Origin of the sequence: Corynebacterium pilosum DSM 20521 = CIP 103422 (genome assembly GCF_000373805.1) — a bacterium.
GTDB lineage: Bacteria > Actinomycetota > Actinomycetes > Mycobacteriales > Mycobacteriaceae > Corynebacterium > Corynebacterium pilosum.
In genome coordinates this window covers 1-57,671 of the sequence record NZ_KB892438.1, presented here as the reverse complement: position 1 = coordinate 57,671, position 57,671 = coordinate 1, and the positions used below count along the sequence as shown (strand labels likewise).

Here is a 57,671-nt window from a genome sequence, read left to right as displayed (position 1 = left end):
CTGATATGAACCGGTACGTGCGCCCCGCGTGGGAGAAGCCGCCAGGATCCTCTATCCAGAATTGAAAAGGATTGCTTCAATGAGCAACGGCATTATCGACAAGATTGATGCAGCACAGCTGCGCGACGACATCCCATCCTTCCGCCCAGGCGACACCCTGGACGTGAACGTGAAGGTCATCGAGGGCTCCACCACCCGTACCCAGCTGTTCAAGGGCGTGTGCATCCGCCGCCAGGGCGACGGCATCCGCGAGACCTTCACCGTCCGCAAGGTCTCCTTCGGCATTGGCGTGGAGCGTACCTTCCCGGTGCACTCCCCGAACATCGAGTCCATCGAGGTGGACCGCCACGGCAAGGTCCGTCGCGCGAAGCTGTACTACATGCGTGAGCTGCGCGGTAAGGCTGCACGTATTAAGGAGCGCCGCTAGTTTTAGCGCGCTTATCGACGAGCGCCCCGCCACACTGTTCACAAACAGTGTGGCGGGGCGTTTGTTGTTCTTGTGTGCTGCTAGAGTAGCCCCTTGTGACGACTTCAACTGATGCAGCAGACTCGGGGCAGAACCGCGAAGAGGGAGAAGAGAAGACTACTCCGTGGTATATCGAAATCCCTGTGGTGATCGTTCTTACTCTCGCGATCATCTTTGTGCTGCAGACGTTTGTGGGGCGCGTCTACTTGATCCCTTCGGCGTCGATGGAGCCGACCCTGCATGGGTGTGAGGGGTGTACGGGGGACCGGATCTTCGTCGAAAAGGTCTCCTACTATTTCAGTGAGCCCGAAGCCGGCGACGTGGTCGTGTTTGAGGGGACCGACTCGTGGAACCAGGGCTTTGTGTCCCAGCGCAGCGATAACGGCGTGGTGCGCGGGTTGCAGAACCTGGGCTCCTACGTGGGGCTGGTTGCACCGGATGAGAATAACCTGGTCAAGCGCATCATCGCCACGGGTGGGCAGACCGTGTCCTGCCAGGAGGGCGACCCTGCTGTGATGGTGGACGGCCAGCCGATTGATCAGTCCTACACGTTGCAGCCACCGTACTACCCGGTGAATCCAGCCACGGGCTCGGAGGCCTGTGGCGGCGACTACTTCGGGCCGGTCCAGGTGCCAGAGGATCACTACTTCATGATGGGCGATAACCGCACCAACTCTCTTGACTCGCGCTACCACATTGGTGACCCGCACCAGGGTGCGATCCCGGAGGAGAACCTGCGCGGCAAGGTGCAGATGATCATCCTTCCACTCAGCCGGTTCGGTGGCGTGGACGACCCGGACATCCAGCAGTAGCGTGCGCCGGCTGAAGCAGCTGCGCACCTTCGAGGTCGCCCTGGCAAAGGCTGGCTTGGGGCCTGTGGCAGGCATCGACGAGGCCGGTCGCGGGGCGTGCTTCGGGCCGATCACCATTGCGGCGTGCATCCTCCCGCAGCGCATCATCCCGGAGTTGGAGGGGCTAACGGATTCGAAGAAGCTTTCTCCGGTGCGCCGCGAGAAACTGTTTGAGGTGATCGTCGATAAGTGCCTCGCACACAGCGTGGTCCATATTGACGCGGCGACGATCGATGCCCGAGGGATTCAGAACGCGAACCTGGACGGGGCGCGTTTGGCGGTGTCCCGCCTTGGCGTGAGGCCGGAGTATGTGCTGGTGGATGCGTTTTGTGTGCCAGGGCTTGTGCAGCCGCAGCTGCCGGTGATCGGTGGGGATTATTCAGCGCGGTGTATTGCCGCGGCGAGTGTGTTGGCGAAGGTAAGTCGCGATCGCCTCGTCGGCAAACTTGCGCAGGATTATCCGGAGTATGGGTTGGACAGGCATAAGGGTTATGGCACAAAGGCGCATATGGATGCGGTGCGCCGCCACGGTGCGACCCCTTTGCATCGCTACACTTATTCCAACGTTGCTGCAGCAGACGCGTTGTACCAAGAAGGAGTGCGTGCCCATGAGCGCTGAGGAATTGGATAACTACGAGGCAGAGGTCGAGCTGAGCCTGTACCGCGAGTATCGCGACGTGGTCAGTCAGTTTTCCTACGTGGTGGAGACGGATCGCCGGTTTTATCTGGCCAATGCCGTTGAGCTGATTCCGCACACGGAAGGCAAGGATGTGTACTACGAGGTGCGTATGTCGGACGCGTGGGTGTGGGACATGTACCGCGCCGTGCGTTTCGTGCGTTATGTGCGTGTGATCACGTACAAGGACGTCAACATCGAAGAGCTTGATAAGCCAGACCTTGTGTTCCCCGATAAATAGATAGGTAAAATTCGGCTTTTCGCCCGGAACCTGTGGATAACAATGTTGTTTTCCACAGATTTCGGGCATTTTTTCGTCGCGTATCGACGAACGCCTCCCGGGCCCTCATGATGAAGGTGTACCAACACACTTTCTCAGGGGGAGATTATGACTACTGCTCGTCAATCTTTGGCGCGCCGCGGGGAACAGGCGGCGGCCACATTCTATGAACAGCGTGGGGCGACGGTTCTTGCGCGCAACGTCTATTACACGGTGGGGGAACTTGACCTCATCGTGCGCGAGCCAGACGGCACGATCGTGTTCGTCGAGGTGAAAACGCGCTCCGGGCTCGGGTTCGGCAACGCGGAATCCGTCACCCAGCGCAAGCTGTACCGGATGCGCCAGGCCGCGCTGCGCTGGCTGATGGACAAGCCTTATGCGCCGGTGCGTTTCGACGTGCTGGCCTTAAACGTGGTGGGCGACTCCTTTGCCGTGGAGCTTTTCGAGGGGGTCGACGATGGCGCTTGCTAGCACTTATACCGCCACTGTCGAAGGGGTGGTAGCGCACCCAGTGAAGGTGGAGGCGAATATCGGCAAAGGGTTGCCGGGCATGTTTATCGTCGGCTTGGCAGGAACGGCGGTGAAAGAGTCGCGCGACCGGATCCGCACCGCGGTGATGAACGCGCGCCTGCCGTGGCCGAAGACGAAGATCACCGTGTCTTTATCGCCGGCGAACCTGCCGAAAGCCGGATCCCATTTTGACCTGCCGGTGGCCATCGCGGTGCTGAGCACCTTTCTGCCGGAGCTTGCGCCGCGCTTGTCGCGCACGTTGCTGGCCGGCGAATTAGGCTTGGACGGGCGGCTGCGCGGGGTCGACGGTGTGCTGCCCATGCTGGCGGCGAAGACGGATGTGGACTTTAAAGTGATCCCCACGGACAACGCCGACGAGGCTGCGCTGTTGGGGGACCGCTCCATCCTGGTGGCAGACACCTTGCAGGAGGTATGGCAGTGGCTACAGGGAGGAGGAGAGCTGCTGGCGGCAGTCGATGTTGCAGGGCCACGGCCGGCGCCACCCCAGCGTGAGGACTTTCAGGATATCGCCGGGCAGTCCTCGGCCAAGCACGCCTTGGAGGTCGCCGCGGCTGGTGGGCACCACGTCTTCATGACGGGACCTCCGGGATCGGGAAAATCGATGCTGGCTGCCCGCCTCCCATCGATCCTCCCACCGCTGAGCACCACCCAGATGGTGGAGGCGACCGCCGTCCACTCGGTGGCGGCGGAGTCCGCCAGCCAGGTGATCACCCACGCGCCGTATGTGGCGCCGCACCCAGCAATCACTAAAGCGGCGCTGATCGGCGGTGGAAGCGGGAGGCCCATGCCCGGCGCGGTGAGCTTGGCCCACCACGGCGTGCTGTTCTTGGACGAGGTCAGCGAGATACCGGCGGTGGTGCTGGACGGGTTGCGGGTACCACTGGAAGAGGGTGCTGTGCGATTGTCACGGGCGCAGCGCGAAGTGACCTTCCCGGCACGCTTCCAGCTGATCCTGGCTGCGAACCCGTGCAGGTGTGGTGCCGCCGATTGGCGCAGGTGTACCTGTTCTTCGCGGCACCGTGCGACGTATCTGAATAATGTGTCGGTCCCGCTGCGGGATCGCATCGACATCGCCGTGGAGACTGCCGCCGATACCGCGGTGCTGCATGCCGCTAACGCGGAAAGTTCGGCGATGATTGCGGAACGTGTGGCTCTGGCCCGGGAGCGCAGTACCGCGCGGTGGCAGCGCGCAGGGCTGGAAGGGATCATCAACGCGACGGTATCTGGTGCGCTGCTGCGCCGGGAGTATCCGGCGACCGAATCCGGCATGGCGCTGCTCTCCGCGCTTTTGTCGCAGGGGGATGTGACCCAGCGCGGGGTGGATAAGTCGATCAAGCTGGCGTGGACGCTTGCTGATCTCGCAGGAGCCGACCAGCCAGAACTTGAACACGTGGCGCAGGCGGTTGATCTGCGCGACGCGCCGGGCGGGCAGGTGGCGGCATGAGTGACCTGATGGCATGGGCGTACCTAAAGGCTGTGCTGGATGGGCCTTCGCAGCACCTGCAGCAGTTGTTGCGGGCGGGCCACAGCGCGCCAGAGATCGCTGCGGCGGTGAAAAATCGCGAGGGGTGGATCGGTCCGCTGTACGACGAGACGGCCGCCCGGGCGTCGGCGAACCCGCACCAGATGCTGGAGCACGCAGACCGTTACGGGTTCGAACTGATTCATCCTGGGGACCCGCGGTGGCCAGCCGCCGAGTTTTCTACCGCGTTTAACGCGGCGGCGGAAAGCAGTGCGGTGAACCAGAAGACCTCCATTGGTGAGTTGACTGCGCCGCATGGGCTGTGGGTGCGTGGTGAAACGGACCTATCCCGTTTGTCCGCCAGGTCGGTGGCGATCGTCGGCACGCGCACGGCCACGACGTACGGCACTGATGTCACGAAAGCTGTGGCGACCCACATGGTGGCCAACCAGTACACCATCATTTCCGGTGGGGCGTTGGGCGTGGACACAGTGGCGCATGAGACGGCCCTGGAGCTGGGCGGGAGCACGATGGTCGTGATGGCCAGCGGGCCGGGCTGGTGGTACCCGCAGTCCAATATCCCCATGTTTGAGCGGGTGGTGGAGGCCGGCGGAACTCTGGTGGCCGAGTACTATCCGGGCTCGCATGCGCAGCGCTACCGCTTCCTGGAGCGCAACCGGCTGGTTGCGGCGATGGCGCAGGGCACGCTGGTGACACAGGCGGGCTTTCGCTCTGGTGCGTTGAACACTTTGACGCGGGCGGGCACGTTCGGGCGCTTGGCCATGGTGGTTCCCGGACCGATCAATGATGCCAACTCAATGGGCTGCAACGCCCGCCTGCGGGACCCTGGCGTTACCGCGATCGCGGATATCCGGGAGGTGCACGCGCACCTGTCGAAGGTGGGCGAGGTGGATGTGGACCAGCAGATGGAATTCGAGTTCGCGCCCTCGCCGATCCAGCAGTTGTCGCGCAATGAGCTGCGGGTCTTCGACGCGATGGCGAAACCGGGGGAGCAGCGCCATACCGCCGAAGAGATCGCGAGTCTGGCAAATATGCCGATCGGGCTGACGGTGCACCTGCTGGTGGACCTAGCCAAGCGTGGGGTGGTGGTCCGCGAGGGGAATGCGTGGGCGCGGGTATAGTAATGAGGCGTGAGTGACGCAAGTGAAGTAACCCAAGTCGGAGCGGCGATCGAGGACTTCGCCGACCACCTCAGGTATGTCCAAGGCCGCAGCGAAGCCACCGTGGCCGGGTACACCTCCGACTTGGCCACGCTCACCGAGTTTGCGCCCACCTTCCGCGCCTTCTCCATCGTGACGTTGCGGTCCTGGCTTGCCGACGCCGTCCGCAACGGCTTGGCGCGCACCACCCTGGCCCGGCGCACCGCCGCCGTGCGCGCCTTTTCCACCTGGGCCTACAACCACGGCCACCTCAACTCCGATGTGGCCGCACGCCTGGTCACGCCAAAAATCAACCGCCACCTGCCCACGGTTGTCAACCCGGAGCGTGCCGACGAGATCGTCACCTCGCCCGAAGGCGAGACCCCAGAGAGCCTGCGCGACCACGCCATGCTTGAGCTGCTCTACGCCACCGGCATGCGCGTCGCCGAACTGACCGGCCTGAACCTGCATGACATTGACCTCAACCGCGCGCAAGCCCGCGTAACGGGCAAGGGCAACAAACAACGCGTCGTCCCCTTCGGCACGGAAGCGGCCACCGCGATCCGCAGCTGGCTCGACCACGGGCGCGAGGAACTAGCAGGAGACACCGAGGCGCTCTTCGTCGGGGTGCGTGGCGGGCGGATCGACCAACGCCAGGTCCGCCGCGTCGCCGAGCGCGCCGGGAAGCAGGCAGGTGTCAGCGAGCTTACCCCGCACGAACTGCGCCACTCCGCCGCCACCCACCTGCTGGAAGGTGGCGCGGACCTGCGCGTGGTGCAGGAACTTTTGGGGCACTCCTCCTTGCAGACCACCCAGATCTACACGCACGTGTCGGCGCAGCGGCTTAAAGAGGTCTACGCGCGGGCGCATCCACGGGCTTGAGGCGGATCATGGGATCGTCGAGAAGCGACAGCGGATTGATATACGTGTCCTTGGCGATCAGCGCGCCCCAGTGCAGGCCGGGGTAGCCGTCGGTGGGATGGCCCAGCCGCCCGATCACGGTGCCTGATGTAACGCGCTCGCCCTCGTCGACAAGCGCATGCACGGGCTGATAGGTGGTGCGGATCCCGTCGTCATGATCAATCGAGATCACAGGCGTGCCCGCGACCATCCCAGCGAAAGCGACGGTGCCGTCCTCGGCGGCAAGCACATCATCGCCGATACCCAGCGCCAAGTCGACGCCGCGGTGGCCGGGTAACCAATTCTGCTCCGGGATATCCGGGCCACGCAGCACGCGCGTGGCGGACGGTGCCCCCGTCGTCGGGTCGACATAAGCCCAGGCAAGGGCAGGGGAGAGCAGGGCACAGAGCAGGAGTGCGCTTAACGACGATCGCGTGAGATTCATAGCCTGATCGTGGCAGGAAGCGAGGGACCGTGCAGAGGCGCTGGCGAAAACCTGTGGATAACTAGGTGCCTGTGGATAAAGGAGCCGCGTGCGTTTGGCGAAAGCGTCAAGAGGGTTTACACTAAGCGACAGCAGTGTGTCCAGAACCTTCTGGCCAGGCTGACTACGCGCGGCGAACGACCACGATTTTTGTGGCGCCACCTCCAACAACGGTCCCAGGGTTTTCTGGGTGTCGGAGTGGCTCGTCGCTAGGGCGCGGGACAAAAACCCGCGCACATGACATTAACCGAACTGATTTTACTCCGAAGGAGAGCTTCCCATGGCAGTTGTAACCATGCGCGAACTCCTCGACGCTGGTGTGCACTTTGGCCACCAGACCCGTCGCTGGAACCCGAAGATGCGTCGCTTCATCTTCACCGACCGTAACGGCATCTACATCATCGACCTGCAGCAGACGCTGACCTACATCGACGAAGCATTCGAATTCGTCAAGGAGACCGTCGCACACGGCGGCACCATCCTGTTCGTCGGCACCAAGAAGCAGGCACAGGAAGCGGTACAGGAAGAGGCAGACCGCGTTGGTATGCCATATGTCAACCACCGCTGGCTCGGCGGCATGCTGACCAACTTCCAGACCGTGTCCAAGCGTCTGCGCCGCATGAAGGAACTGCAGGCCATGGACGCAGCCGAGGACGGCTACGCAGGCCGCGGCAAGAAGGAAGTCCTGATGCTGACTCGCGAGCGCAACAAGCTCGAGCGCGTCCTGGGCGGCATCTCTGAGATGACCAAGGTGCCTTCCGCACTGTGGATCGTGGACACCAACAAGGAGCACATCGCTGTCTCTGAGGCAGAGAAGCTGCGTATCCCTGTTGTCGCAATCCTGGACACCAACTGTGACCCAGACGTTGTGGACTTCCCGATCCCAGGCAACGACGACGCAATCCGTTCCGTCAAGGTCCTCACCCACATCATCGGCGAGGCTGTCGTCGCTGGTAAGCAGGCACGCGAAGAGCGCCAGCTGGCAGCTGCACGCGAGCAGGCTGGTGACACCGAGGAGAAGGCCGCGAACGACGCAACTGCAGCAGCAGAGGCATCTGAGGCCCCAGCCCAGGCTGAGTCGGAAGACAAGGCTGAGGAGAAGACCGAGGCATAAGCCCGCGCTTCACGCACGATAGTCACCCCTTGTGTCCTGCACGACGTCCGATCACTTCAATCAGGGCGCACGCGCGGTATGCCGGGGGTGTCGTCGTTTCGACATGCCAGTGCACTGGTAGTCGACTAATCTTTCTACAAGATCAACAACTGACACTGATCACGAATTAACGAGGAGGATCGCCCACTATGGCGAACTACACCGCTGCTGATGTTAAGAAGCTCCGCGAGATGACCGGCTCCGGCATGATGGACTGCAAGAAGGCACTGGAAGAGTCCGGTGGCGACTTCGACAAGGCCGTCGAAATCCTGCGCGTTCAGGGTGCAAAGGACGTGGGCAAGCGCGCAGAGCGCAACGCTCTTGAGGGCCTGGTTGCTGTCTCCGGCAACACCATGATCGAGGTCAACGCAGAGACCGACTTCGTGGCGAAGAACCAGGAGTTCAAGGACCTCGCAGCAAAGATCGCCGACGCTGCAGCAGCAGTCAACGCAAACTCCCAGGAAGAGCTGGCAAACGCAGACGTGGACGGCAAGACCGCACACGAGGTTCTGCAGGAGCTCTCCGCAAAGATCGGTGAGAAGCTGGAACTGCGTCGCGCAGTCACCGTCAAGGGTGAGAAGACCCACGAGTACCTGCACCAGCGCTCCGCTGACCTGCCACCAGCAGTCGGCGTACTGATCGCTTACTCCGGCGAGGGCGATAAGGCCGATGAGGCCGCGCACCAGGTTGCTCTGCAGATCGCTGCAATGAAGGCACGCTACCTGACCCGCGAGGACGTCCCAGCGGAGACCGTTGAGAAGGAGCGCGCAGTTCAGGAAGAGATTACCCGCAACGAGGGCAAGCCTGAGGCTGCCATCGACAAGATCGTCGAAGGCCGCGTTGGCGCATTCTTCAAGGACATCGTCCTGCTGGAGCAGCCAGCACTGGCAGACTCCAAGAAGACCACCAAGCAGTTCTGCGAGGAGAACGGTGTAGAGATCACCCAGTTCGCTCGCTTCGAGGTTGGCCAGCAGTAAGCCTTCCCACCCGAACCCCCTAGTACCTACGCAGGTAGGCGCTAGGGGGGTTCCTGCGTTTTCTCTTCCCAGGAGCCGAAAGGGTAGGATATGGGACAGTTTTGCCCACCACCTATAAGGAGCCAACAGCAGTGACTGCCCCCGAAACCCCCAAACGTCATGGTTACAAGCGTGTGATGCTCAAGCTGGGTGGTGAGATGTTCGGCGGCGGAGAAGTCGGCATCGACCCGGATGTCGTGGAGAATGTCGCCGCGCAGATCGCCGAAGTGGCCTCCACCGGGGCAGAGATCGCCGTGGTGATCGGCGGCGGAAACTTCTTCCGCGGCGCTGAGCTGCAGCAACGTGGCATGGACCGGGCGCGCTCCGACTACATGGGCATGCTCGGCACCGTCATGAACTGCCTGGCCCTCCAGGACTTCCTGCAGCAGCGCGGCATCGACACCCGCGTGCAGACCGCCATCAACATGGCGCAGATCGCCGAGCCCTACCTGCCGCTGCGCGCTGTCCGCCACTTGGAGAAGGGCCGCGTGGTCATCTTCGGCGCGGGCATGGGTATGCCGTACTTCTCCACCGACACCACCGCAGCCCAGCGTGCCCTAGAGATCGGGTGCGAGGTGCTGCTCATGGCCAAGGCCGTCGACGGTGTCTACTCGGATGACCCACGAACCAACCCAGACGCGGAACTCTTCACCGAGATCACCCCGCGCGAGGTCATCGAGAAGGGCCTGAAGGTCGCCGACGCCACCGCCTTCTCCCTGTGCATGGACAACAACATGCCAATCCTGGTGTTCAACCTGCTCGAGCACGGCAACATCAAGCGTGCGGTCGGCGGCGAGCAAATCGGCACCCTGGTCGCTTAAGGTCGCTTTTCGACGATCGCTGCGGCTGAAAGCAGCGTTCTATCATCGGCGCGCGTCCTACCTTGGAGACTTCCCAGGTGGACCGCGCCGATTGCTATTGCCGGGCCGCCAGTCACATTAAACAGAGAGCACCACGGCGACCAACGCGTCTGGGCCGCAAAATTCTCAGGGTGATCCAAGCCGGGGAAGTAGCCGATCGGTGGGGGATCGAAGGCCACCGTCGGAGTAAGAACAAAGTCCACGCCCCACTCATGGCGCAGGCGCGTGGCGAGCGTGGAGAAGTGCCGCTCCGCCTCACGCAGCTGCGCTGGGGTGATAGTCCGGCCGAAGTCACGCACCCAGCCGAGGTAGCCGCCGGTCTCGTCGTCAAGTGAGGCGTAGTGGGCGAAGAAGCGGTTGCGGAAATGCGCGAAAGTTTCTGCAGCTGCAGAATATGGGGTGATCTGCACCACGTCGTTGCTCGTTGCGAGTTGATCGGCGGCCGTCATCACTGCGGCGATACGATCCGCAGACACGTCCGTGTCGATGACTAGTGGATCGGTGAGCACCCCGATGCGTAGCCCGGAGACCTCCTCCAACTCGTGGTTGTGGAGTAGTGCCTGGTCGGCCACCGAACGCGTGATGAAACCCTGGGCGGAAAACCCGTCGGCCGCGGGCTTGAAGCCCACCACATCGTTCGCGGCAGCGGGAACGCGCAAGGAACCGCCGGCATCGGAACCGTGGGCGGCCCGGTACATGCCAGTAGCCACCGCCACCGCCGCACCAGAAGAGGACCCGCCAGGTGTGCATCCGGGGTAAGCGGCAGACTCCAGAAGAGGAGTGTCCTCGCGCTCGCAGTAGATCGTGGCACCTAGCTCCGAAGTGACAGACTTACCGGTGATGGTCAGGCCTTCGTCGATAAGCGCTTGCAGAAACGGGTCCGTGTGCTCGGCGATATAGCGGCGGTGGGGTGCGCCGAGGGTGGTGGGCATGCCGGCGACGTCGCTTAAGTCTTTGGCCGGCATCATCCAGCCGGCCAGCCTGCCGGTGGTTGTTGGTGTGGCGGTGCTGTCCAGAAAGGTGAGTGCGGGATGAGGCATTCTAAAAGATTACCCCGCCAGTTGGACATTCGGTTTGGTTTTCCTTCATTGCGCAGGCACACTCTTTGTGTCAACTAAGTTTCTTCGGCGAAAGTCTGCGCGACCTCATGAGTACCCTGACCGCTGCGAAGCGTTCCATCCCACGTGTCCCCGGCTTGGACGGCGTCCGAGGCCTGGCGGTAACAGCAGTGGTCATTTATCACCTCTTCGGGGCGGTGCTGCCGGGCGGCTACCTGGGCGTTGACATCTTCTTCGTGTTGTCCGGTTTCCTGATCACCTCGCTGCTGATCCGCGAGAAGACCGCTACCGGGCGCATTGATCTGAAGTATTTCTGGCTCAAGCGCTTCAGGCGCATCGTGCCGGCGGCCGTGTTCGTGCTCATGATCTGCACCATCGTGGCAGCCATCGTGCGCGGCGATGCCACCGTGGACCTAGCTAGGCAGTTTTTGACCACCTTGTTCTTCGTGAATAACTGGGGACAGATCGCCGCCAGCCAGTCCTACTTCGCCGACACGGAAGTCTTCGCCCACTACTGGTCCCTGTCCATCGAGGAACAGTTCTATATCTTCTGGCCGGTCATCGTCATCGCGCTACTGGCGCTGTGGGGCGTGTACCGGCTGCGCTGGATCGCCCTGGTGTGCTTTGCGCTGGCTGGCCTGTCGCTGTGGTGGATGATTCAGCTCTACGTCCCCGGCGATGACCCGTCGCGCGTGTACTACGGCACCGACACGCACGCCTTCGGGCTTCTGATTGGCGCCGGGATGGCGATCTGGATGCAGGGCCACCGCCATTCAGATGTGGTGTGGCGGGAGCGCACTCGTCTGCGCGGGCTGACCGGCACACTCGAGGTCGCGGCCCTGGTCGGTGTGCTGCTGCTCAAGGCCACGCTTTCCGACGAAGCACCCGAAACCTATAACGGGGGCCTCTTCCTTGCCTCTGCGCTCACCGCTGTGGTGATGCACGGGGTGATTAAGGGCAACCGCGTGCTGGCGCCACTGTTTAGCCTGTGGGTCCTGCGCCACCTGGGCAGGCTGTCGTTCAGCCTGTATCTCTGGCACTGGCCGGTGATCGTGTTCTGCCGCGAGATCATGGGAGATACGCAGGCTGCCGCGTGGGTAGCCCTAGTGGTCTCGTGGATTTTGTCGGAAGTTTCCGTGCGATTGGTGGAGGACCCCTTCCGGCGTCGCGGTTATGCGTCGGTGGTGGGGTCGATCGTCGAAAAGAACTCCTCACCGGCGCGAATGCTGTCCACCTCTGCTGTGTCCATTGCCGCTGTGCTGGCCACCATCGGCGGGTTGGTCTATGCGCCGCAGATGACGGAGATGGAGTATGAACTCGCCGCGCGTGAGGAAGAGCAAAAGCGTGCCCAACAAGAGGCGCTGGTTCAGGCGAAGAAGACCACGGCTACGCAGCATTCGGAGGCGCCAGCGTCCGTGGAACCGACTGTGCCTGAAGGCACGGAGATCCTGGCGATCGGTGACTCGGTGATGCTGGCCGCATCAACTGCGATGTACGAACGCTTGCCGGGCATTTATGTCGACGGTGCGGTGTCGCGCCACTACGAATCGGTGCCAGGTTTGATCGCCACCTATGAGGCGCAGGGGATGCTGCGCGAGAATATTGTGCTGGGCTTCGGCACCAACGGTGCGTCGAATGGTGCGGGTGATGAGCAGCTGTTGGATTCGATCATCCAGACCTTGGGGGAGGACCGCACAGTGGTGATCGTGTTGCCTTATGGTGATCGCTGGTACATGCCCGAAGCGGAAGCCGAGGTACTTGATCGAGCGGCGAAGTACCCCAATGTGTACGTGGCCGACTGGTGCCACGCGGTGAGGGATAATCCTGTGCTCTTGCGCGATGACTTCATCCACCCCTCGGTGGAGGGGACATACGCGTACACCGATGCTGTCATGGACGCTTTGAGGCAGGCAAGTACAAAAGACCCGAAAGACAAGGTCGTGCCCGGCGTGTGTGGGGTGTGACGTCGGGTAGAGTGAGGTGATAGCTCGCGCTGCTAGATTAGAAGTTAGATCTAAACCGAGAATCGAAGGGACCATTATGATTGATGACATTTTGTTGGACGCTGAAGAACGCATGGGTAACTCCGTGGAACACACCCGCGAGGAGCTGGTGACCATTCGCACAGGACGCGCGAACCCGGCGATGTTCAACGGCGTTGTCGCAGACTTCTACGGCGTGCCAACCCCGATCAACCAGATGGCCACTATTTCGGTACCGGAGCCACGCATGCTCCTGATTAAGCCTTACGACATGTCCACCATGGGTGAGATCGAAAACGCGATCCGCAACTCTGACCTCGGTGTGAACCCCACCAATGACGGCCAGGTCCTGCGCGTGACCATCCCGCAGCTGACTGAGGAGCGTCGCCGCGACATGGTCAAGCTTGCCAAGTCGAAGGGTGAGGACGGCAAGATTGCTATCCGTAACATCCGCCGCAGCGGCATGGAGGGTCTGAAGAAGATCCAGAAGGATGGCGATGCAGGCGAGGACGAAGTGACCGCAGCAGAAAAGGAACTGGACGGTGTGACCGCGAAGTACGTCAAGCAGGTCGATGACCTCGTCGAAAATAAAGAAGCGGAGCTGATGGAGGTCTAAGTCCTCTTGAAGCACAAATCCACGACGGTGAGCACAGAACAAGAACGGAAGCGGCGGCGCAAGAGGGACCGGGCACGCGCCGTCCTAGAGGACAAGCTGCGCCTTGATATGCCCAAGCCGAGGAATTCGGCGGGCCGGGATCTGCGCCAAGCTATCCTTGTCGGCGCCGGCCTTGGCGCTTTGGTCATTGTCGCGCTAATCGCAGGACCAATCGGGTGGTACCCGCTGGTCGCCGTAGCGGTGGGCGTGGCCATGTTCGAGGTGCTCACCAGGCTGCGCGAGGCAGGCTACGTGCTCCCGCGCACCGTCATGATCATCCTGGGCCAGGTGATGGTGTGGTCCACCTGGTTTTTCGATGCCACTGGGCTGCTCTTTACTTTCACGCTCAGCGTGTTGCTGCTCATGTTTGGCAGACTGTTCCACCACGGCCGAACAACACCCCCGAAGAATTATCTCCGCGACACGGCGGTGTGCATCTTCGTCCTGGCATGGGTGCCGCTCTTCGGCGGTTTTGGCGCCATGCTCTCCAACCTTGAGACGTGGGACGTTACCGGCCCGCGGTTCATCCTCACGTTCATGTTGTGCGTGGTGGCCTCGGATATCGGTGGTTATATCGCCGGCGTGATGTTCGGTGCCCACCCCATGGCCCCCGCGGTGAGCCCGAAGAAATCCTGGGAAGGCTTCGCGGGATCCGTCATCTTCGGCATGATCACCGGCGTTGCGTGCGTGGTCTTCCTGCTGAAGACAGAATGGTGGATCGGCCTGATCCTCGGGTTCGCGCTTGTCGTCTGCGCGACGATGGGCGACCTGGTAGAAAGCCAGTTCAAGCGCGAACTAGGCATTAAAGATATGTCCGCGCTTCTGCCTGGACACGGCGGCCTGATGGATCGACTGGACGGCATGCTTCCAGCAGCCGCAGCCACGTGGCTGGTGCTCAGCTTTCTCGCGAGCTAGCGGGCGGCCTTTTTCACCTGGCGGCGCAGCTCAAACATGCGCCAGCCACCAACAAGCGCCATGATCAGCGCGCCCGTAATCGCAGAAATCAGGTAGGCGATCCCGGCCGGGAACTGGACCGTCCACGATAGGAAGTTGATTTCCACCTGCTGCTGGTTCTGCAGAATGAAAATGATCAGCACGATGAGCAGCAGCGCGCCGATGATCAGTGCTGCCCACGTGCCGCCTGCGATGGATCCCTTGACTTTGCCGTCGCCATGGGCGGGTTCCTGCGGCTGGGGCGCAGGTGGCGGCGTGGAGTTCGTCTCTTCTGTGATGTAGACTGGCTCGCCAGCAGTGGGGGCAGGCCCGGTGGAATCGTACTGGTCCGGGTTGTCGCCCGGCTGGTCTACGGGATTGTAATCACGTGTCATGCCCCCAGTTTAAACTGACGGCGCGTCTGCGGCGTTACTCCCGTCGCCCTGCCCACACATATTTTTTATTAGAACCACCTACGGAGCCCAAACCTGATGAGTGACAATATTCCAAAGATCCAGCTACTCGCACCGAAGCACGGCATGCCCCCGAAGCACTTTGCTGACCTGACCAAGCAGGAGCGGCAGGAGGCAATCCAGGAGTTGGGCCTGCCGAAGTTCCGCGCGGATCAGATCGCCCGTCACTACTATGGCCGCTTCGAGGCGGACCCAAGCACCATGACGGACCTGCCGGCCGCGCAGCGCGACCTAGTTAAGGATGCTTTGTTCCCCACGCTGCTGCGCCCGGTGCGCACCGTGGAAACCGATGAGGGCGATACGACCAAGACTCTGTGGCGCCTGCATGATGGCATCTTGCTGGAGTCCGTTCTGATGCGCTACTCGGACCGCGCGACCTTGTGCATTTCTTCCCAGGCTGGCTGCGGCATGGCATGCCCATTCTGCGCGACCGGTCAGGGCGGTCTGGACCGCAACCTGTCCGCCGCGGAGATCGTCGACCAGGTACGCGAAGCCGCCGCACGCATGGAGTCCGAAGGCTCGCGCCTGTCCAATATCGTGTTCATGGGCATGGGTGAACCGCTTGCCAACTACAAGCGCGTGGTCTCTGCGGTGCGCCAGATCACCCAGCCGTCCCCAGACGGGTTCGGCATTTCGCAGCGCAACATCACGGTCTCCACGGTGGGGCTCGCGCCTGCGATCAGGAAGCTTGCCGACGAAGACCTCTCCTGCACTCTCGCGGTGTCACTGCACACGCCTGACGACGAGCTGCGCGACACGTTGGTGCCCATCAACTTGCGCTACTCGGTCGACGAGGTGCTGGAGGCTGCACGCTACTACGCGGACAAGTCTTCGCGCCGCGTGTCCATCGAGTACGCCTTGATCCGTGACATCAACGACCAGGACTTCCGTGCAGACATGCTGGGGCAGAAGCTGCACGACGCGCTGGGTTCCAAGGTGCACGTGAACCTGATCCCGCTGAACCCGACCCCGGGCTCGAAGTGGGACGCTTCCCCGAAGGCACGCCAGGACGAATTCGTGCGCCGCGTGATCGCCCAGGGGGTGCCGTGCACGGTGCGTGACACGAAGGGCCAGGAGATCGCGGCGGCCTGTGGCCAGTTGGCTGCCGACGAAAAGACGGGTTAGAAAAGGACAACGCCCCGGCTCCTTAAAGGAGCCGGGGCGTTGCGCTAGGAGAAAGCTTTTTACTTCTCGTCCGCCACGGTGGAGCCGGAGCGGTCAACACGGGTGGTGTTGGCCTCGACGGGCTTCGCGGCGGTGCTGCCATTGTCCAGCTCGCGCAGGTGTGCAACGCGGGCTGGGTCGATGTTCAGAGCGCGCAGCTGAGAATCGGTCAGCGTGGCGTATTCGCCGGAGAGGGTCTTCTGGTCGTAGTCCCAGTCCTTCTCCTGGTAGCCGACTGGCTGGTTCGCACCGGTGAGGGTGCGCACCTGAGACAGTTGTGGGCGCAGGGCGAAGAGGATCAGACCAATAGCGATAATCGCTGCGATCGAGAGCAGCCAGATGGTCTCCACGTGGCCTTCGTGGTTACCGAAGTTGTACGCGACAAGGAAGATCACGGAACCCCAACCAGCAAGCTGGATGGTCTTCGGGCTCAGCTCAGACCAGCCCCACTTTGCCGATGGGACGTCCTGCTCAGAGACGCCGTTGTACACCTCGTAGGTCTTCTCATGGGACGTAGCCATGTGTTCTCCTTGTCATTCACAATTAAAAGCAGCACAAGACATGCACTGATACCTGTGCTCTATCTTGGCACATAAATACCCCAACCAGGGAGTTGTCACCCCCTAAATGTTTCATACTTTCGCTTGAGAGTTTTTGGGTGCCACAATAGATGCCGTGAGCACGAAGAAGAAAATCTTAATTCTGGGGTCTACCGGCTCCATCGGTACCCAAGCCATCGAAGTGATTGAGGAGAACCCGGGCCGCTTCGAGGTCGTCGGCATTGCCGCCGCGGGTTCCAACCCGGACCAGGTGGTCCAGCAGGCACGACTTTTGGGCCTGGCGCCTGAGCAGGTGGCGGTGGCCAAGCCGGAGGCGGCGCAGATCGTCGGCGAAGCCCTCGGCGGGGCGGTGCTAGCGGGGGAGGAGTCCGCGCGGGAGCTCGTCGATAATCAGTCTGCGGACACTGTCCTTAATGGGCTTGTCGGGTCGATGGGCTTGGCCGCAACGCTGGCCGCGCTGCAGACGGGCGCCACACTGGCGCTGGCGAATAAGGAATCACTGGTGGCCGGTGGTACTTTTGTGACCAATCAGGCGAAGCCAGGGCAGATCGTGCCGGTGGATTCGGAGCATTCGGCGATGGCGCAGTGCCTGCGTGCAGGGCGTGTCGACGAGGTTGCGCGTTTTGTGCTGACGGCGTCCGGTGGGCCGTTTCGTGGCCAGACACGCGAGCAGATGTGGGATGTCACGCCCGAGCAGGCAGCGGCGCACCCGACGTGGTCGATGGGGCAGATGAACACGCTGAACTCGGCCACCATGGTCAACAAAGGCCTGGAGCTGATCGAAGCGACGCTGCTTTTCGACGTCGACCCAGACCTGATCGACGTGACGGTGCACCCGCAGTCCATCATCCATTCCGCGGTGACTTTTGTCGACGGCTGCACCATCGCGCAGGCCAGCCCACCGAGCATGAAACTGCCGATCAGCCACGCACTCGCCTGGCCGCAGCGCGTCGCCGGTGCCCAGCCCGCCTTGGACTTCAGCCAGGCTCACGACTGGCGCTTCGAACCGCTTGACGACGAAGCGTTCCCCGCAGTCCAAATCGCCCGCGAGGTCGCTGGTAAGGGCGGCACGTTCTCCGCGGTGTATAACGCTGCGAACGAGGAAGCGGCCGCGGCCTTTTTGGCTGGTAGGATCCGTTTCCCGCAGATCGTGGATGTGGTCGGGGAGATCGTCGGTGGGGCAGGCGATTTTGCGGTTCCGGCCCACTCGTTTGAAGATGTGGTGACCGTAGAAGCAGAGGCTCGTCGTCGCGCCAACGTGCTGATCGACGAACTCGCCCGCTAGAAAGGGGCTGACCTGGTGGGGTCATATTTATTGGGGGTTGTCCTCTTTGCGCTGGGCATCGCCGCAGCAATCGCGCTTCATGAGCTGGGGCACCTGCTAGCCGCGCGCGCCTTTGGCATGCGCGTGCGCCGCTATTTCATCGGGTTTGGGCCAACGGTGTGGTCCACCACCAAGGGTCACACCGAATATGGCGTGGCGGCCCTGCCTTTCGGCGGGTTCTGCGACATCGCGGGCATGACGGCCCAAGACCCCGTCACTGAAGAAGAGGCGCCGCACGCCATGGTAAATAAGCCGTGGTGGCAGCGCGTGATCGTGCTGTCTGGCGGCGTGTTGATGAACCTGTTTTTGGGGTTCATCATCTTGTACTTCGTGGCGGTCACCGCTGGTATCCCGAACCCTTATGCGGATCGCACACCTACCGTGGGGGAAGTCTCCTGTACCTCCGACCAGATCGACACCGAAACGGTGGCGGACTGCGCAGGGGCCGGCCCGGCGGGTGAGGCCGGGGTGGAAGTCGGCGACAAGCTGATGTCGGTGGACGGCCACGAGCTAGAGCACTTCACCGAACTGCGCGACTACGTGATGGTGCGCCCAGGCCAAACGGTGGAACTCGTCGTCGAACGCGACGGGCAGGAACTCATGTTCCCGATCGAGGTGGACCCGGTGCAGCGCCTCAACGCGCAAGGAGAGATGGTCGATGCCGGGGCCATCGGACTAGTCAACGCCCCGATTGAGGATCCGATCCGCACCTTCGGCCCGCTCGAGGCCGTACCCGCGACCTTCACCTTTACCGGCCAAACCCTGAATGCCACTTTCGAGGCCCTGCTGCAGTTCCCCGCGAAGATCCCCGGTGTGGTCGCCGCAATCTTCGGTGCCGAACGCGACCTTGAGGGTCCGATGAGCGTGGTAGGTGCCTCGATGGCCGGCGGCGAACTGGTGGAACGCTCCCTGTGGAGCGTGTTCTGGATGCTGCTGGCCAACCTGAACTTCTTCTTAGCCATGTTCAACCTTGTGCCGTTGCCGCCGCTGGACGGCGGCCATATCGCGGTGGTGCTCTATGAGAAGCTTCGCGACGACATCCGCCGCCTCCGCGGCCTGGCGCCGGGACCACCGGCGAATTATGAGAAGCTGATGCCTCTGACATTTGTGATGGCGGCAACGCTATTGACCATTGGTGTGATCGTGATCGTTGCCGATGTGGTGAACCCGATTAGGCTGTTCGGGTAGTTGACACCAATGCTAGTCTGGGTGGCAGCTCTATCTGCCTAGTTTGTCGTGATTGAGGAGAATAATGAATTCACCCATCGGCCTCGGAATGCCGGAAGGCCCAGCCCCCACACTCGCACCGCGCCGTAAGACCCGCCAGCTGTCCGTCGGCGGGGTAGGGGTCGGCTCCGATCACCCGGTGACCGTGCAGTCGATGACCACGACGAAAACGCATGACATCAACGCCACCCTGCAACAGATCGCGCAGCTGACCACCGCGGGCTGCGATATTGTGCGCGTGGCCTGCCCGAAGACGGTCGATGCAGAAGCACTGCCGATCATCGCGAAGAAATCGCCCATCCCCGTCATCGCTGACATCCACTTCCAGCCGAAGTACATTTTTGCGGCGATCGACGCCGGCTGTGCCGCAGTGCGCGTGAACCCGGGCAATATCAAGGAGTTCGACGGCCGCGTCAAGGAAGTCGCACAGGCAGCGGGCGATGCGGGCATCCCCATCCGCATCGGCGTTAACGGCGGTTCTTTGGATAAGCGCCTGCTGGAAAAATACGGACGAGCAACTCCAGAGGCACTGGTGGAGTCCGCGATCTGGGAGGCTAACCTGTTCGAGGAGCACGGCTTTGGCGATATCGCCATCTCCGTGAAGCACTCGGACCCAGTGCTGATGGTGGAGGCCTACCGCCAGCTGGCCGCGCAGACGGACTACCCGCTGCACCTCGGCGTGACGGAGGCCGGCCCGAAGTTCCGCGGCACCATCAAGTCTTCCGTGGCTTTCGGCGCGTTGCTGAGCCAGGGTATCGGTGACACCATCCGCGTGTCCCTGTCCGCGGACCCAGTAGAGGAGATCAAGGTCGGCGACCAGATCCTCCAGTCGATGAACCTGCGCGAGCGCGGCTTGGAGATCGTCTCTTGCCCGTCCTGTGGTCGCGCCCAGGTGGACGTGTTTAGCCTGGCAGAAAATGTTACCGCCGGTCTGGAGAACCTGGAGTACCCACTCCGCGTTGCGGTTATGGGTTGCGTTGTCAACGGCCCGGGCGAGGCGCGCGACGCGGACTTGGGTGTTGCCTCCGGTAACGGCAAGGGCCAGATCTTTGTCAAGGGCGAGGTTGTCAAGACGGTTCCGGAGGAGGAGATCGTCGATACGCTCATTGAGATGGCACACCAGATCGCTGAGGAAGAAGGCCTCGAGGCGAAGGCGGGGGCCAAGGCGGAAGTCAAGGTTACTCGCTAGACTCTGGGGGTTTCGTATGTGGCAGCGCCGACTAATTGGTCGGCGCTGCTATTTTTTAGCTATGAGACGCCTCTGGGTTCTGCTCACCGTGATGCTCCTCGGTGCCGGCTTCGTCGCATGCACGCCGAAGCCGAATTCAGCCGAGCCTACCGCCCAAGAATTTCTGGACGCGCTGGCCGCGCACGATTCGGACACGCTTGGTTCGCTTATCGACGATTCCCCCACGGCGACTGCCGCCATCGACGCCACCTTCGCCGGTTTGCAAGCGGAGGGCCTGGAAGCCGAACTCACAGGTCTTGAGCAAAATGACAACCTTGCTACCGCGAGCTATTCGCTGCGGTGGCAGCTGCCGCGCGATCGCGAGCTGGCCTATGACACCTCCATGATTCTGACCCAGACGGACGAGGAGTGGACGGTGCGCTGGCAGCCCTCCTTGCTGCACCCCTCCTTGGGCGCGCACCAGCACCTAGAGCTGCGGCCCGTAGAGGCGGAGAAAGCGTCCGTGGTCTCTTCGGACGGTGCTGAACTATTGAAACCTGGCGTGGCGTTCCGGTTGCTCGTCGATACGTCTGCGATGCGTCGCGCCCCCGAGACCGCCTTCGCGATTTCTGAGGCGCTCGCCGCAGCCCACGAACGCAATCCGCAGGTGCCCACGCGCGATGCCGGTGAGCTGACCGCAGCACTGGAAAATGCCCAAGGTACTTTTTCGGTGGCGATGATCCCACAGGCAGGGGGCCAGGAGGTAGCGGATGCGCTTGCCGACGAACCCGGCGTGCGCCTGAACGAAGAGGCCGCCATGGTGAATGCGGATCCGACGTTCGCGCCTGACATTATGGCGCGTGTGGGACGCATCGTAGGTGATCAGCTGGACGGGGCGAACGGCTGGCGCGTGGCCAAGGTGAACCAGGAGGGTGCTGCGATGGAGGACGTGGAGTACCACGCACCCACGCCGTCGCCTGCGGTCCGGATCAGCTTGGACCACAAGCTGCAGCGCGCAGCCGAGGCTGCCCTGGAGCCGGTGGCGGGCCAGCAGGCGGTGATTGTGGCGGTGCGCCCGTCGACAGGCCAGATCCTGGCGGTGGCGCAGACGCCTGCCGCTGATAAGGACGGCAATATTGGGCTGATGGGGCAGTACCCGCCGGGCTCGGTGTTCAAGATCGTCACCGCCGCTGCGGGTCTTGAGCGTCAGGGGCTGGCTACAAGCTCGATCGTTCCGTGCCCAGGCACCATGGATATTTATGGGCGTGTGGTGACCAACTACGCGGGCTTCTCGCTGGGCAGCGTGCCCTTGCAGCGTGCATTCGCGAGCTCGTGCAACACCACATTCGCGGACATGTCGACGAAGCTTGCTCCGGGCGAGCTGCAGGAGGTGGGCAAGCAATTCGGCTTGGGCATCGACTATGACATTCCGGGGCTGGATACGATGACCGGCTCTATCCCCGAAGGCGAGACCCCACTGGAGCGCACCGAGGCCGGCTACGGTCAGGGCTATGACCTAGCCAGTCCGTTCGGCTTGGCGATGGTGGCAGCCACCGCAGCCAATGGTGCCAGCCCGGTGCCATATCTGATTGAGGGGCAAGAGACGAAGGTCAGCGAAGAGGTGCCGCCACTCAGCCCCGAATCCATCGACGGGGTGCGCCAAATGATGCGCTCAGTGGTCACGGAGGGTACGGCCCGGGGCATGAGCGCCGGCGGAGAGATCCACGGCAAGACCGGTGAGGCCGAAATCAACCAGGGTTCGCACTCCTGGTTTGCGGGCTACCGGGACGATATTGCTTTTGCCACGCTCGTGGTTCTCGGCGGCGGTTCGGAAGCAGCGGTGGCCATCACCGACAATATGTTGGTTAACTACGATCAGGCGGTCAACCCGGCTTAGGCTTCGTCGGCAAGCAAGGACTAGCATGGTTGCCATGACTGAACGCGCAATGTTGACCCCAGGAAAACCCACCCCGATCCGCGATGTGCCCAAGCACATCGAGCGGCCCGAGTATGTGTGGAAGGACACTGTCCAAGAGAACGTGGGCGAGCCTTTCGTGCAGACGCCTGAGGTGATTGAGACAATGCGCGAGGCCTCGAAGATCGCTGCCAACGCTCTGGCACTGGCGGGGGAGGCTGTGGAGCCCGGCAAGACGACCGACGAGATCGATGCGGTGGCCCACGAGTACATGATTGACCACGGCGCCTACCCTTCCTGCCTGGGCTACCGGGGTTTCACCAAGGCCACGTGTGTGTCCCTCAATGAGATTGTGTGCCACGGTATCCCGGATACCACGGTGATTCAGGACGGGGACATCGTCAACATTGATGTGACCGCGTACAAGAACGGCGTGCACGGCGACACGAACGCTACCTTCCTGGCCGGCAACGTCAGCGAGGAACATCGCCTGCTGGTGGAACGTACCCGCGAGGCGACGATGCGCGGCATCAAGGTGGCCAAGCCTGGCCGGCAGGTGAACGTGATTGGGCGCGTGATCGAGTCCTACGCGAAGCGCTTCGGATACAACGTGGTCACGGACTTCACGGGCCACGGTGTGGGCCCCACCTTCCACAATGGGCTGGTGGTGCTGCATTATGATTCCGATGCCTACACGGATGTTCTGGAGCCGGGTATGACGCTGACGATTGAGCCGATGATCAATCTGGGCGAGTTGCCCTACCGCATGTGGGACGACGGCTGGACGATCCAAAACTTGGATGGCAAGTTCACCGCCCAGTTCGAGCACACCATCGTGATCACGGAGGACGGCAATGAGATTTTGACGCTTCCCGACGACGAGTTCACCTCGCCCTGGGACTAAGAAAATGAATAAAACCCACCGGAAAGCTCCGGTGGGCTTTAAGCTGTATCGCTTATCTAGTGATTAGAACTGGATAGCGTGAGGGATGATGCCCTGGTAGACAGCGTAGTTGTAGGCAGCGATGACGCCACCGACTGCAGCTGCGATAGCTGCGATGCCTGCGCCGTCACGCCAGAGGAGCGACCACAGTGGGTTCTGCGAATCGTCAACAGAGGAGCCCAGGAGGTTGATGGCGTTGACTGGCTTGCCTGCATCGGTAGCCTCGCCGACAGCGGAGGAGCCGCCATCGACCCAGGTGCTGGACAGACGGTCGACCGTATCTGCGTCTGCGTCGCGGGCGGAAGAGAGGCCAGGGTTTTTCCAGGTGACGTCGGTGCCATTGGTCTGAGCGTCTGCGACGGACACGCCTGCGAAGGTGACGGTGACTGCGGTTGCTGCAGCCAGTGCTGCGTTGCGGAACTTACGCATGATGATTTCCTACTTTCGAAAAGATTGAATGTCTGGGTTGTGTGCGGGGTTCCGCAGATTAGCGGCCGTGTACGACGTAGTAGTACAGTGGGCCGACAATCGTGCCGATGAAGCCTGCGACTGCAGCGAAGATGGTGCCGCCGTAGAACAGCTTCGCCCACAGTGGCTGCTCGGAGAAGTCCTTGGAGGAACCGAAGATTGCTCGGCCGTCAGCCCAGTTCTGCTGACCGTCTGGGTGGTTTTTGCTGACTTCTTCCCAGGATTCATACTCTTCCTGGTTAATCTTGGACTCAGAGTTATTGTCAACGCCGAGTTCATTAGCGACCTGCGTAGGTACCTTGTCGAAGCTGCTGCCTTCTGCCGCGACTGCGACGGAGGTGGAGCCGAATGCAACTGCCAGTGCAGTTGCTCCAGCCAGTGCTGCCTTGCGGAAATTGCGCATGAAACTATTCCTTCTCTGTAGTTCTGACAAGACTTCCGGGTTGGAAATCTGCACATATCGTGGCAAACCCTGCATGCTTGCCATGATCACCCGGTTGCCTTTGGCAGGCTCGGTCCCGGTGTCGTTGAGTAACTGTAACCGAAACTTGACGCGGACGCAGTTATTCCCGTAAGCCAGCAGATAAGAGTCTGTGAACATACTGAGTTCGGATCACCACTTGATCAGGAGAGTGTTGATGATTCAGGCAATGACCTCAAGTTTTGGAAATATGCAGTTCCTGAGAAAAATTAACAGTGACCTGGGTCTCATCTACCCGAATGGGGTAGGGCCCAGACCACTGAGGTGCTAGTTAAACGTCAGGAAACTCAAAGTCCAGCCCAAGCAAGGCATTCTCTGTGACTTCCGGCAGGGCGGGGTGGATCCAGTACTGGTGGGTGGCTACCTCGCGAACGTCCAGATCAAAGGCCATAACGGTAATCATCTGCTGGATCAACGTGGCCGCCTGTGGACCCATGTAATGCGCACCCAGCAATTTGCCAGACTGGCGATCAGCTACCAGCTTCACTATGCCGGTCTTATCCTCCAGTGCCCAGCCGTAGGCGACATCGCCATAGTTCTGGACCTTCGTCGTTACGTAATAGCCTTGCTCGCGGGCCTGTTCCTCCGTCAATCCCACGGTGGCGATCTGCGGATGGGTGAAGATGGCGGACGGCACATTGTCATGTGGCATCGGCACCATCTCGTCTGGGTGCAGGATGTTGTGGCGCACAGCGCGGGTCTCCGCATTTGCCACGTGCTTCAGCTGGTAAGGCGAGGACACATCGCCCAGCGCCCACACGCCCTCGGCTGTGGTGCGGCCAAACTCGTCGACAGCGATCCGGCCATCCGGGCGCATCTCAATGCCAGCAGAATCCAGATTCATCTGATCCCCGTTGGGCTTGCGGCCCGTCGCAACCAGCAGAGCTTCTGAGGTGACCTCGGTGTCGTCGTCAAGCACGAGGGTGACGCTGTGATCGTCGGAACGCGCGCCAGCGACCGTACGCCCGATGTGCGTGGTGTAGCGCTGCTGCGTCAGATCATTGAAGCGCTCGGTCAGGTCCTTATCAAGGGTGCGCAGCAGTGGCGAGCGGTTCACCACCGTGACCTTCGTGCCTAGGGACTGGAATACGTGGGCAAACTCCATGGCGATGAAACCGCCGCCGACGATGGTCAGGGACTCCGGCTGCTTGTCCAAGCGCATAATCGTCTCATTGGTGTGGAAAGGCACGCCCGACTCCTGGATCACCTCGGGGATCACGGGGCGCGAACCGGTGGCGATGATGATCGTCTCGCCCGAAATGATCTTCTGCTCATCGCCCTGGCCGGTCTGAATGGTCTTCGGCGCTAGGAAGGAAGCGTGGTGATCGTAGACCGTGATATTCGGTGTCTCCGGGCCGCGGCGGTACTCCTCGCCGCCCTGGGCGATCAGGTCGATGCGGTTGTGGAAAACGCGCTCGATGATGGACTTCCAATCTGCACCATGGAACTCAGTATCCAGGTTCAAGTGGGAAGAGTCGGATGCGGACAGTGCGGTATCCGCAGCCACCACGTACATCTTCGTCGGGATGCAACCGACGTTCATGCAGGTGCCACCGAAGAGGCCCTTTTCGACGATGGCGATGGACTTGTCGTCGAAGTCCTCCGTTGGGATCGAGTTGCCGGAACCGGCGCCGATAATGATGTAGTCATAATGAGCATCGACAGCGGGTGCTGCGGGGGTGGTCACAGTAAAACTCCTGACAATTGTGAAGGGACGAGTAACGCGCGAACTATACCTATATATAGAGGACTAACGCGGGGTGTGCCTAGTTGATTCCCGCGGGCCTACTGACCCAACTGGGAAAGCCACCGCAGTGTTGTCTGAAAAGCCTGCTGGCGCGGGTTTTCTAGGGACAAGAATACGTCGTGGCGGGCGCCGGGGATCTCCACTACGCGCACGTCATGGGACAGTCGCGGAGACCAGCGCTGAATCTGGTCCACGTCCAGGACCGTGTCTGCGGTGTCTGCAGCTGCAGAATAAGGCTGATTCAAGTAGGACTTGTTCGAGCACAAACTTAAGACGGGTGCGCCGACATCGATATCGCCGCGGTGGATCTGCGCCTGGCCAGCCATCACCGCACGCACCCAGCCCAGATACTTCTCATGTCCGCCCAGTGGCTTCTTCTCAAGATCAAAATCCCACAGGCCATGCGCGCTGGAGTGGATGGACTTGCCGTAGGAGCCCAGGTTTCCGCCTGGGATAGCGATCCGCGGCCAGCGCTTGCCGACGAACTTGATCACGGGCTTGGCCAGCGTCAACGCCCACTGCGGGTACATCATGTCCAACCACGCGCTGTTAAGAACGATACCGGCAAGCCCCTGGTGGATCTCAGAAGCGGTGCGGCGCACATGGTCCGCCCACAAGGGAACGATCAAGCCGCCGGTGGAATGCGCAATGGGTACGAACGAGCCGTGGCGTTCGGCAAGCATCTGCGCGACCGCGGACAGGTCAGGAAAGTAGTGCTCTAGATCCTCCGCATAGTGCCACGTCTGGCCCTTCTGGCGTGCCCGCCCGCATTTACGCAGATCGACGGCGTAGAAGGGGTAGCCTTCGGCGGCGAAGAAGCGAGCCACGTGGTCGTGGAAGAAGTAGTCCGTCATCCCGTGGACCCACAGCAGCGCGGGTTTTCCTGTGGGCTCGTCGGGAAGATGGCGCACCAGCGTGGCTACGGCCTCGCCTTCGCCCTCTGGGTCTGGGCCTAAGTGGATATCGGTGGATTCGAAGTGGTCACCTAATTCGTCGGGATGCCAGCCGGCATCGTCGAAATGTCGTGCGGAAGGTGTCATGCCACCTACTCTAGGCGACAAGCGGGATGGGCTAGGTGCTCGTCGTCAAGCGTCAGGGTGCACGGATGACCCCGCAGTACCCCCGGAAGGGGAGGGGATACCAACAAAAGGGGATGAACCAGGCCATAGATGGCACCCCCGCCGTGTATCGGCGTACTATGGAAAAGAAGCCATCGCCTGCGGGTGTTCCGGCAGCTAACACGTGACGGGAACGTGAACGCAGGCGGAAGAGAGACAACAAAAGAGGTTTAAACAGGTGACGAACGAAAATACAACCGGCAATGCCCAAGATGAGGTCGACGTCCCCCTGATCGGCGCAGGCGTGATGAGCGCAACCCTCGGCGCCATGTTGCGTGAGCTGGAGCCAAGCTGGACGCAGATGATCTACGAGCGCCTGGACGGCCCCGCAGAGGAATCTTCCTCCCCTTGGAACAACGCCGGTACTGGTCACTCCGCACTGTGTGAGCTCAACTACACGCCAGAAAAGAACGGCAAGATTGACATCACCAAGGCGGTGAACATCAACGAGAAGTTCCAGGTCTCCCGCCAGTTCTGGGCACACCAGCTGGGCAATGGCATTCTGACCAACCCAAAGGAGTTCATCAACCCCGTCCCGCATGTCTCCTTCGCACAGGGCCCGGACCAGATTGACTACCTGCGTCGTCGCTACGAACTGCTGAACGATAACCACCTCTTCCCGGCGATGGAATTCACCGACGACCACTCCGAGTTCGCCGAGAAGCTGCCGCTGATGGCCAAGGAGCGCGACTTCGGCGCAGAGCCAGTGGCGATCTCCTGGACCAAGGAAGGCACCGACGTCAACTTCGGCGCGCTGACCCGCCAGTTCCTCACCGCTGCCGAAGCTGCAGGCACTGAGGTCCGCTACGGCCACGAAGTCATCGGCCTGAAGAAGGACGGCAACTCCTGGCGCGTGACCGTGAAGAACGTGCATACCGGCGACAAGAAGGTCACCAAGGCCCGCTTCGTCTTCGTCGGCGCCGGCGGCTACGCCCTGGACCTGCTGCGCAAGGCAGGCGTGCCAGAGGTCCGCGGCTACGCAGGCTTCCCCATCTCCGGTATGTGGCTGCGCTCCACCAACCCAGAGCTGATCGGGCAGCACAACGCCAAGGTCTACGGCAAGGCCAAGGTGGGCGCTCCACCAATGTCGGTGCCTCACCTGGATACCCGCGTGATCGATGGCGAGAAGGGTCTGCTGTTCGGCCCATACGGTGGCTGGACCCCGAAGTTCCTCAAGGAAGGTTCCTACCTGGACCTGTTCAAGTCCATTCGCCTGGACAATATCCCGTCCTACCTGGGCGTTGCGGCAACCAACTTCGGCCTGGTGAAGTACCTGGTCGAGGAAGTGATGAAGGACTTCGACGCGAAGATCGAAACCCTGAAGGAATATGTCCCCTCCGCTGAGGGCTCGGATTGGGAGACCATCGTTGCCGGCCAGCGCGTGCAGGTGATCAAGCCATCGGCACCACCACGTTTCGGCTCCCTGGAGTTCGGCACCGCGCTTGTGAACAACCAGGAAGGCTCCATCGCCGGTATCCTCGGTGCATCCCCTGGTGCGTCCATCGCACCGGCCGCCATGCTGGAGCTCATCGAGCGTTGCTTCGGCGAGCACATGATCGAGTGGGGCCCGAAGCTCTACGAAATGATCCCAACCTACGGGGAGCCACTGATCCGCGACCAGTCCAAGTTCCAGGAGCAGTGGGACTACACCCAGAAGATGCTCAAGCTGGACCGCTAAACATCGCTTAACGACGATCACCCCCGCCCGCGCCAACTCCAGTGCAGGTGGGGGTGTAGCGTTTCGGGTATGCAGAAAATTGTGCCCACAATCTGGTGCAAGCCCAGCGCCCACGAAGCCGCCACCTTCTACCGCGAGGTCCTGCCTGATGTGACCGGTGCCGGCGAAGAGATCGTGATCGGCGGCCTGCACATCCTGCTGGCCGATGGCGGTGAGCGGCCGCGCCCGAACCCCGCGATCAACTTCCTGCTCACTTTCAGTGACGCAGAGAAGCTTCGCCGGGTCTGGGCCGGACTGCTCGAGGGCGGCACGGCCCTGATGGACCTAGATTCCTACGCGCATTCCCCGCTCTACGGCTGGGTAGAGGACAGGTTCGGGGTGAACTGGCAGCTGATGCTGAACGAGGACGAGGACGCACCCCGCGCCGTCCCCCAGCTGATGTTTTGCGGTGCCGCGCAGAACAAAGCGGCCGAGGCGACGGACTACTACATTTCCGTCATCCCGCACAGCGCTCCTGGCTCGCGCGTGCGCTATGCCGACATGGGGCAGATGCCGGACAACGGGGCAAACATCGTCTTCTCCAATTTCACCCTGTACGGCCAGTGGTGTGCCGCCATGGACTCCGCCGTGGACCAGAACTTCACCTTCACCGAGGGCCTGTCCCTGCGGCTCTACGCCGCGGACCAAGAGGAGTGCGAGAGGCTGCGTGCGGCGCTGTCTGCGGACCCGGCCGCGGAGGAGGACGGCTGGGTGCAGGACGCCTGGGGCGTGTCCTGGCAGATCGTTGCTGGTTAGGTCCCGCAGAAGGTAGTGAAATCGAGCGGGCCCTCGGGCTGCGCCAACCACTCAGGCCCGGCCTCCGGGTTGAAGGGGTCGGTCACCGCGCCAAGGAGCAGGAAGTAGGGGCCAAACTCGCCGGCTTCCGCAGAGACTAGGGCGTTGGCCAGCATCTGATTGCGGGGGATGAACAGAGGCCCGCCGTGGTGCTCACGGTTAAAGGTGGTGATGTCGTCGGCACGCGCCAGCTCGTCGATCTGTGGCATGTGCTTGTTCTGGGCCTCCTCCCACACCGTGGGGAGCTGGTCGAACAAGTCCTGGGTGGCGTGCTCGTCCAGGTGGTCGCCGAGGGCGCGGGCCAGCACGGTGAGGTTCCACGCCATGATGTCCGGCTGGTTGCCAAAAGCGTAGCGGCCCTGAGTATCGATGGAGGAGTAGACGGCCGACAGGTCGAACTTTTCGGTGAAGGCGCAGGGGCCGTAGTCGATGGTTTCCCCGGAGATCGTTGTGTTGTCGGTGTTCATCACGCCGTGGACGAACCCGATGCGCATCCACTGGGCCACAAGATCGAACTGGCGGCGGGTGACTGTCTCTAGCAGCTCGCGGGCGCTGGCGAAACCAGCGAACTCAATCATGCGCGCCACTAGATCATCGGACTGTGTGGCGGCGAGCTCGAAGCTGCCCACGCGCAGGTGGGATTTGGCCGCCCGGACCAGGATCGCGCCGTTCTCCAGTCCGCGTTCGCGGCGGATCTGCTCGCCGGTGGTCACCGCAGCTAGTGCTCGTGTGGTGGGCACCCCGATCGCGTGCATGAACTCGCTGATCAGGTACTCGCGCAGCATCGGGCCTAGCGCGCCCTTGCCGTCGGAATAGCCGCGGGAAAAGGGGGTGCGGCCGGAACCTTTGGTTTGGATTTCCCAGCCGCCGCGGTCGCCCAGCAGTAAGGCGCGCCCGTCGCCAAGTATTCCGGAGAACTGCCCGAACTGGTGGCCCGCATAACCGGTGGCGTGACCGCCACCGGCGCCACAGAGCCAGGACACTCCTTCGTCGCTGCGCAACCACTCTGGGTCCAGCTTCAAATCGCGGGCCAGCTCGTCGTTAAGCACAACAAGCTTGGGTGCCGGCGGGGTGGCGGCCTCGGTGGCGATGGCCAGTTCGGGTAGCGCGTCGGCGAAACTATGGTGCAGGTTGGGGTAAGCCATAAGCCCCAGCCTAGACTTAAGCCTTATGAGTATAGGAGAAGTAACCCTCGTCGGCGGTGGCCCAGGCGCGTGGGATCTGCTCACGATCCGCGGGCTGCGCGCCCTTGAGGCCGCCGATGTGATCCTGACCGACCATCTCGGTCCTGCCAACCAGTTGGACGATTTCCTCGATACCGCGGGCAAGGAGATCATCGACGTGGCGAAGCTTCCCTACGGCATGCAGGTCGCGCAGGAGAAGACGAACGCCCTGCTGATCGAGCACGCGCAGGCGGGCAAAAAGGTGGTGCGCCTGAAAGGCGGGGACCCCTACGTCTTCGGCCGCGGCTTCGAGGAGTACCTAGAGTGCGTGAAGGCCGGGATCCCGTGCACGGTGGTTCCGGGGGTGACTAGCGCGGTTTCGGTTCCGGCGGCCGCGCAGACCCCGGTCACGCATCGTGGTCTGACGCACTCCTTCACGCTGGTCTCCGGCCACCTTGCGCCGGATCACCCGAAAAGCCTGATCGATTGGGAAGCACTCGCGCGCGTGGGCGGGACGATCGTGGTGATCATGGGCGTGAAGAATGCGCGCGCGATCACCCAGACCCTGGTCGGCCACGGCCTCGAAGCCACAACACCTGCGGTGGTGATCCAGGACGGCGAGACCCCGCAGCAGCGCGTCGTCCGGGCAACGGCCGGTACGCTTGCCGACGAGATGGAGGCCCATTCCATCACTAATCCCGCCGTGTACGTGATTGGAAAGGTTGCTGGTCTTGCGCACTCTTGATGCCCTCATCCTGGACAACACCCCGGCAGCCGACACGTGGATCATCGTCGACGATCCCACCGGCAGCCTCCTTGAGGCCGCGCCGGGGCGCGTGATCTCGCTGCAGTCCGATTTCTCCCAGGCCCAGGCGGCGCGCGCGGCCGGGGCGGAGGTGATCGGGGATGTGCGTTACGACGAGCACCTTTCCGGTTCCGGCAGTGCCGTGGTGGTAGGCCAGATGCCCAAATCTTTGGAACGCCTGGACTATGTGGCACGCGCAGTGGCCGCAGCGGGTTTTGACGAGGTGACCGTGGTGCTGGGCGCGAACAATAAGCATTTGTCGCGCGGCATGAATGATGTGCTGGCGCGCTCCTTTAGTGATGTGCGTGCCTCCCGCGGGCGGGGCAAATTCCGCTGCCTTGTGGCCTCGGGCCCGAAGCCGGGCACGTATGAGCCGGCGGTGCGCGGTGGCCTCGTCGGAGTGGGCGGGGTGTTCAGTGGGGCGAAGGAAGACTTCGGGGGTCAACTTTTGGCTGAGGTGATCGTCGATACGTGCGATCACTCGCGGCGCTTTTTAGACCTAGGTTGCGGCAATGGGTCGGTGGCCAAGCGCGTGCTGGAGGCGTGGCCGCAGGCGCAGGTTCTGGCGACGGATTCGGATGCCGATGCCGTGGTGTCTGCGCGAGCGACCCTTGCGGACTTTGGCGATCGCGCGGAAGTGACGTGGGATGACGCCGGTGCGCAGCTGGAACCCGGGTTTGATGTGATCGCGTTGAACCCGCCTTTCCATGAGGGCACGAGTGTTGACGCGACCCTGGTCCAGCACCTGCTGGACGGCGCTGCGCGGTTATTGGCCGATGGGGGAGAGTTGTTCGTGGTGCATAATTCGCACCTGCGATACCGCGATGAGGTGCAGCAGAGGTTCGCGCGCGTAGAGGAAGTGGCCCGCAATAAGCGCTACTCGGTGTTGAAGGCTCGGGGTTAAACCCATATTTGATACGCCTCTTTCCGCGCATAATGGGGGTAGCGCGGGGGAGGCGTTTTTCGTCGTTAAGCGTTGTGCGCTGGGCGAACACGATTGTAGTGACCTACATCATATGATGTGATTTTTGTGATTTGGTTTCCGGGTGTCAGACTCTGGTCATAACCTTTTTCGTCATATCAACATTGGAGCTGCATGTGAAACGATCACGCCTTGCAACTGCCGGGTTGACCATGGTCGCCGCGCTGACATTGTCCGCGTGCGGCGATTTGGGTGGGCTCAACCTGGAAACCGTAGGTGATCCAGAGAAAACTACCTACGTGAAGCTTGCCCTCAACCAGACAGAGTCCCACCCGTCCTACGTGGCGCTGGAGAACTTTTCCCAGCGCTTCGAGGAACGCACCGATGGGCGCTGGAAGATCACCATTTTCCCTAACGAACAGTTGGGTTCGCAGCAGGAAGTGGTGCAGTTCGTCACTTCCGGTGCGATTGAGATGGCGATCGTCTCCGGCACCCAGTTGGAAAACCTGAACAAGGACTTCCAGGTGCTGAACATGCCCACCACCTTCAGTTCGATCGACCACCAGATGAGCGTGATCCGCGACCAGGACCTCATGGAGCCGCTGTTTACCTCCCTGGAGGATCGCGACAACATCACCGTGATCGGCGGCTTCACCCAAGGAACCCGCAACGTGTACACCAAGGATGCCCCGGTGCGCACCCCGGAGGATCTGGCCGGTTTGAAGATCCGCGTCCAGGAATCAGACATGCACATCCGCATGATTCAGCTCATGGGCGCTTCGGCCACCCCGCTGTCCTACGGCGAGGTGTACACCGCGATCCAATCGGGCGTGCTCGACGGCGCGGAGAACAACGAGGTCTCCTACACCACCCAGCAGCACAATGAGGTCGCGCCCTACTTCAACCAGACGGAGCACCTCGTCGGCCTGGACTACATGATCATGCGCGCTGACCTGCGCAATGCCATGAGCCCCGAAGATCGTGCGATTTTCGACGAAGAGTGGGACAAGGCCATGACCGAGCACACCGAGCTGTGGGCCGTGGAGACCGAGAAGGCCATCGAAGAAGCCGAGTCTGAGGGCGCTGAGTTCGTCGACGTTGACGACGAAGCCTTCCAAGAATCCTTGGCACCGATCCGTGAAGAATTCCTGACTACGGATTTCCAGAACAAGCTTTACGACGACATCCGCGCCGCTGAAGGAGGCCAGTAAAATGCACGGCCTGAAAGTAGGGCTGCGTAATATTCTTGCAGCCGTGTCCATCGTGTTGTTCGCCGTGTTGGTGATCACCACGTCCTGGCAGGTGATTAGCCGCCAAATTCTCAACGCCCCATCCACGTGGTCTGAGGAGTTCGCCAAGATCTGTTTCGTGTGGCTGACCTTCCTAGGGTCCGCGTTCCTCTTCGGGGAGCGTGGCCACATCGCCGTTGACTTCCTGGCATGCAAGCTGCCAATGGGCGGCCAGCGCGCCACGCAGATCTTTGTCCAAGCGATGATCCTGATCTTCGCGGCCGTCGGCATGGTGTGGGGCGGCATCCTGGCCGCCAGCAATGCGTGGTACCAGAACCTGACGGCGCTGCCTTTTGCGATCGGCTGGGTCTACATTGTGATCCCCATTGCCGGTGTGTGCATCGCCATCTTCGCCTTGATTGATCTGATCGAGGTCGCCAACGGGAGCCTCGAGCCTTACCCAGAAATTGAGGACGCGGAAGAACTTGCCGCGGTCGAGGTCACCCCAGAGAACACGTCTGCGACAGGAGAGAAGAAATAATGTCACCCGCAGCAGTTGCAGCTCTCATTTTGCTTGTTGGCGTCGTCGTCCTGATCGCCAGCTCGGTCCCCATCGCCATCGCTATCGGCCTGCCGTCGATGCTGGCCGCGATGGCCGTCCTGGGCGTGGAAAACGGTGCCGCCGCGATTACCCAGCGCATGTTTACCGGCGCCAACTCCTTCTCGCTTCTGGCTATCCCGTTTTTCGTGCTGGCCGGCGCGTTAATGAACTCCGGCGGTATCGCTTCACGTCTGATTGATGCCGCACGGGTGATCGTCGGCAAGCTTCCTGCGTCGATGGTGCAAACCAACGTCGTGGCCAACGGCCTGTTCGGATCTGTGTCTGGTGCTGCCGTTGCGGCGGCGTCTGCTGTCGGTACCGTGATGACCCCGCAGATGCGCCGCGACGGTTATTCGCGACCATTTTCCGCGGCCGTGAACGTGGCCTCCGCCCCGGCGGGCATGCTGCTTCCACCGTCGAATACCTTCATCGTGTACTCGCTGGTCTCATCGACATCGATCGCAGCCCTGTTCATGGCGGGCGTTGGTCCCGGCATCCTCTGGTTGATCGCAGTGTTGATCGTCGGCGTGTGGCTTGCGCGCAAGGAAAACTATCGACGAGACGACGTGCACCCCACCGTTGGCCAGGCCATGCTGGTGATCTGGCGCGCGGTGCCCTCGCTGCTGATGATCTTCATCGTCGTCGGCGGTATCCTGCTCGGCTGGTTCACCCCAACCGAATCCGCCGCGATCGCTGTGCTCTACTGCCTGGCGCTCGGCTTCATCTACCGCGAACTGAGCGTCAAGGATCTGCCCAAGGTCCTGCTGAATGCCACGCGCACCACATGCATCGTGATGATGCTGGTCGCCGCATCGTCTGCGCTGTCCTGGGTGATGGCGTTCGCCGGCATCCCAGCGCTGATCTCGCAGGGGCTGTTGTCCGTGTCCACCAGCAAGGTGGTCATCCTGCTGATCATCATGCTGATCTTGCTGGTCATCGGTACCTTCATGGACCCGACACCGGCCATCTTGATCTTCGTGCCGATCTTCCTGCCGATCGTCACCGAACTCGGCGTGGATCCGGTCCACTTCGGTGCGATGGTCGTGATGAACCTGTCGCTCGGCGTGATCACTCCGCCCGTGGGCAACGTGCTGTTCGTCGGCGCCCAAGTGGCCGGCCTACGCATCGAGCCGGTGATCGCGCGCCTGTGGCCATTCCTCCTAGCGCTTATCATCGCCCTGTTCATCGTCGCGTTCGTGCCGGCGCTGTCCACGTGGCTGCCGACCACGCTGGGTCTGATGGCGCCCGCCTAATCTAGTTCACCCTTTGTGGCCGCTGCTCGCGGCGCAGGAATTCGCCCAGGTAAGGCTGGGCGAATTCTACTTCGCCCCACCCGGCGGCCACAATCAGATCGCGGTCAATCAGCTTGCTCCGCGTATCCGATAGCGCCGTCGTCGGCCGCTCCAGCGCAGTAGTCAGGTCGGTCGTCGACACGCGCGAACGCCCCGTCTGAACCTGGATATGCGCCATCGCATCCAAGTACTCGCGCTGCCGCGGAGGCACGGACCGCAGGCTGGGTTGATGCACTTGCGTCCCCAGGATCTCAATCGCCTCCTCGCTTATCGACGACACATCCGCCCGCGTGATCTCCGAATTCTTTGCCGCGTTCCACGCCAAAAAGCCAATGAGCTGCACCAAATACGGATAGCCCTGCGTGAGTTCGCCCGCATACTCTGCGGCGCCGGAGGTGAAAGGTTTGCCAGCTTCTGCCGCGGTCTCCGCCAGCGTTGTGGTGGCATCGTCGACGGTTAAAGGGCCAAGCTCATAGTGCCGGGCGCGGCGCAGAAAAGTCGCGCCGGGCAAGTTGAGAAGCCGGTTGATGCCCTGGGTGAGCCCCGCCATGGCTAGTGAAACTTCGGAATCGTCACGGATGAGGTCCTGGTAGGCGACAGCGATTTCGGCGAGATCGTCAGGGTTAGCGTCCTGGATTTCGTCGATGGTGATCAGCACGCCGGTGCCCTTGAGCAGGTTGAGTAGCTCATGCAGGCGGGTGACCAAGCGGGGGACCACGGGTTGATTGTCGTTAAGTTCGCTGCATACCGAGCCGAGTCCCGCAACCGAGACCCCAGTCACATGGCGTTTGGCGCTGGGGTCGATGGATTCCATGAGCTCTGGGATCGTGGAATTGGTGAGCGTTTCGGCCATGCCTTGGCGGCCTGATGCGCGGACGACCACCCAGCCTTGCTTGCGCGCGAGATCTTCAAGTTCGGTAAGCAGGACCGTTTTGCCGATGCCGCGCGAGCCCGAAATGATCAGTGAACGGTTGGGGTGGCCGGGGCCGGCGTCGATAGCTGTGGAAAATTCGTCGAGGACCGTGGCGCGGCCTGCCCAGACTTTAGGGCTTGCGCCGAACGTGGGGCGGAATGGATTGCGAGGCGGCATGGTGATCAGTGTAGCGCGGGGCACAGAACGTGATTGATAAATTGATAAATGGGGCGGGGTGATTCTGCAGCTGCAGAATAAGGGCGAGAGTTTCGTTGTCAGAGGCCGGGTGTCGAAGATCGTTGGTCTGCAGAATGGCGACAAGTTTTGAGGTAGAAAAAGACCGTTTGTAGTGCCACGCTGACCCAAGTCGATCTAAGTGGTCTGGAGCTGCAGAAAATTTGGTTCGCAAGTATCCGCTGTTCCTTGTCGGTATTCTGACGAATATTCGGCAGAATGCGGCTGGGCTTCGTGGTCGGGGAGGGATGCGTTTTAGCCATTGGGTTTTTGATGGTCGTCAGTCTACAAATTCTGCAGCTGCAGAAAAATCACGGGCGGAGCAACTGTTTCAGGGTCGCTGTCTGCTGGTCCGCTTTGAAGGAGGTCATTCTGCAGCTGCAGAACGTGAGTGATGTCTGCAGCGGGCGATGTCCACGGGTATGTCCGGCCCTTCAGTTAGTTGACGTAGAAATTCTGCGGCTGCAGAATACGAACTTTTCTGTAGTCGAGCGAAACCTGTTTCTTTGGGGGGCACTGCTCAAATCGGCCTCTACATTCTGCAGAAAATTCTCAAGGCGAGTGTTTCATTTTGGCGCCTGGTTTTGGCGCTTGTTGGTCTGAAAATTCTGCAGCTGCAGAATATCGGCGGGGCCTGGGGCTAACCAAGTAGAGGATGAAGGCCTTTCCAGTTTAGTTGACGCGGGAATTCTGCAGCGGCAGAATCCCTTAACCCCAAAACACGACTATTGACAATCGTTTGCACTATGCCCCCGGGGGCACTAGTCTAAGGTTCGTGATGACGCGTACACAAAAGCAGGGTGGTGCAATCCCGCCATTGCTGTTGACGGTGCTGGCACTGGTGTCGGCAATTGAACCGTTGACGATCAACATGTATCTCTCCGGCATGCCGCAGCTGTCGCGGGACTTAGGCGTGGATCAGACCGCAGGCCAGCTCACACTGACCGCATTTATGGTGGGTATTGCGGTGGGGCAGATCGTCGTCGGCCCAATCTCTGACTCAGTTGGCCGCCGCCGGCTCTTCGTCGGCGGAACGCTGGCTCTCATGTTCGCATCAGTGCTGGCGGCAATCGCACCCAATATCTGGGTGCTGTACGTGGCTCGCGTCGCCCAAGGCCTGGCAGGTGGCACAGCAGTAGTGCTGGCTCGTGCGGTCGCAGGCGACCTTGCCCGCGGTAAAGAACTCGCTCGCGTCTTCGCCTTGTTAATGATGCTCGGCTCCGTTGCGCCCGTCGTTGGCCCGATCCTCGGTGGCCTGATCGTGGACTTCGTGGGCTGGCGTGGCGTGTTCTGGGTGCTGGCGGCACTCAATCTAGTGATCTGGCTCGGCGTGTGGCGCTTCGTTCCGGAATCCCTGCCAGTAGAGAAGCGGCGCCCCTTCACTCTGAAATCGGGGCGCGATGCCTTCGCTCAGCTCACGAAAGATCGCGAGTTCGTGGGCTTTTCGCTGGGCTTCATGTTCTCCTTCGTCACCATGTTCGCCTACGTCTCCGCGTCGCCTTATGTGCTGCAGGAACACTACGGTTTCTCGCCGATCCAATACGCGATCATCTTCGCCGTGAACACCACAGGCTTGGCGATCCTCACTATCATCAACCGCCGCATTGTCGGACGCACCGGCCCTCTAATCTTAGCGCGCATTTTCAACGTGGTGCAGCTTGTCGCCACCATCTATCTCGGAGCGGTGACCGTCCTGGAACTGAATCGCTGGTTCATTCTGGTTGGCCTGTTTGTCGTCGTGGCGTCTAATGGCATCAACCTGAGCAACAACTCGGCGCTGGCCATCGACCGCGCCGAGGGCGTGACCGGCACCGCCTCCGCGATCATGGGCGCGGGCCAGTTCCTCTTTGCGGGAATCGTCAGCCCGGTGGTGGGCATCGTCGCAGGTTTCGGCATGTCTCAACCGATCGCGATGGCCATCGTCATGTTCCTCGCCTGCGTGGTGGCCACCATCGGAGTGCAGTTGATCGGGGCCCGCGCTGCTAAGGCTTAACGACGAGGGTCAGCTCGCTGCCCGTCACCTCAACCTGCATGCCGGCGGTCTCGGCGATTTCGGCCACGCCCTCCACCGAATCCGCGTTCTGTGGCGACCCCGCCAGCACCCGGGCCAGCTCGCCCTTATAGAACTTGTTGAAGTGGCTGACCACCTTGCGCGAGCCGTCGTCCTGCACAGACTCGACACGAACCGTCATCGCGCCGGGCACTTTTCCTAGCTGCTGGTAGGCGCCCGATCGCATATCGACGATAAACCCGCCCGTGTCCTGCAGTGCCTTAGTGATGTGGGATCCCCACCGCGCCTTCATTGTTGGCGTGCTTCCATCGGTGCGGCGGGGCAGTTTCGATCCTGCGGAGAGGCGGTACTTGGGGATCATATCGTCGGCACGCACCACGCCAAACAGGGCGGAACCGATAGCTAAGCGTTTGAGGGCTTCGTCGGAAAGCGAATCGGCCTGGAGCGCGTCGTAAAGCACGCCGGTGTAGCGGTAGATGGCGGGCATGACCGGGGCAGTGGTAAGGGTGAGGTTGGCTTCGGCTTCGGGGCGTTGCCGATCGCTGAGTTTGAGAGCGGTGAGTTGCTCGTCGATAGGCAACGCGGCGAGGTCCGCCATGATGTCCTCGCGCACCGGATCAAGCTGTGGGAATGACAGCGACATCGGGTCATGTTCGCCGCCGGAGGCCTTCGTTTCGGAAGGGGGCAACACAATAAGCATGGGTCCAAGCCTAACGGGTACGATAATCCCCATGATTACCCGCATGTCTGAGCTTTTCCTGCGCACTCTGCGCGAAGACCCTGCCGACGCCGAAGTCCCCAGCCACAAGCTGCTGGTGCGCGCCGGCTACATCCGTCGCGCCGCGCCTGGCATTTATAGCTGGCTGCCGCTGGGCCTGCGCACCCTGCGCAAGATCGAGGGTGTGGTGCGCCGCGAGATGGACGCCATCGGCGCCCAGGAAATGCTGTTCCCAGCTCTGCTGCCGCGTGAACCCTATGAGGCGACCGGGCGCTGGGACGAATACGGCCCTGAGCTGTTCCGCCTGAAGGACCGCCGTGGCAATGACATGCTGCTGGGCCCCACCCATGAGGAAATGTTCACCTCCACGGTGAAAGACCTGTACACCTCCTACAAGGACTTCCCGGTCACGCTGTACCAGATCCAGACGAAGTACCGCGATGAGGCCCGCCCCCGCGCCGGCATTCTGCGCGGACGTGAGTTTGTGATGAAGGATTCCTACTCCTTCGACATGTCCGACGAGGGCTTGGACGAGTCCTACGCGAAACACCGCGAGGCTTATCGACGAATCTTCGACTCCTTGGGCGTGCGCTATGAGATCTGCCAGGCGACTTCTGGGGCCATGGGTGGCTCCGCGTCGGAGGAGTTCCTAGCGTACTCGGAGAACGGCGAGGACACTTTCGTGATCTCCACTGCTGGCGACTACGCGGCCAACGTGGAAGCGGTGACCACTGTGGCCCCGCAGCCGCGTTCTGTTGAGGGCCTTCCTGAGGCTGTGGTGTACGAGACCCCGGACTCTGAAACGATCGAGACCCTGGTGAACTGGGCCAACAGCGCCGGTGTGCAGGTGGAGGGCCGCGAGGCCGTCGCCGCAGACACCCTGAAGTGCATGGTGATCAAGATCGACGCGGGCGAAGGCCCAGAACTTGCCGGCGTGCTCATCCCCGGCGACCGCGAACTTGATGAGGACCGCCTCGACGCAGCACTGGAGCCTGCAACCTGGGAATTCGTCTCCGATGAAGAATTCGCGAAGTCGGACTTCCTAGTCAAGGGCTATGTGGGCCCGCGTGGCCTGCAAGCCAACGGCGTCAAGATCTTCGCAGACCCCCGCATCGTTGACGGCACCGCATGGATCACCGGCGCGGACCAGAAGCAGCGTCACGTGGTCGGCCTCGTCGCTGGCCGTGACTTCCAAGTCGACGAGACCATCGAAGCCGCCGAAATCCACGAAGGCGACCCGGCGCCAGTAGGCGAGGGCACCCTGGAGCTGGCACGCGGCATTGAGCTGGGCCACATTTTCCAGCTGGGTCGCAAGTACACCGAGGCCATGGACGTGCAGATCCTCGACGAAAATGGCCGCCAAGCAGTACCGACCATGGGTTCCTACGGCATCGGCATCTCGCGCATGATGGCCGTGCTGGTGGAGCAGATGCACGACGACAAGGGCCTGGTCTGGCCAGCCGAGGTTGCCCCGTACCAGGTGCACGTGGCCGTGGCCAACAAGGACAAGGAAGCACTTGAGGCCGGCGACAAGCTGGTGGCTGAACTCGACGCGGCGGGCATCGAGGTGCTTTTCGACGATCGCCCCAAGGTTTCCCCAGGCGTGAAGTTCAAGGATGCCGAGCTTTTGGGCATGCCATACGCCGTCATCCTGGGCCGTGCGTTCAAGGACGGCAACGTCGAACTGCGCATCCGCGGTGGCGAAACCACCGAGGTTCCATACAAGGAGGTCGTCGCCAAGGTGCTTGGCTATGTTCGCGGCTAAGGTACTGCGTGCATGCGCACGTCGGCGATCTTCCGCACCAGGAGTATCCGTGGTCAGCTGACCACGCGAATACTGAAGGGTACGATCCGTGCGCAGCATTGTCGTGGATCGTGGTCCCCATCTATGGCGGCACCGGTGGGTCACCGGACCAAATTATGCTCTACAACTACGGCGAATTTGCTCGGCCGGCCACCGATGAGGTCTACAGTTTTCCTCAGGCGGTTACGCGTGTCGACGATTCGACGATCAGCGTGACCTATCGCTTCGTACAAGACAGCGACCCGAGTCCACGTTCACGTGGGATGAGGAAGCGGGGAAGGTCCAGCGAACTGGAGACCTTCCGCCAACTTCTTAAACGTTGTAGTAGAGCTCGAATTCCTTCGGGGTCGGGCCCTGACGCAGCGGCATGATCTCATTGTCGTACTTCAACTTGATGTACGTGTCGATGAGATCATCGGTGAACACGTCGCCCTCGGTGAGGAAGTCGTGATCGTCGGCAAGCGCGTTCAGAGATTCCTCGAGGGAGTGCGGCACCTTCGGCACATTGAACTCCTCCTGGACCTCTAGCTCGTAGAGGTCCTTGTCCACTGCCTCGCCTGGATCGATGCGGTTCTTGATTCCGTCTAGGCCCGCCATCATCTGGGCCGTGAAGCCCAAGTATGGGTTGCCGGATGGGTCCGGTGCGCGGAACTCCAAGCGCTTCGCCGAAGGCGAGTTACCCGTGACCGGGATACGAATCGCGGCCGAGCGGTTGCGCTGGGAGTAAGCCAGGTTCACTGGAGCCTCGAACCCGGAGTACAAGCGACGGTAGGAGTTCGTCGTCGGGTTGGTCAGGGCCATGACAGCAGGGGCGTGCTTGAGCAGGCCACCGATGTACCAGCGGGCGATGTCGCTCAGGCCGGCGTAGCCGTGCTCGTCGTAGAACAGTGGCTTGCCGTCCTTCCACAGGGACTGGTGGGCGTGCATGCCGCAGCCACCGTCGCCGTCGAGAGGCTTCGGCATGAAGGTCGCGGTCTGGCCCATCTTCTCAGCGGTGCCCTTGACGATGTACTTGAAGGTCTGCAGATCATCACCCGCGCGCAGCAGAGTGTTGAAGCGGTAGTTGACTTCCTGGATGCCGCCGGTAGCGACCTCGTGGTGGAAGCGCTCAATCTTGAAGCCCACCTGGGTCAAGATGGCCGCAATCTCATCACGGACAGGAATCGTCTTATCGTAGGGAGCGGTGGGGAAGTAGCCGTCGTTGACACGGATCTGGTTACCGCGGTTCGGGGTACCATCGATCATCGTGTCCGCGCCGGAATTCCACCAGCCCTCGTCGGAATCCACCTTGTGGAAAGCGGCGTTAATTTCGGTGGAGTACTGGACGGAGTCGAAGACGTAGAATTCCGCCTCCGCGCCGATGGAGCAGGAGTCCGCGATACCGGTTTCCTGCAAGTACTCTTCGGCCTTGCGCGCGACGTTGCGTGGGTCGCGGCTGAAAGGCTCCATCGTGAATGGGTCGTGGACGAAGAACTTCATGTTCACCGTCTTGCGATCCCGGAATGGGTCCACGTGTGCCGTGCCAATGTCGGGCACCAAGGTCATGTCGGAGGCCTCGACAGTGGTGAAACCCGCGACCGAGGAACCGTCGAAAGCGAAGCCGTTTTCTACAGCATCGTCATCGAATTCGTGGACAGGCACGGTCAGAGCGTGCTCCACTCCGGTCAAGTTCGTGAAGCGAATGTCGAGGTATTCCACCTCCTCGTCCTTCATAAACTTGCGGAGTTCTTCGGCTGTTTCAAAAGCCATGGGAGCTAACACTCAATTCTGTGGTGGTTGGTGGTGAATCGTTTAGGACAGCAGTGGGTCTTCCCACAGGTTCAGCTTGGTGCCGATGCCCTTCTTCATCGCATTCTCGTAGAGGTCGGTCGCCCAAGCGACGTCCTCGACGGGCATGCCGCCGATGGAGTAGAGGAAGATCTGGTCATCGTTCTCGCGGCCAGGTGCCTTTCCGTCGGCGATGTCGCCGATGTTGACCAGCTGCTCCTCCTTCAGGGAGCCTTCTTGGATCATGTCCCACCAGCGGTTACCTGGAATGCCCAGCAGGTCCTCGTAGGTGACATCCTTGCCGTTCTCGTGGAACCACTCGGAGTACAGGCCACGGTAGTCCACAACCAAGTTGGCCTTGTCGGAGGAGACGAAATCATCGTCGAAACGCGCGGCAGCGGGGCACAGCACCAGTGCGCCGGGCTTGAGCCACTCGGTCTTGAAGTATGGGAAGCCGGATGGGCCATCCTTCGAGGTGGAGGTGCCGCCGATGAGGATGTCCGAATCCTCGATCGCTGCCTGCTCAGAGTCGACGACGGTCACGTTGACCTCTGGGAACTTTTCGCGGAACCAGTTCGCAGCGCGCTCGGTGGACTCAGGAGAGCGGCCCTTGATCTTCAGGTTCTTGATGCTTGGGCGTTGGGACATTGCCGACGAGAAAATCGTGCGGCTCATCACGCCTGGGCCGATGATGCCCACGGTCTCCGCGTTTTCCACGGCGAGGTGCTTCACGCCGACCCCTGGGACAGCGCCGGTGCGGTACGCGGACAAGGTGTTGGCGCTCATGACGGCCAGCGGCGCGCCGGTATCGGTGTCATTCAGGATGAACAGGTGGATGGAACGTGGCAGGCTGCGCTTGCGGTTCTCCGCGTTGGAGCCGTACCATTTCACGCCGGTGTTGCGGAAGCGCCCGCCAAGGTAGGCCGGCATCGCCATGAAGCGGCGATCCGGGCCATCGGCGGGCATGCCCTCGTGTTCTGGATCCTTCGGGAAGTTGATCTGGGCGCCGTGAGAGTTAGCGGACGCGCCGGCCATGCGGTAATCACCGCGGGCCAGAAGAATAAGGGTTTCTTCCATGGTCTCAACACACTTGGCGGCGTCCCCCACGCCGGCTTCGACCATGTCCGGCTCGGACAGGTAGATGAAATCGATACGGTTATCAGGCTGTGTCGTCACAGTCGATAATTTCCTTTCTTTGGCGGGCCAAAGAGGGCAGTGCCGGTATTCCGGAATTAGGGCACGTTCCCCGGTGACCGAGTAAAAACTCGCGTTCGGATGTCGTACTCACAACGCTAGCGATTTCCTGTGTGGAGCGTCGGTCATATCTGCAGGCAGGGAATTTTTTTCAACCGAGGAAAGTCGGCTAAACGGCAGGTAAGGGGGTGGTCTTGCGGGGGTAGAAAAAATCTTTTGCCAACAAGAAAGCGCCTCCCCCTTTTCGGGGGAGGCGCGGGTTAAAGAAGGAGTGTTACTTCGCCGCGTGGTCAGGGCGAGCCGGCCACCAGAACTTCTCGCCCAACAGCCGGACGATGCTGGGCACCACCAGCGAGCGGACAATCAGGGTGTCCAGGAGGACGCCGAGACAGATAACAATGCCCACCTGCGCCAACACTACTAGCGGCAGCACGCCGAGGGCTGCGAAAACCGCCGCCAGCAAAATACCTGCCGACGTAATCACGCCACCTGTAGCAGACAGCGCGGTGAGAATTCCGCTGCGCGTTCCCTCATGTGTTGCGGCCTCGCGTGCGCGGGTAACAAGAAATATTGTGTAGTCAATACCCAGCGCCACCAAGAACACGAAAGCGTAGAGCGGAGTAGTGGAATCGAAGCGCTCAAAACCGAACAGTCCGCTGGAGACCCACCAGCCCAGGCCCAAAGCTGCCACGTTGGTCAGCAGAACCGAGGCCACCATGATTGCCGGCGCCACCAGAGAGCGCAGCAGGAAGACCAGCGCCACAAATACCAGGCCCAGCACGAGCGGGAAGATGAACATGCGGTCGCGCTCGGCGGCCTGCTCCGTGTCGTACAGTTCTGCATCCGCGCCGCCAACCTTCGCATCGGTACCGCTTAACGACGATCGCAGCTCCTCTGTCGTGCCGCCAGACACCTGGAGTAGCCCGTCGCTCTCGGTCACGGTGTAGCCCTCTGCTTCCAGCAGCTCCGTGGCTTCGGCCGGTTCGGAAGTAGACACAAGTGCAGGGGTTGCAGAAACGTCGGGGAACTCGTCGGGAAGCGTCTCGGCGGCGGCGATGGACTCCGGCTTGTCGATGAACTGGTCGGACTGCGTCAGGCCCGTCGTGATCTGGAAGTAGCCCAGGCACAAGATGCCCAGGAAGACCAGGGAGGTGGTCAAGATCGTGCCGGGGCGCTTGGCCACCTGATTGCCCACGGCATCGAATACACGGTGGGTGGTGACGTCGCCGACCTTCGGGCGCTGCGGCCAGAAAATCCAGCGACCGAACAAGACCAGCACGCCAGGCAGCACGAACGCGCCGAAGAGGAAAGCGATCACAATGCCGAAAGCCGCCGCGGTGCCGAGTGCGCGCGTGGTCGGGGTGAGCGAGACCAGCAAGCACAGCACACCGATGACCACTGTGGACGCAGAAGCCAAAATGGTCTCCACCGTCGGCTTCCACGCCCGGGCCATTGCCTCGAATCGGTCCTCATAATTGGTCAGCTCGTCGCGATAGCGGGAGATCAACAGCAACGCGTAGTTGGTGCCGGCACCAAAGACCAGCACGGACAGGATGCCGCCGGTCGACTCGTTCCACACCATGCCGAAAGCGTCGAGGAACCAGGTGTACGCGGTGGCCACTACGCGGTCGGCAATGCCGATGACCAGCAGCGGAATGATCCACAGAATCGGGGAGCGGTAGGTGACGATCAGCAGGATCGCCACAATGATCGCCGTCACCGCAAGCAAGGTGAAGTTAGCGCCCTCGAACACGCCGGACAGGTCCGCATCGATCGCTGCAGGTCCCGTGACCTGCGCCTCAACCCCATCCGGAAGACCTTCGGCCGCGTTCGCGCGCAGCTCTTTCACCGCGTCAACGTTGCCCAACAGGGAATCGGAGCTCACCTCAACGGGAACGATGGCGGAATCCATCTCCTCGTTCGGGATCAGCGGCCCGCCAAGTTCCTCGGCCTTGGCTTGCAGCTCACCGAAGGTCTCGGGGCTTAAACCGGTGAAAAGCACCACGGCGGCGTTACCCGAATCTTCGGAAGAGGCGGCGCGCTCTTCGGCAACCGCGGTGGACTCGGCGTCATCTGGGAGCATGCTTGTCGACGAAGGCGGCGCCTCGGCAGGGCCTAGTGTCATTAAGAAAATGGCCACCGCAATGATGGCCAAGGATATCCAGCGCATCGTTCGAACGGACGAAGCGTTCACAATATGCTCCTTAAGTTATAGAATAAAAACCACCCGTATTATTCACCACGTTGAGCATGGGCTGCAAAGTGGCTGGCAGCATACTGCCACTCCGCCGAGGAGGCTTCCGCCGCGGTGGTGCGCCACTGGCCCACAAGGTTCGCCTCGAGCTCGTCGACAAGCGCGGTCGCCGCCACCGTCGTTGTAGGTGACTCTAGCTCCTGAAACTCATAGCCGGCCGCCAAGGCGGAATCCTCCGGCTGGTCGGCACCAAGCAGTGTCAGAGCAGTGACCCGGTCCTGCGATGTGTCGTTGAGCATATCAATGCGTTGTTGCAAACCGTCGTCAGCATAGGCGCTGGCCAGGCCGAGGCCATACTGCAACGCGTACTCGCGTTCCAGCATCGCTTGCGCGGCCTGGAGGTCCTGCTCATCAGTAATTTCGCCCAGGTTTTCCGGCAGGCTTACATCTGTCGCGGCCAGCGTATCGACGACGTGCGAGACCACTAGGTCGATGGAATCCTCCGGCAGCTTCGCCCTATTTTCAGCCACAAACCGTGCCATCTCCTCGCCGGACTGCGCCAGGGAGGTAGCGCCGGTGGCCTCATTGGTGGAGCGGTCCACCGTGCAAGATTCTGGAGACTGGCCTTCCGGATCGACTCCGCAGACGCGCAAGATCTCGTCGTAAAGCTCCCGTGCCTGCTTGTCGCGTAAGGCTGTGGCCTGTTCGTCGTCAAGCGTGGACGCGTCGGCCTCCGCCTGCTGGGCCAACTGCACCAACTCTGCGTCCGGGCGGGGGCCGAACACCTCGACCACTTGCGAACAGCCGGTCAGAGACACGGCGGTGAGGGGGATGGCGGCGAGAACGGTGGCGAACCTGCGGGAGCTAAACACACACAAGATGGTACAGCCTGGCGGCGCATCGCTACGATGGCACCATGGCTTTTCCCACTGTTGAAGAACTGACCACCCTGATCCAGCCCATCGCGGACGCGCACGCGATGGACATCGAACACGTCGGGGCAACGCGAGCAGGCAAGAAGTCTGTCGTGTCGATCGCTCTGGACTCGGATACCCGCCCCACGCTCGACGAGCTTGAGGTGGTCTCCAATGAGATCGGCGAGCTTTTCGACGAGGCCGAAGCCGCAGGCGAGGTCAATTTCGGTGCAGGTTACAGCCTGGAAGTCACCACCCCTGGCATCGAGCATCCGCTGACGTTGCCGCGGCACTGGCGGCGCAACCGAGGGCGGTTGGTGCAAGTGATGGACGAGCACGGTCAAAAAACGCTGTGGCGCATTGGTGCGCTCAGTGATGATAGTGGCGAGGTGATCGTCGTGAAGCACAACGCGCAGAAGAAGACGGCCAACCCCGAGGTAGCGGTGCTGCCGGTTTCCGAATCGACGCGCGCGGTGGTAGAAATTGAGTTTGGTAAGCCACCGGTGGCCGAAGTTGAGGTCGCCGAAGAATCGTTCGAGACTGCCGTAGCCCGGCGAGAGGAAAACAAGTGAATATCGACATTTCAGCGCTGAACGCCATCGAGAAGCAGGAAGGCATCGGCGTTGATGACCTCCTTGAAACGATTGCGCAGGCGCTGCTGTTCGCATACCGCGACTCCAAAGAAGCGCCCGCCGAGCCCGGCACCTCCGCGCGGGTAGATATTGATACCATGACCGGCGATGTCGCCGTGATCGTCAGCGAGCTTGACGACGAAGGTGCCGTGATCTCCGAATATGACGACACCCCAGTGAACTTCGCCCGCATCGGCGCCTCCGCCGTGCGCGAAGCCATTGTGAAGCGACTGCGCACCTCAGAGGCTGAGAAAGCCTACGACGAATACGCCACTTTCGAAGGCCAGATTGTCTCCGGTGTGGTGCAGCAAGACGTGCGCGCTAATGAGCGCGGCATGATCATTGTGCAGATCGGTACCGAGGCCGAACCGCAAGACGGTATCCTGCTACCCGCCGAACAGATCCCGGGCGAGAAGCTGAAGCACGGCGATCGAGTCAAGGCCTACGTGGTGGGCGTCAACCGTGGGGAGCGCGCGATCCAGGTTAACCTGTCGCGTACTCACCCAGAGCTGGTGCGCGGCCTATTTGCGCTTGAGGTGCCTGAGGTGGCCGACGGCGCGGTCGAGATCGTGTCCATTGCACGTGAGGCAGGGCACCGCTCCAAGGTGGCCGTGCGTGGCGTGGCGAAGGGCATCAACGCCAAGGGTGCCTGCATTGGACCGAAGGGCTCGCGTGTGACCAACATTATGAAGGCACTTGGAGGCGAGAAGATCGACATCATCGACTACTCTGAGGATCCTGCTGTGTTCGTCGGAAATGCGCTTGCCCCATCGAAGGTGGTGCGCGTGGAGGTAATTGATGCCGAAGCGCAGACCGCGAAGGTGGTCGTGCCGGACTACCAGCTTTCCCTGGCAATCGGCAAGGAAGGCCAAAACGCGCGCCTTGCTGCGCGGCTGACTGGGTGGAAAATCGACATCCATTCTGACGTGGAAGCCTAGGGCCATGCGGGTGCGTCAGCGCGAGTAAGTTCAAATTCTTGTAACTTTAGCGTAGGCTGGGCGATGGCCCATTTGAGCGCTCCCTATTTTCAGGGAGCGATTGCCCGGGCCGTGACGTGGAATTGACCAGTGAGGAGCCCTTTGAGTATTAGGCAACGCACCTGCATAGCTTTGAAGCGGGTAATGCCTGACACCCAACTCCTGCGCTGCGTGATTGATCCCGCGGATGCGGCACGAGTGATTGCAGACCCAGCGAGGCGGTTGCCTGGCAGGGGAGCGTGGATTAGCCCAACATGGGAAGCATTTGAGCTTGCGGAGAAAAGGCGCGCTTTTGGGCGTGCGCTCCGCGTGTCCACTCCTGTGGACGTAAGCCATGTACGCGAGTACATCGCAGAACATGCAGATAGATATGCAGATGGACCCAAGATTGTAAGGAAGACCGAACACTGATGAGCGCAACACGATGAAGCATCAGCGATGAAAGTCAATAAAAGCGACTAGAGGGTGGTCCCGTTTTCCGCGGCCACTTCTCTAGCTGAACTAAGAGGAGACAAGTGCCCGGAAAGCTACGTGTACACGAGCTCGCAAAACGACTCGGCGTAACAAGCAAGGAACTACTCGCCGCACTCAAGGAGCAGGGAGAGTTCGTTAAGACCGCATCAAGCACCATCGAACCACCGGTGGTCAAGAAGATGACGGCGCTCTACGAGCAGAAGCACCCGTCCGACAAGGGCGGCGAGACCGCTGAATCACAGGGGTCGAGGGATTCGAAGGCATCCAAGGCACCGAAGCCTGGGGTAAAGCCCAGCGCTGCGAAGCCTGGCCCTGCCAAGCCCGGTCCAGCAAAGCCTGGCCCCGCGAAGCCTGGCCCTGCCAAAACGCAGGCCAAGCCGCAGCCGGCGAAGCCAGCAAAGAAGGCCGAGACCCCGGCAGAAAAGAAGCCCGCAGCATCGGCGCCGAAGCCCGGTGCGGACAAGCCTGCACGCACCATCCCGAAGCCTGGCGAAACCGCAAAGAAGCTAGCGGAATCCCGCGAGGAAGATGCAGCAGCGAAGCCAGGCGCAATGCCACGCCCACGCCCGAAGCCAGGCGGGGCACCACGTGTGGCCAACAACCCATTTTCCACTGGCAGCTCCGGCGGCGGCCGACCAGGCCCACGCCCAGGAGGTGGCCGTGGTGGACAGCAGAACCGTCGCGGTGGACAGGGCCAGGGTAGCCCGAAGCCAGGAGGTAACCGTGGTGGCCAGCAGCGCCAGGGCGATCGCCCGGCACCACGCCCGGGTGGGTCTGGCGGCGGTCGTCGTCCAGCGCCAACACCTGCGGATATGGCAGCGGCGGCACCAACACCAGGTGTGATGCCACAAAAGACCAACAACCGCAGCGGTCGCCGTGGTGGCGGCCAGGGCGGCCCTGGTGGCCGTCCAGGCGGCGGTTTCCGTGGACGCGGTGGACGCCGCGGCGGAACCGCTGGTGCATTCGGACGTCCGGGTGGCGCACCGCGTCGCGGACGTAAGTCGAAGCGTCAGAAGCGCAGCGAGTACGAGGAGCAGCAGGCACCAAACGTAATCGGTGGCGTGCGCCTCCCAGATGGCGGCGGCAAGACCGTACGTTTGCGCCAGGGTGCAACCCTGTCGGACTTCGCGGAGAAGATCGGTACCGAGGCATCGAACCTGGTCCAGGCACTGTTCAACTTGGGCGAGATGGTTACCGCGACCCAGTCCGTGCCGGAGGAAACTCTCGAGCTGCTGGCTGCGGAGATCAACTACGAAGTCAAGATCGTCTCCCCAGAAGATGAGGACCGCGAGCTGCTCGAGTCCTTCGACCTGCAGTTCGGTGAGGACGAGGGCGACGAGGAAGCTTTGGAACAGCGCCCACCGGTGGTGTCTGTCATGGGCCACGTCGACCACGGTAAGACCCGCCTGCTGGATACCATCCGCCAGGCCAACGTGGGCTCCGGCGAGGCCGGCGGCATCACCCAGGGCATTGGCGCTTACCAGGTCAATGTTGAGGTTGAGGGTGAAGAGCGCACTCTAACCTTCCTGGATACCCCAGGCCACGAAGCCTTCACGGCGATGCGTGCCCGTGGTGCCCAGTCCACTGACTTGGCAGTCCTTGTTGTCGCAGCGGATGACGGCGTGATGCCGCAGACCGTTGAGGCGATCAACCACGCGAAGGCAGCAGACCTGCCGATCGTCGTGGCAGTGAACAAGGTGGATAAGGAAGAAGCGCAGCCGGAGAAGATCCGTGGCCAGCTCACCGAGTACGGGCTGGTGCCGGAAGAGTACGGCGGCGACACCATGTTCATTGACATCTCTGCAAAGCAGGGCACGGGTATCGACGATCTGCTCGAGGCCATCACCTTGACCGCAGATGCAGCACTTGAACTGACCGCGAACCCGGACATGGACGCGCAGGGTCTGGCCATCGAGGCTCACCTTGATCGCGGCCGTGGCCCTGTCGCGACGATTCTGGTGCAGCGCGGTACCTTGAACGTCGGCGAGTCCATCGTCGTTGGTTCCACCTTCGGCCGTGTGCGTCGCATGTCGGACGAGTGGGGCAATGACGTCGAGTCTGCTGGTCCATCCCGCCCAGTGCAGGTCCAGGGCCTGAACGGTGTTCCCGGTCCTGGCGACAACTTGCTCGTGGTGGAAGATGACCGCGTGGCACGTCAGATCGCGGCGCAGCGTGATGCTCGTCAGCGTTCGGCGCTGCAGGCGCGTCGTCAGAAGCGTGTGTCCCTGGAGAACCTGGATCAGGTGCTCAAGGAGACCAACCAGCTCAACCTCATCCTCAAGGGCGACAATGCTGGTTCCGTCGAGGCACTGGAAGATGCGTTGCTCAAGATCGAGGTGGACGACGAGGTCGAGGTGAACATCATCGACCGTGGTGTTGGTGCCGTGACCCAGACCAACGTGACGCTGGCAGCAGCCTCCGATGCTGTGATCCTGGCGTTCAACGTTCGCTCCGAGGGCAAGGCCACCGAGGAAGCCAACGAAGAGGGCGTGGATATTCGCTACTACTCGGTCATCTACCAGGCGATCGAGGACGTCGAGAACGCTCTCAAGGGCATGCTCAAGCCGATCTACGAAGAGCGCGAAGTCGGTTCCGCCGAGATTCGCCAGATCTTCAAGGCATCCGCTGTGGGCCTCATCGCAGGTTGCATGGTCACCGATGGCAAGGTCGTGCGCAATGCCAAGGCTCGCTTGGTCCGCGACGGCACGGTCGTCACCGAGAATGCGACCATCACCTCGCTGCGCCGCGAGAAGGATGACGTCACCGAGGTGGAGAAGGGTTATGAGTGCGGTATGGTGCTCAGCTACCCGAACATCGAAGTGGACGACATCATCCAGGTGTACGAAATGGTGGAAGTCCCACGCGATTAATATCGCTTAACGACGAACGCCCCTCCTCATTTTCTGCAGCTGCAGAATCAGAGGAGGGGCGTTTTTCTGCGCGGTGCGGTATCTGGCACTGTGTTAGGTACACTGGGAGAGCTAAAAGACCATTAACCCTTTAATTTCTGCGAGGAGATGACATGGCTGAGAACCCACGTGCGAATCGAATGGCCAAGAGGATCCAGACGATCGTCGCGAGTGCGATCGAACACGACATCAAGGATCGCCGCATGGAACTGATCACCGTCACCGACACGCGGGTGACTGGCGACTTGCACGATGCCACCGTCTACTACACGGTGCGTGGCGTCAACATTGACGACGAGCCCAATTATGATCAGGCGGCTGAGGCCCTGCACCGTGCGCGGGGCCAGCTGCGCAAGATCGTCGGCGACGAGCTGAGCGTCCGATTTACCCCGACGCTGAGCTTTGAGCTGGATACCGTGCCCGAGGCATCGGCCCGCATGGAAGAACTGCTGGCCAAGGCGCGTGCCCGCGACGAAGAATTGGCTGAGCTGAAGAAGAATGCGAAACCGGCCGGCGATGCCAACCCATATAAGACGGAAAGCGACGAGGTGTAATGTCTACCCCTTCAGCCGTCGATAGCGTTGGCGCAGCCCGGATTCTGCAGGAGGCGCCACGGGTGGTCGTCGTCACGCACATCCGCCCTGACGCCGATGCCATCGGCTCCGCCACAGCCCTGGCGCGCGCGCTGCGCAGCCTGGGCAAAGAGGTGATCGTGCAGATTGGGCAGCCCCACCCATTCCCGGAAAACCTGCACTGCATCCCCGGTGCGGATGAGGTTCAGCTGGGAGACGAGCTTCACGACGATGCCTTGGTTGTCACTGTCGACTGCGCCTCTCTGGATCGCACCGGCATGCTTGCTGATGCGATTGCTGCGGCACCGCAGGTGCTGGTTATTGATCACCACGTAACCAATCCTGGTTTCGGGCACCACAACTTCGTCGCGGATGCCGAATCGACCACCACGCTGCTGCGCGACGTGCTGACACACCTTGGCGTGCCACTGGATTATGAGCTTGCATATTGCCTCTATGCAGGCCTGGTCACCGATACCGGCAGCTTCAAATGGGGCACCCCGCGCATGCACACGTTGGCCGCAGAGCTGATGGAGTTTGGCCTGGATCCGCGCCAGATTTCGATGGACCTGATGGACCGGATATCGGCGACGGACCTGCACCATCTGGGCAAAATTATGTCCGGGGTACAGATCCGCGAGGCGCACGGGCACCACGTTGCAGTGTTGGTGGTGGATGCTGCGGCCAATGACCACATGTCTCAACCAGCAATCGAGACGGCGATTGATTATGTGCGCGTGCTCGAAGGCACTGATATCGGAGTGGTGTTGAAAGAGATGCACCCGGGGTTCTGGTCCGTCTCTCTTCGTTCGAGTAGTACGGACGTGTCCAAGGTGGCGGCGCGCCTCGGTGGGGGCGGTCATGAGCCAGCCGCTGGCTATTCGGCAGCAGGGAGTGCAGAGGAGGTCGTCGATAAGCTTATCGATGCCCTCCGCGAATCGTGACGCTCAAGGCGAGCGAGATTTCAGCACGCACGATCTTCTCGCTTGCTTTCCCCGCGCTCGGCGTGTTGGCAGCAACCCCGCTGTACTTGCTGCTTGATACCGCCGTGATTGGCAGGCTGGGTGCCGAACAGCTGGCCGCCCTGGCCGCCGGCACGACCGTGCAATCCACCGTGACCACACAGCTGACGTTCCTGTCCTACGGTACTACGGCGCGCGCCTCCCGGCTTTACGGGCAGGGCAAACGCGACGAAGCAGTGGCTGAAGGCGTGCAGGCGACCTGGGTGGGGATCGGAGTTGGGCTCTTGCTGGCCACCTTGGTGTGGATCTTCGCGTATCCCATCGCTTTCGCCCTGACGGGCAATGCGGACACGGCGTCCCGCTCGGCTCAATGGCTCCATGTCTCCGCTTTCGCGATTCCGCTCACTCTGATTGTGATGGCCGGAAACGGTTGGCTGCGCGGCATTCAAAATACGCGCTGGCCACTGTATTTCACGCTGGCCGGTGTGATCCCCGGCGCGATCGCCATCCCCATCTTCGTGAACTGGTGGGGGCTGGTCGGCTCGGCCGCGGCGAACGTTTTGGGGGTGACCATTACCTCTAGTTGTTTCCTCATCGCTTTGGCGCGAAGCCACAACGGCAGTTGGGCCCCGCGGTGGCATGTGATGCGCCGTCAGCTGGTGCTGGGCCGCGACCTGATCCTGCGTTCTTTGTCTTTCCAGGTGGCGTTCATCTCTGCGGCGGCGGTGGCGGCCCGGGTGGGCGTGGTGGCGCTGGCTGCACACCAGATCATGCTGCAGCTGTGGAACTTCATCACGCTGGTGTTGGATTCCTTGGCGATCGCCGCGCAAACGCTGACCGGTTCAGCCTTGGGTAGCGGCAACGTGGACGATGCGCGCAAGGTGGGCACTAAGGTGACCTTGTACTCCACGGTGTTCGCTGGCGGGCTCGCGCTGGTCTTTGGTCTGGGTGCGCCGTGGATCCAGTCGATCTTTACCAACGACCAGGCGGTGCTGGACCAGATGGCTGTGCCGTGGTGGTTGTTGCTTGTCATGATCGTGGCCGGCGGCGTGGTCTTCGCCCTGGATGGTGTCCTGCTGGGTGCTAGCGATGCGGCGTTCTTGCGCAACCTCACTATCGCCTCGGTGCTGCTGGGCTTCTTGCCGGGCGTGTGGATCAGCCACCTCGTCGGTGGGGGACTGACCGGCATTTGGGTGGGCCTGCTCGCCTTCATTTTGATTCGTTTGGTCGGCGTGGTCATTCGCTTCCGCTCGATGGCGTGGGCCGTGGTAGATCTGTAACCATGGCCACCACCCCCACCACGCTCTGGGCCGTCTCCGATCTTCACGCGGCGGCCAAAGCTAACCATGACAGTATCGACGGTCTTGTCCCGCCCAATCCGAAGGACTGGCTGATCGTCGCAGGTGATGTCGCGGAGCGCACAGAGCTGGTCGTCCGGGTACTCAAGGACTTGACCCAGCGCTACGCGAAGGTGATCTGGGTGCCGGGCAACCATGAGCTCTTCTCCCGCACCACGGACCTGCACCAGGGGCGGGCCAAATATGAGGAGTTGGTTCGAGAGCTGCGCCAGGTCGGCGTGATCACCCCGGAGGATGCCTACCCCGTCTTTGGTGGTGTGACCGTGGTGCCACTGTTTACGCTGTATGACTACTCCTTCCGCGGGCCGGGGATGAGCGTGGAGGAAGCCATTGCCGCGGCGAAGCAGAAGCAGATCATGATGACGGATGAGGTGGCCATCGCCCCCTTCGTCGATATCCGCGCGTGGTGCTGGGATCGGCTGACATATTCCATCAAGCGACTGTCGCGCATCAACGGCCCAACCATTCTGGTGAACCACTGGCCGCTGGTGCAAGAACCGACCATGGCGATGCGCTGGAGTGAAATCGCCCTGTGGTGCGGCACCCGGCATACCCGCGGGTGGGCCACGCGCTATAACGCTAAAGCTGTCATTTATGGGCACCTCCATATGCCGTCCACGGACATCATCGATGGAGTCAAACACATCGAAGTGTCCCTGGGTTATCCCAAGGAGTGGGAGAGGGAGGGCCACCACTCGCAGCCCTGGCCTTACCCGGTGATGGAGGTGAAACAGTAGTGCAAGATACGGAACTGTTTCCATCAGCCGCCCGCTACGTCTACATTCTCACCGATCCAAAGTCGAAGGACATGGCTAATTTCGAGATCTTGGATCCGCAGGAGCAGACGTTGGTGAGTCACTCAGTGGATCGTCGAAAAGCGGAGTTCGGTGACGCGCGCTGGTGCGCTCACCGGGCTCTAGCCGAACTAGGCGTGGTCGATGCCGGGCCGATCTTGAAGGGTGAGCGCGGCATGCCGCTGTGGCCTGCAGGCTTCACCGGATCGATGACGCACACGGAAGGTTTCCGTGCAGCGGTGGCCGCGCCGATTGCCAAGGTGCGTTCGCTTGGCATCGATGCTGAGCCCAACAGTGTGTTGCCGGAGGGCGTGTTGGAGCAGATCGCGCGCGCAGGTGAGCTTGAGGGCCTCTTGGCGCTTCATGACGATTTCCCCGACCTCCACGTGGACCGGTTGCTGTTCTGCGCCAAGGAAGCCACGTATAAGGCGTGGTTCCCTATGACGCACCGCTGGCTTGGCTTCGAGGAAGCGCAGATTGATGTGCGCGCTGATGGCACCTTCATCGCCTACCTGTTGGTGCGGCCGACGCCGGTGCCGTTCATTGAAGGGCGGTGGGCGGTGCGCGGCGATTTCATCATCGCCGCGACCTCCGTACTTTAGCTGGCGTTCTGGTAGCGGTGGCGCACTGCCTGTTCTTGGCGGGCGGCGACCACACACCCGATCTGCAGCATGCGGATGGCGCGCTCGGTGGCGTCGATCAGCAGCTTGCGGCCGTCGCGTACCGCGTCTTCCAGAGCCATCGGCACCGTCATGATGGACTGAATGGCGGAAATGCCGACTTCATAAACGTTGTCCGCGCCCTTGCCCAGCGAGCCGGCCAAAGCGATCACCGGAACGCCGGTGTTCTGCGCGCGGCGGGCGATTTCTGCGGGCACCTTGCCGCGGGGAGTCTGGAAGTCAACCGCGCCTTCCGCGGTAATGACCAGGTCCGCCTTCTCAATCAGGACGTCGATGTCCTCTGGGGCGGGCAGGTCGCCTAAAAGCACGTCGAAGCGGTCGCGCGCGGTCGCACCGATCGCCATCAGCCCTGCGCCTAGCCCACCGGAAGCTCCGGAGCCGCGCCCGGAATGGATATCGGCCTGGGGCTGGAACGTATCGACGAGCAAATCAGCGAAGTGCTCCAAACCCTGTTCCAGCTGCTCAACCTGTTCTGGAGTAGCGCCCTTCTGTGGTCCGAAGACGCGGGCCACACCACGTGGGCCGGTGAGGATGTTGTGGATATTGCAGGCCAGGGTGATCTCTGCTTCGGCGAGTGCGGGGTGCATTCCGCTGGCGTCCAGGCTGTGTGCCTGAGCAAGTGCCGCGCCACCCTGGGGGATTTCCTCGCCGTGTTCGTCCAGGATCTTTAGCCCGAGCGCGCGCAGGGCACCAGCACCGCCATCAGAGGTACCGGAATCGCCGCAGCCCACGACGATGCGGCGAATGCCGTGGTCGAGAATCTCTGCCAGCTGCTGGCCCACACCCGTCGTCGTGGTGGCGCCTGGATCGCGCATATTGAACCGTCACGGGTTTCTTGCCGCCTTCCGATAAGGAAGGATCACCAGCATGAAAAAGTCCTACGACCCCGAGTTCAAGACCCGGGCCGTCCGGATGGTCCAGCAGCACCGCGAGGACTACCGATCACTGACCGCCACCTGCACCGCCATCGGCAGCGAGCTCGGGG

General features: G+C 61.7%; 55 protein-coding genes. 39 read left to right on the top strand and 16 right to left on the bottom strand.

The annotated features are described in order from the left end of the window. The first annotated feature begins 79 nt into the window (after positions 1-79). The 8 genes from rplS (at position 80) to B097_RS0100235 (ending at position 6,308) form a co-directional block, all read left to right on the top strand. Positions 80-427 (top strand): 50S ribosomal protein L19, encoded by a 348-nt coding sequence (rplS, locus tag B097_RS0100270; RefSeq protein WP_018580528.1) that lies wholly within the window; start codon positions 80-82, stop codon positions 425-427. Between the two features lie 95 nt (positions 428-522). Next, complete coding sequence (lepB, locus tag B097_RS0100265; protein ID WP_018580527.1) at positions 523-1,278, top strand: signal peptidase I; 756 nt, start codon at positions 523-525, stop codon at positions 1,276-1,278. A 1-nt stretch (position 1,279) separates the two neighbouring features. Beyond that, entirely contained in the window at positions 1,280-1,936 is a 657-nt protein-coding gene (locus B097_RS0100260) for a ribonuclease HII (RefSeq protein ID WP_018580526.1), read from the top strand. Continuing rightward, positions 1,926-2,234 (top strand): DUF2469 domain-containing protein, encoded by a 309-nt coding sequence (locus tag B097_RS0100255; protein ID WP_018580525.1) that lies wholly within the window; start codon positions 1,926-1,928, stop codon positions 2,232-2,234. Before B097_RS0100260 ends, B097_RS0100255 begins: the two co-directional genes overlap by 11 nt. 147 nt (positions 2,235-2,381) lie before the next feature. Beyond that, positions 2,382-2,744, top strand: coding sequence for a YraN family protein (locus B097_RS0100250; protein ID WP_018580524.1), 363 nt, complete (start codon positions 2,382-2,384; stop codon positions 2,742-2,744). Continuing rightward, complete coding sequence (locus B097_RS0100245; RefSeq protein WP_018580523.1) at positions 2,731-4,248, top strand: YifB family Mg chelatase-like AAA ATPase; 1,518 nt, start codon at positions 2,731-2,733, stop codon at positions 4,246-4,248. The genes B097_RS0100250 and B097_RS0100245 overlap by 14 nt, the downstream gene beginning before the upstream one ends. Beyond that, positions 4,245-5,408 carry a DNA-processing protein DprA gene (locus tag B097_RS0100240; RefSeq protein WP_018580522.1) on the top strand — a complete coding sequence of 388 codons (1,164 nt, stop codon included), beginning with the start codon at positions 4,245-4,247 and terminating at the stop codon, positions 5,406-5,408. Before B097_RS0100245 ends, B097_RS0100240 begins: the two co-directional genes overlap by 4 nt. Positions 5,409-5,417: 9 nt before the next feature. Continuing rightward, positions 5,418-6,308 carry a tyrosine recombinase XerC gene (locus B097_RS0100235; RefSeq protein WP_018580521.1) on the top strand — a complete coding sequence of 297 codons (891 nt, stop codon included), beginning with the start codon at positions 5,418-5,420 and terminating at the stop codon, positions 6,306-6,308. Here the strand turns inward: B097_RS0100235 and B097_RS12210 are convergent. Further along, positions 6,271-6,771 (bottom strand): M23 family metallopeptidase, encoded by a 501-nt coding sequence (locus B097_RS12210; protein ID WP_026254188.1) that lies wholly within the window; start codon positions 6,769-6,771, stop codon positions 6,271-6,273. The genes B097_RS0100235 and B097_RS12210 overlap by 38 nt on opposite strands. Positions 6,772-7,090: 319 nt before the next feature. Here B097_RS12210 and rpsB point away from each other — a divergent pair, with 319 nt between their 5' ends. The 3 genes from rpsB to pyrH all read left to right on the top strand — a co-directional run bounded on the left by rpsB (position 7,091) and on the right by pyrH (position 9,800). Continuing rightward, the gene (gene rpsB, locus B097_RS0100225; RefSeq protein WP_018580519.1) at positions 7,091-7,924 is read left to right on the top strand and encodes a 30S ribosomal protein S2; all 834 of its coding nucleotides are present in this window, start codon (positions 7,091-7,093) and stop codon (positions 7,922-7,924) included. A gap of 188 nt (positions 7,925-8,112) precedes the next feature. After that, positions 8,113-8,940, top strand: a complete 828-nt coding sequence (gene tsf, locus B097_RS0100220) for a translation elongation factor Ts (protein WP_018580518.1) — start codon at positions 8,113-8,115, stop codon at positions 8,938-8,940. 176 nt (positions 8,941-9,116) lie between these two features. Then, positions 9,117-9,800, top strand: coding sequence for a UMP kinase (gene pyrH, locus B097_RS0100215; RefSeq protein ID WP_048402854.1), 684 nt, complete (start codon positions 9,117-9,119; stop codon positions 9,798-9,800). Here the strand turns inward: pyrH and B097_RS0100210 are convergent. Continuing rightward, on the bottom strand, positions 9,797-10,879 hold the full coding sequence (locus B097_RS0100210) for an amidase family protein (RefSeq protein WP_018580516.1): 1,083 nt from the start codon (positions 10,877-10,879) through the stop codon (positions 9,797-9,799). The two genes, pyrH and B097_RS0100210, sit on opposite strands and share 4 nt — an antisense overlap. A 107-nt stretch (positions 10,880-10,986) precedes the next feature. Here B097_RS0100210 and B097_RS12205 point away from each other — a divergent pair, with 107 nt between their 5' ends. The 3 genes from B097_RS12205 to B097_RS0100195 all read left to right on the top strand — a co-directional run bounded on the left by B097_RS12205 (position 10,987) and on the right by B097_RS0100195 (position 14,449). After that, a complete protein-coding gene (locus B097_RS12205) occupies positions 10,987-12,861 on the top strand; it encodes an acyltransferase family protein (RefSeq protein ID WP_018580515.1) in 1,875 nt (624 codons plus the stop codon). Positions 12,862-12,937: 76 nt separating this feature from the next. Continuing rightward, positions 12,938-13,495 carry a ribosome recycling factor gene (frr, locus tag B097_RS0100200; RefSeq protein ID WP_018580514.1) on the top strand — a complete coding sequence of 186 codons (558 nt, stop codon included), beginning with the start codon at positions 12,938-12,940 and terminating at the stop codon, positions 13,493-13,495. Positions 13,496-13,603: 108 nt separating this feature from the next. Then, complete coding sequence (locus B097_RS0100195) at positions 13,604-14,449, top strand: phosphatidate cytidylyltransferase (RefSeq protein ID WP_040429176.1); 846 nt, start codon at positions 13,604-13,606, stop codon at positions 14,447-14,449. Here the strand turns inward: B097_RS0100195 and B097_RS0100190 are convergent. Continuing rightward, positions 14,446-14,862, bottom strand: coding sequence for a LapA family protein (locus tag B097_RS0100190; protein WP_018580512.1), 417 nt, complete (start codon positions 14,860-14,862; stop codon positions 14,446-14,448). The genes B097_RS0100195 and B097_RS0100190 overlap by 4 nt on opposite strands. A gap of 96 nt (positions 14,863-14,958) precedes the next feature. Here B097_RS0100190 and rlmN point away from each other — a divergent pair, with 96 nt between their 5' ends. Continuing rightward, positions 14,959-16,065 (top strand): dual-specificity RNA methyltransferase RlmN, encoded by a 1,107-nt coding sequence (rlmN, locus tag B097_RS0100185; protein ID WP_018580511.1) that lies wholly within the window; start codon positions 14,959-14,961, stop codon positions 16,063-16,065. A gap of 59 nt (positions 16,066-16,124) precedes the next feature. On the opposite strand, the gene B097_RS12200 is transcribed toward rlmN, so the two are convergent. After that, entirely contained in the window at positions 16,125-16,625 is a 501-nt protein-coding gene (locus B097_RS12200; protein WP_018580510.1) for a DUF2631 domain-containing protein, read from the bottom strand. A gap of 154 nt (positions 16,626-16,779) precedes the next feature. Here B097_RS12200 and dxr point away from each other — a divergent pair, with 154 nt between their 5' ends. The 5 genes from dxr (at position 16,780) to map (ending at position 23,202) form a co-directional block, all read left to right on the top strand. Beyond that, entirely contained in the window at positions 16,780-17,949 is a 1,170-nt protein-coding gene (gene dxr, locus B097_RS0100175) for a 1-deoxy-D-xylulose-5-phosphate reductoisomerase (protein ID WP_018580509.1), read from the top strand. A 15-nt stretch (positions 17,950-17,964) separates the two neighbouring features. Further along, positions 17,965-19,176, top strand: coding sequence for a M50 family metallopeptidase (locus B097_RS0100170; protein WP_026254186.1), 1,212 nt, complete (start codon positions 17,965-17,967; stop codon positions 19,174-19,176). A 64-nt stretch (positions 19,177-19,240) separates the two neighbouring features. Then, entirely contained in the window at positions 19,241-20,404 is a 1,164-nt protein-coding gene (gene ispG / locus B097_RS0100165) for a flavodoxin-dependent (E)-4-hydroxy-3-methylbut-2-enyl-diphosphate synthase (RefSeq protein ID WP_018580507.1), read from the top strand. Positions 20,405-20,465: 61 nt separating this feature from the next. Beyond that, complete coding sequence (locus B097_RS0100160; RefSeq protein WP_040429159.1) at positions 20,466-22,280, top strand: penicillin-binding transpeptidase domain-containing protein; 1,815 nt, start codon at positions 20,466-20,468, stop codon at positions 22,278-22,280. A gap of 25 nt (positions 22,281-22,305) precedes the next feature. Beyond that, complete coding sequence (gene map / locus B097_RS0100155) at positions 22,306-23,202, top strand: type I methionyl aminopeptidase (protein ID WP_018580505.1); 897 nt, start codon at positions 22,306-22,308, stop codon at positions 23,200-23,202. A gap of 63 nt (positions 23,203-23,265) precedes the next feature. Here map and B097_RS0100150 read toward each other — a convergent pair whose 3' ends face one another. The 4 genes from B097_RS0100150 to B097_RS0100135 form a co-directional block, all read right to left on the bottom strand. Then, a complete protein-coding gene (locus B097_RS0100150) occupies positions 23,266-23,670 on the bottom strand; it encodes a hypothetical protein (RefSeq protein WP_018580504.1) in 405 nt (134 codons plus the stop codon). Positions 23,671-23,728: 58 nt separating this feature from the next. After that, positions 23,729-24,112 carry a hypothetical protein gene (locus B097_RS0100145; protein ID WP_018580503.1) on the bottom strand — a complete coding sequence of 128 codons (384 nt, stop codon included), beginning with the start codon at positions 24,110-24,112 and terminating at the stop codon, positions 23,729-23,731. Positions 24,113-24,461: 349 nt separating this feature from the next. Beyond that, a complete protein-coding gene (mtr, locus tag B097_RS0100140; RefSeq protein ID WP_018580502.1) occupies positions 24,462-25,877 on the bottom strand; it encodes a mycothione reductase in 1,416 nt (471 codons plus the stop codon). A 98-nt stretch (positions 25,878-25,975) separates the two neighbouring features. Next, positions 25,976-26,977, bottom strand: coding sequence for an alpha/beta hydrolase (locus tag B097_RS0100135; protein ID WP_018580501.1), 1,002 nt, complete (start codon positions 26,975-26,977; stop codon positions 25,976-25,978). 256 nt (positions 26,978-27,233) lie between these two features. Here B097_RS0100135 and mqo point away from each other — a divergent pair, with 256 nt between their 5' ends. Continuing rightward, complete coding sequence (mqo, locus tag B097_RS0100130; RefSeq protein ID WP_018580500.1) at positions 27,234-28,733, top strand: malate dehydrogenase (quinone); 1,500 nt, start codon at positions 27,234-27,236, stop codon at positions 28,731-28,733. Positions 28,734-28,802: 69 nt separating this feature from the next. After that, on the top strand, positions 28,803-29,528 hold the full coding sequence (locus B097_RS0100125; RefSeq protein WP_018580499.1) for a VOC family protein: 726 nt from the start codon (positions 28,803-28,805) through the stop codon (positions 29,526-29,528). On the opposite strand, the gene B097_RS0100120 is transcribed toward B097_RS0100125, so the two are convergent. Further along, on the bottom strand, positions 29,525-30,712 hold the full coding sequence (locus tag B097_RS0100120) for a protein adenylyltransferase SelO family protein (protein ID WP_018580498.1): 1,188 nt from the start codon (positions 30,710-30,712) through the stop codon (positions 29,525-29,527). The two genes, B097_RS0100125 and B097_RS0100120, sit on opposite strands and share 4 nt — an antisense overlap. A gap of 25 nt (positions 30,713-30,737) precedes the next feature. On the opposite strand from B097_RS0100120, the gene cobA reads away from it, so the two are divergent. The 5 genes from cobA (at position 30,738) to B097_RS0100095 (ending at position 35,540) form a co-directional block, all read left to right on the top strand. Beyond that, positions 30,738-31,475: a uroporphyrinogen-III C-methyltransferase gene (gene cobA / locus B097_RS12195; RefSeq protein ID WP_018580497.1), complete on the top strand. Its 738-nt coding sequence runs from the start codon at positions 30,738-30,740 to the stop codon at positions 31,473-31,475. Continuing rightward, positions 31,462-32,439, top strand: a complete 978-nt coding sequence (locus tag B097_RS0100110; protein WP_018580496.1) for a class I SAM-dependent methyltransferase — start codon at positions 31,462-31,464, stop codon at positions 32,437-32,439. The genes cobA and B097_RS0100110 overlap by 14 nt, the downstream gene beginning before the upstream one ends. A 194-nt stretch (positions 32,440-32,633) precedes the next feature. Further along, complete coding sequence (locus B097_RS0100105; protein ID WP_018580495.1) at positions 32,634-33,668, top strand: TRAP transporter substrate-binding protein; 1,035 nt, start codon at positions 32,634-32,636, stop codon at positions 33,666-33,668. A gap of 1 nt (position 33,669) precedes the next feature. Then, a complete protein-coding gene (locus tag B097_RS0100100; protein WP_018580494.1) occupies positions 33,670-34,227 on the top strand; it encodes a TRAP transporter small permease in 558 nt (185 codons plus the stop codon). After that, positions 34,224-35,540 (top strand): TRAP transporter large permease, encoded by a 1,317-nt coding sequence (locus B097_RS0100095; protein ID WP_026254185.1) that lies wholly within the window; start codon positions 34,224-34,226, stop codon positions 35,538-35,540. The genes B097_RS0100100 and B097_RS0100095 overlap by 4 nt, the downstream gene beginning before the upstream one ends. Before the next feature lies 1 nt (position 35,541). Here B097_RS0100095 and B097_RS0100090 read toward each other — a convergent pair whose 3' ends face one another. Beyond that, positions 35,542-36,669 (bottom strand): ATP-binding protein, encoded by a 1,128-nt coding sequence (locus B097_RS0100090; RefSeq protein ID WP_018580492.1) that lies wholly within the window; start codon positions 36,667-36,669, stop codon positions 35,542-35,544. A gap of 835 nt (positions 36,670-37,504) precedes the next feature. Here B097_RS0100090 and B097_RS0100085 point away from each other — a divergent pair. Beyond that, a complete protein-coding gene (locus B097_RS0100085) occupies positions 37,505-38,719 on the top strand; it encodes a multidrug effflux MFS transporter (protein WP_018580491.1) in 1,215 nt (404 codons plus the stop codon). Here the strand turns inward: B097_RS0100085 and yaaA are convergent. After that, entirely contained in the window at positions 38,709-39,437 is a 729-nt protein-coding gene (yaaA, locus tag B097_RS0100080) for a peroxide stress protein YaaA (protein WP_018580490.1), read from the bottom strand. The two genes, B097_RS0100085 and yaaA, sit on opposite strands and share 11 nt — an antisense overlap. A gap of 31 nt (positions 39,438-39,468) precedes the next feature. Between yaaA and B097_RS0100075 the strand changes: the two genes are divergently transcribed. Then, positions 39,469-41,220, top strand: coding sequence for a proline--tRNA ligase (locus B097_RS0100075; protein WP_018580489.1), 1,752 nt, complete (start codon positions 39,469-39,471; stop codon positions 41,218-41,220). An 8-nt stretch (positions 41,221-41,228) separates the two neighbouring features. Beyond that, complete coding sequence (locus B097_RS13860; protein WP_161795920.1) at positions 41,229-41,630, top strand: LppP/LprE family lipoprotein; 402 nt, start codon at positions 41,229-41,231, stop codon at positions 41,628-41,630. Here the strand turns inward: B097_RS13860 and glnA are convergent. From glnA to B097_RS0100055, 4 genes are all read right to left on the bottom strand, one after another. Beyond that, positions 41,572-43,008, bottom strand: a complete 1,437-nt coding sequence (gene glnA, locus B097_RS0100070) for a type I glutamate--ammonia ligase (protein ID WP_018580488.1) — start codon at positions 43,006-43,008, stop codon at positions 41,572-41,574. The genes B097_RS13860 and glnA overlap by 59 nt on opposite strands. A 42-nt stretch (positions 43,009-43,050) precedes the next feature. Continuing rightward, on the bottom strand, positions 43,051-44,202 hold the full coding sequence (locus tag B097_RS0100065; RefSeq protein WP_018580487.1) for an ornithine cyclodeaminase family protein: 1,152 nt from the start codon (positions 44,200-44,202) through the stop codon (positions 43,051-43,053). Positions 44,203-44,494: 292 nt separating this feature from the next. Continuing rightward, positions 44,495-46,414 (bottom strand): MMPL family transporter, encoded by a 1,920-nt coding sequence (locus tag B097_RS0100060; protein ID WP_026254182.1) that lies wholly within the window; start codon positions 46,412-46,414, stop codon positions 44,495-44,497. Positions 46,415-46,452: 38 nt separating this feature from the next. Next, positions 46,453-47,286 (bottom strand): hypothetical protein, encoded by an 834-nt coding sequence (locus tag B097_RS0100055; RefSeq protein WP_018580485.1) that lies wholly within the window; start codon positions 47,284-47,286, stop codon positions 46,453-46,455. Between the two features lie 44 nt (positions 47,287-47,330). Between B097_RS0100055 and rimP the strand changes: the two genes are divergently transcribed. The 9 genes from rimP to B097_RS0100015 all read left to right on the top strand — a co-directional run bounded on the left by rimP (position 47,331) and on the right by B097_RS0100015 (position 56,608). Next, the gene (gene rimP / locus B097_RS0100050) at positions 47,331-47,900 is read left to right on the top strand and encodes a ribosome maturation factor RimP (protein WP_018580484.1); all 570 of its coding nucleotides are present in this window, start codon (positions 47,331-47,333) and stop codon (positions 47,898-47,900) included. Next, positions 47,897-48,898, top strand: coding sequence for a transcription termination factor NusA (nusA, locus tag B097_RS0100045; protein WP_018580483.1), 1,002 nt, complete (start codon positions 47,897-47,899; stop codon positions 48,896-48,898). The genes rimP and nusA overlap by 4 nt, the downstream gene beginning before the upstream one ends. Positions 48,899-49,081: 183 nt before the next feature. Continuing rightward, positions 49,082-49,348, top strand: a complete 267-nt coding sequence (locus B097_RS13195; RefSeq protein WP_244911197.1) for a YlxR family protein — start codon at positions 49,082-49,084, stop codon at positions 49,346-49,348. Between the two features lie 104 nt (positions 49,349-49,452). Continuing rightward, on the top strand, positions 49,453-52,281 hold the full coding sequence (infB, locus tag B097_RS0100040) for a translation initiation factor IF-2 (protein ID WP_018580482.1): 2,829 nt from the start codon (positions 49,453-49,455) through the stop codon (positions 52,279-52,281). A gap of 152 nt (positions 52,282-52,433) precedes the next feature. Further along, positions 52,434-52,874, top strand: coding sequence for a 30S ribosome-binding factor RbfA (gene rbfA / locus B097_RS0100035; protein WP_018580481.1), 441 nt, complete (start codon positions 52,434-52,436; stop codon positions 52,872-52,874). Continuing rightward, positions 52,874-53,836, top strand: coding sequence for a DHH family phosphoesterase (locus B097_RS0100030; protein WP_018580480.1), 963 nt, complete (start codon positions 52,874-52,876; stop codon positions 53,834-53,836). The genes rbfA and B097_RS0100030 overlap by 1 nt, the downstream gene beginning before the upstream one ends. Next, positions 53,833-55,134 (top strand): MATE family efflux transporter, encoded by a 1,302-nt coding sequence (locus tag B097_RS0100025; protein ID WP_018580479.1) that lies wholly within the window; start codon positions 53,833-53,835, stop codon positions 55,132-55,134. The genes B097_RS0100030 and B097_RS0100025 overlap by 4 nt, the downstream gene beginning before the upstream one ends. Positions 55,135-55,136: 2 nt before the next feature. Further along, positions 55,137-55,949 (top strand): metallophosphoesterase family protein, encoded by an 813-nt coding sequence (locus B097_RS0100020; RefSeq protein ID WP_018580478.1) that lies wholly within the window; start codon positions 55,137-55,139, stop codon positions 55,947-55,949. Further along, the gene (locus tag B097_RS0100015) at positions 55,949-56,608 is read left to right on the top strand and encodes a 4'-phosphopantetheinyl transferase family protein (protein WP_018580477.1); all 660 of its coding nucleotides are present in this window, start codon (positions 55,949-55,951) and stop codon (positions 56,606-56,608) included. Before B097_RS0100020 ends, B097_RS0100015 begins: the two co-directional genes overlap by 1 nt. Here the strand turns inward: B097_RS0100015 and B097_RS12190 are convergent. Further along, positions 56,605-57,501: a glycerate kinase family protein gene (locus B097_RS12190; protein WP_018580476.1), complete on the bottom strand. Its 897-nt coding sequence runs from the start codon at positions 57,499-57,501 to the stop codon at positions 56,605-56,607. The two genes, B097_RS0100015 and B097_RS12190, sit on opposite strands and share 4 nt — an antisense overlap. Positions 57,502-57,671: the final 170 nt, after the last annotated feature.

Coding starts and splice junctions, on each gene's coding strand:
- B097_RS12200 (WP_018580510.1), bottom strand. CDS start 16,625: ATGGCTACGTCCCATGAGAAGACCTACGAGGTGTACAACGGCGTCTCT.
- rpsB (WP_018580519.1), top strand. CDS start 7,091: ATGGCAGTTGTAACCATGCGCGAACTCCTCGACGCTGGTGTGCACTTT.
- map (WP_018580505.1), top strand. CDS start 22,306: ATGGTTGCCATGACTGAACGCGCAATGTTGACCCCAGGAAAACCCACC.
- B097_RS12205 (WP_018580515.1), top strand. CDS start 10,987: ATGAGTACCCTGACCGCTGCGAAGCGTTCCATCCCACGTGTCCCCGGC.
- tsf (WP_018580518.1), top strand. CDS start 8,113: ATGGCGAACTACACCGCTGCTGATGTTAAGAAGCTCCGCGAGATGACC.
- B097_RS0100210 (WP_018580516.1), bottom strand. CDS start 10,879: ATGCCTCATCCCGCACTCACCTTTCTGGACAGCACCGCCACACCAACA.
- rbfA (WP_018580481.1), top strand. CDS start 52,434: ATGGCTGAGAACCCACGTGCGAATCGAATGGCCAAGAGGATCCAGACG.
- B097_RS12210 (WP_026254188.1), bottom strand. CDS start 6,771: ATGAATCTCACGCGATCGTCGTTAAGCGCACTCCTGCTCTGTGCCCTG.
- B097_RS0100250 (WP_018580524.1), top strand. CDS start 2,382: ATGACTACTGCTCGTCAATCTTTGGCGCGCCGCGGGGAACAGGCGGCG.
- frr (WP_018580514.1), top strand. CDS start 12,938: ATGATTGATGACATTTTGTTGGACGCTGAAGAACGCATGGGTAACTCC.
- B097_RS12190 (WP_018580476.1), bottom strand. CDS start 57,501: ATGCGCGATCCAGGCGCCACCACGACGACGGGTGTGGGCCAGCAGCTG.
- rplS (WP_018580528.1), top strand. CDS start 80: ATGAGCAACGGCATTATCGACAAGATTGATGCAGCACAGCTGCGCGAC.
- cobA (WP_018580497.1), top strand. CDS start 30,738: ATGAGTATAGGAGAAGTAACCCTCGTCGGCGGTGGCCCAGGCGCGTGG.
- B097_RS0100120 (WP_018580498.1), bottom strand. CDS start 30,712: ATGGCTTACCCCAACCTGCACCATAGTTTCGCCGACGCGCTACCCGAA.
- B097_RS0100160 (WP_040429159.1), top strand. CDS start 20,466: ATGAGACGCCTCTGGGTTCTGCTCACCGTGATGCTCCTCGGTGCCGGC.
- ispG (WP_018580507.1), top strand. CDS start 19,241: ATGAATTCACCCATCGGCCTCGGAATGCCGGAAGGCCCAGCCCCCACA.
- B097_RS13195 (WP_244911197.1), top strand. CDS start 49,082: ATGCCTGACACCCAACTCCTGCGCTGCGTGATTGATCCCGCGGATGCG.
- B097_RS0100020 (WP_018580478.1), top strand. CDS start 55,137: ATGGCCACCACCCCCACCACGCTCTGGGCCGTCTCCGATCTTCACGCG.
- glnA (WP_018580488.1), bottom strand. CDS start 43,008: ATGGCTTTTGAAACAGCCGAAGAACTCCGCAAGTTTATGAAGGACGAG.
- B097_RS0100100 (WP_018580494.1), top strand. CDS start 33,670: ATGCACGGCCTGAAAGTAGGGCTGCGTAATATTCTTGCAGCCGTGTCC.
- rlmN (WP_018580511.1), top strand. CDS start 14,959: ATGAGTGACAATATTCCAAAGATCCAGCTACTCGCACCGAAGCACGGC.
- B097_RS0100190 (WP_018580512.1), bottom strand. CDS start 14,862: ATGACACGTGATTACAATCCCGTAGACCAGCCGGGCGACAACCCGGAC.
- rimP (WP_018580484.1), top strand. CDS start 47,331: ATGGCTTTTCCCACTGTTGAAGAACTGACCACCCTGATCCAGCCCATC.
- B097_RS0100125 (WP_018580499.1), top strand. CDS start 28,803: ATGCAGAAAATTGTGCCCACAATCTGGTGCAAGCCCAGCGCCCACGAA.
- B097_RS0100245 (WP_018580523.1), top strand. CDS start 2,731: ATGGCGCTTGCTAGCACTTATACCGCCACTGTCGAAGGGGTGGTAGCG.
- yaaA (WP_018580490.1), bottom strand. CDS start 39,437: ATGCTTATTGTGTTGCCCCCTTCCGAAACGAAGGCCTCCGGCGGCGAA.
- B097_RS0100240 (WP_018580522.1), top strand. CDS start 4,245: ATGAGTGACCTGATGGCATGGGCGTACCTAAAGGCTGTGCTGGATGGG.
- B097_RS0100030 (WP_018580480.1), top strand. CDS start 52,874: ATGTCTACCCCTTCAGCCGTCGATAGCGTTGGCGCAGCCCGGATTCTG.
- B097_RS0100075 (WP_018580489.1), top strand. CDS start 39,469: ATGATTACCCGCATGTCTGAGCTTTTCCTGCGCACTCTGCGCGAAGAC.
- B097_RS0100195 (WP_040429176.1), top strand. CDS start 13,604: ATGCCCAAGCCGAGGAATTCGGCGGGCCGGGATCTGCGCCAAGCTATC.
- B097_RS0100085 (WP_018580491.1), top strand. CDS start 37,505: ATGACGCGTACACAAAAGCAGGGTGGTGCAATCCCGCCATTGCTGTTG.
- pyrH (WP_048402854.1), top strand. CDS start 9,117: ATGCTCAAGCTGGGTGGTGAGATGTTCGGCGGCGGAGAAGTCGGCATC.
- B097_RS0100145 (WP_018580503.1), bottom strand. CDS start 24,112: ATGCGCAATTTCCGCAAGGCAGCACTGGCTGGAGCAACTGCACTGGCA.
- B097_RS0100135 (WP_018580501.1), bottom strand. CDS start 26,977: ATGACACCTTCCGCACGACATTTCGACGATGCCGGCTGGCATCCCGAC.
- B097_RS0100255 (WP_018580525.1), top strand. CDS start 1,926: ATGAGCGCTGAGGAATTGGATAACTACGAGGCAGAGGTCGAGCTGAGC.
- B097_RS0100150 (WP_018580504.1), bottom strand. CDS start 23,670: ATGCGTAAGTTCCGCAACGCAGCACTGGCTGCAGCAACCGCAGTCACC.
- B097_RS0100090 (WP_018580492.1), bottom strand. CDS start 36,669: ATGCCGCCTCGCAATCCATTCCGCCCCACGTTCGGCGCAAGCCCTAAA.